This is a genomic window from Flaviramulus aquimarinus (assembly GCF_039543205.1).
GTDB classification, from domain to species: domain Bacteria; phylum Bacteroidota; class Bacteroidia; order Flavobacteriales; family Flavobacteriaceae; genus Flaviramulus_B; species Flaviramulus_B aquimarinus.
Window position 1 is genome coordinate 288,358 of record NZ_BAABJH010000002.1, and the last position, 57,671, is coordinate 346,028.

At 33.9% G+C, this 57,671-nt stretch carries 45 protein-coding genes and 2 tRNA genes (1 of these 47 running past the window's edge); 18 read left to right on the plus strand and 29 right to left on the minus strand.

Annotated features, from left to right (window positions below):
• The 11 genes from ABD941_RS09650 to ABD941_RS09700 all read right to left on the minus strand — a co-directional run.
• Positions 1-1,568, minus strand: the 5' portion of a protein-coding gene (locus ABD941_RS09650; protein ID WP_345273926.1) for an OmpA family protein. It extends 319 nt beyond the left edge of the window; only the first 1,568 of its 1,887 coding nucleotides appear in the window; its start codon is at positions 1,566-1,568; its stop codon lies off the left edge, out of view.
• Between the two features lie 21 nt (positions 1,569-1,589).
• Complete coding sequence (locus tag ABD941_RS09655) at positions 1,590-2,546, minus strand: PorP/SprF family type IX secretion system membrane protein (protein WP_345273927.1); 957 nt, start codon at positions 2,544-2,546, stop codon at positions 1,590-1,592.
• Between the two features lie 29 nt (positions 2,547-2,575).
• Positions 2,576-7,261 (minus strand): Ig-like domain-containing protein, encoded by a 4,686-nt coding sequence (locus tag ABD941_RS09660; protein WP_345273928.1) that lies wholly within the window; start codon positions 7,259-7,261, stop codon positions 2,576-2,578.
• Between the two features lie 236 nt (positions 7,262-7,497).
• Positions 7,498-9,291 (minus strand): cytochrome c oxidase subunit I, encoded by a 1,794-nt coding sequence (locus ABD941_RS09665; protein WP_345273929.1) that lies wholly within the window; start codon positions 9,289-9,291, stop codon positions 7,498-7,500.
• A 28-nt stretch (positions 9,292-9,319) separates the two neighbouring features.
• Entirely contained in the window at positions 9,320-10,393 is a 1,074-nt protein-coding gene (locus ABD941_RS09670; RefSeq protein ID WP_345273930.1) for a cytochrome c oxidase subunit II, read from the minus strand.
• A gap of 29 nt (positions 10,394-10,422) precedes the next feature.
• The gene (locus ABD941_RS09675; protein WP_345273931.1) at positions 10,423-11,787 is read right to left on the minus strand and encodes a quinol:cytochrome C oxidoreductase; all 1,365 of its coding nucleotides are present in this window, start codon (positions 11,785-11,787) and stop codon (positions 10,423-10,425) included.
• 22 nt (positions 11,788-11,809) lie between these two features.
• Positions 11,810-12,361: a c-type cytochrome gene (locus ABD941_RS09680; RefSeq protein ID WP_345273932.1), complete on the minus strand. Its 552-nt coding sequence runs from the start codon at positions 12,359-12,361 to the stop codon at positions 11,810-11,812.
• A gap of 8 nt (positions 12,362-12,369) precedes the next feature.
• Positions 12,370-12,900: a DUF3341 domain-containing protein gene (locus ABD941_RS09685; RefSeq protein ID WP_345273933.1), complete on the minus strand. Its 531-nt coding sequence runs from the start codon at positions 12,898-12,900 to the stop codon at positions 12,370-12,372.
• Positions 12,901-12,909: 9 nt separating this feature from the next.
• Positions 12,910-14,643, minus strand: coding sequence for an NrfD/PsrC family molybdoenzyme membrane anchor subunit (gene nrfD, locus ABD941_RS09690; protein WP_345273934.1), 1,734 nt, complete (start codon positions 14,641-14,643; stop codon positions 12,910-12,912).
• 82 nt (positions 14,644-14,725) lie between these two features.
• Positions 14,726-17,830: a TAT-variant-translocated molybdopterin oxidoreductase gene (locus ABD941_RS09695; RefSeq protein ID WP_345273935.1), complete on the minus strand. Its 3,105-nt coding sequence runs from the start codon at positions 17,828-17,830 to the stop codon at positions 14,726-14,728.
• 74 nt (positions 17,831-17,904) lie between these two features.
• Positions 17,905-19,197, minus strand: a complete 1,293-nt coding sequence (locus ABD941_RS09700) for a c-type cytochrome (protein ID WP_345274117.1) — start codon at positions 19,195-19,197, stop codon at positions 17,905-17,907.
• A 230-nt stretch (positions 19,198-19,427) separates the two neighbouring features.
• Here ABD941_RS09700 and ABD941_RS09705 point away from each other — a divergent pair, with 230 nt between their 5' ends.
• Positions 19,428-19,808: an SPOR domain-containing protein gene (locus tag ABD941_RS09705; protein WP_345273936.1), complete on the plus strand. Its 381-nt coding sequence runs from the start codon at positions 19,428-19,430 to the stop codon at positions 19,806-19,808.
• An 89-nt stretch (positions 19,809-19,897) separates the two neighbouring features.
• Here ABD941_RS09705 and ABD941_RS09710 read toward each other — a convergent pair whose 3' ends face one another.
• The 6 genes from ABD941_RS09710 to rimP all read right to left on the minus strand — a co-directional run bounded on the left by ABD941_RS09710 (position 19,898) and on the right by rimP (position 26,853).
• Positions 19,898-20,917 (minus strand): hypothetical protein, encoded by a 1,020-nt coding sequence (locus tag ABD941_RS09710; RefSeq protein ID WP_345273937.1) that lies wholly within the window; start codon positions 20,915-20,917, stop codon positions 19,898-19,900.
• 134 nt (positions 20,918-21,051) lie between these two features.
• Complete coding sequence (locus tag ABD941_RS09715) at positions 21,052-21,672, minus strand: T9SS type A sorting domain-containing protein (protein ID WP_345273938.1); 621 nt, start codon at positions 21,670-21,672, stop codon at positions 21,052-21,054.
• Positions 21,653-22,177, minus strand: a complete 525-nt coding sequence (locus ABD941_RS09720) for a phage tail protein (protein ID WP_345274118.1) — start codon at positions 22,175-22,177, stop codon at positions 21,653-21,655. The genes ABD941_RS09715 and ABD941_RS09720 overlap by 20 nt, the downstream gene beginning before the upstream one ends.
• 129 nt (positions 22,178-22,306) lie before the next feature.
• The gene (infB, locus tag ABD941_RS09725; RefSeq protein ID WP_345273939.1) at positions 22,307-25,054 is read right to left on the minus strand and encodes a translation initiation factor IF-2; all 2,748 of its coding nucleotides are present in this window, start codon (positions 25,052-25,054) and stop codon (positions 22,307-22,309) included.
• A 92-nt stretch (positions 25,055-25,146) separates the two neighbouring features.
• Positions 25,147-26,379 carry a transcription termination factor NusA gene (gene nusA, locus ABD941_RS09730; RefSeq protein ID WP_345273940.1) on the minus strand — a complete coding sequence of 411 codons (1,233 nt, stop codon included), beginning with the start codon at positions 26,377-26,379 and terminating at the stop codon, positions 25,147-25,149.
• 12 nt (positions 26,380-26,391) lie between these two features.
• Complete coding sequence (rimP, locus tag ABD941_RS09735; RefSeq protein WP_345273941.1) at positions 26,392-26,853, minus strand: ribosome assembly cofactor RimP; 462 nt, start codon at positions 26,851-26,853, stop codon at positions 26,392-26,394.
• 199 nt (positions 26,854-27,052) lie between these two features.
• Between rimP and ABD941_RS09740 the strand changes: the two genes are divergently transcribed.
• Positions 27,053-27,877 (plus strand): universal stress protein, encoded by an 825-nt coding sequence (locus ABD941_RS09740; protein WP_345273942.1) that lies wholly within the window; start codon positions 27,053-27,055, stop codon positions 27,875-27,877.
• 100 nt (positions 27,878-27,977) lie between these two features.
• Here ABD941_RS09740 and ABD941_RS09745 read toward each other — a convergent pair.
• Positions 27,978-28,050, minus strand: a tRNA-Gln gene (locus ABD941_RS09745).
• 234 nt (positions 28,051-28,284) lie between these two features.
• Here ABD941_RS09745 and ABD941_RS09750 point away from each other — a divergent pair.
• Entirely contained in the window at positions 28,285-31,590 is a 3,306-nt protein-coding gene (locus tag ABD941_RS09750; protein WP_345273943.1) for a glycosyltransferase family 117 protein, read from the plus strand.
• 17 nt (positions 31,591-31,607) lie between these two features.
• Positions 31,608-32,312, plus strand: coding sequence for a polysaccharide deacetylase family protein (locus tag ABD941_RS09755; RefSeq protein WP_345273944.1), 705 nt, complete (start codon positions 31,608-31,610; stop codon positions 32,310-32,312).
• Here ABD941_RS09755 and ABD941_RS09760 read toward each other — a convergent pair.
• Positions 32,297-32,593, minus strand: a complete 297-nt coding sequence (locus tag ABD941_RS09760) for a thioredoxin family protein (RefSeq protein ID WP_345273945.1) — start codon at positions 32,591-32,593, stop codon at positions 32,297-32,299. The two genes, ABD941_RS09755 and ABD941_RS09760, sit on opposite strands and share 16 nt — an antisense overlap.
• Positions 32,594-32,750: 157 nt before the next feature.
• The gene (locus ABD941_RS09765) at positions 32,751-33,974 is read right to left on the minus strand and encodes a metallophosphoesterase (protein WP_345273946.1); all 1,224 of its coding nucleotides are present in this window, start codon (positions 33,972-33,974) and stop codon (positions 32,751-32,753) included.
• Between the two features lie 168 nt (positions 33,975-34,142).
• Here ABD941_RS09765 and polA point away from each other — a divergent pair, with 168 nt between their 5' ends.
• A complete protein-coding gene (gene polA / locus ABD941_RS09770) occupies positions 34,143-36,992 on the plus strand; it encodes a DNA polymerase I (RefSeq protein WP_345273947.1) in 2,850 nt (949 codons plus the stop codon).
• A 3-nt stretch (positions 36,993-36,995) separates the two neighbouring features.
• Here the strand turns inward: polA and ABD941_RS09775 are convergent, their stop codons facing one another.
• The gene (locus ABD941_RS09775; protein ID WP_345273948.1) at positions 36,996-38,948 is read right to left on the minus strand and encodes a YgiQ family radical SAM protein; all 1,953 of its coding nucleotides are present in this window, start codon (positions 38,946-38,948) and stop codon (positions 36,996-36,998) included.
• Between the two features lie 250 nt (positions 38,949-39,198).
• On the opposite strand from ABD941_RS09775, the gene rplM reads away from it, so the two are divergent.
• From rplM to ABD941_RS09830, 11 genes are all read left to right on the plus strand, one after another.
• A complete protein-coding gene (rplM, locus tag ABD941_RS09780) occupies positions 39,199-39,654 on the plus strand; it encodes a 50S ribosomal protein L13 (RefSeq protein ID WP_345273949.1) in 456 nt (151 codons plus the stop codon).
• Positions 39,654-40,040: a 30S ribosomal protein S9 gene (gene rpsI, locus ABD941_RS09785; protein WP_345273950.1), complete on the plus strand. Its 387-nt coding sequence runs from the start codon at positions 39,654-39,656 to the stop codon at positions 40,038-40,040. Before rplM ends, rpsI begins: the two co-directional genes overlap by 1 nt.
• 203 nt (positions 40,041-40,243) lie before the next feature.
• The gene (rpsB, locus tag ABD941_RS09790) at positions 40,244-41,062 is read left to right on the plus strand and encodes a 30S ribosomal protein S2 (RefSeq protein WP_345273951.1); all 819 of its coding nucleotides are present in this window, start codon (positions 40,244-40,246) and stop codon (positions 41,060-41,062) included.
• Positions 41,063-41,147: 85 nt separating this feature from the next.
• Positions 41,148-42,122 (plus strand): translation elongation factor Ts, encoded by a 975-nt coding sequence (gene tsf, locus ABD941_RS09795; protein WP_345273952.1) that lies wholly within the window; start codon positions 41,148-41,150, stop codon positions 42,120-42,122.
• Positions 42,123-42,272: 150 nt separating this feature from the next.
• Entirely contained in the window at positions 42,273-42,980 is a 708-nt protein-coding gene (gene pyrH, locus ABD941_RS09800) for a UMP kinase (RefSeq protein WP_345273953.1), read from the plus strand.
• A gap of 56 nt (positions 42,981-43,036) precedes the next feature.
• Positions 43,037-43,594, plus strand: a complete 558-nt coding sequence (frr, locus tag ABD941_RS09805) for a ribosome recycling factor (RefSeq protein WP_345273954.1) — start codon at positions 43,037-43,039, stop codon at positions 43,592-43,594.
• 64 nt (positions 43,595-43,658) lie between these two features.
• On the plus strand, positions 43,659-44,936 hold the full coding sequence (locus tag ABD941_RS09810) for a hypothetical protein (protein ID WP_345273955.1): 1,278 nt from the start codon (positions 43,659-43,661) through the stop codon (positions 44,934-44,936).
• Positions 44,937-44,983: 47 nt separating this feature from the next.
• Positions 44,984-47,389 (plus strand): efflux RND transporter permease subunit, encoded by a 2,406-nt coding sequence (locus tag ABD941_RS09815; protein ID WP_345273956.1) that lies wholly within the window; start codon positions 44,984-44,986, stop codon positions 47,387-47,389.
• An 86-nt stretch (positions 47,390-47,475) separates the two neighbouring features.
• Positions 47,476-48,909 (plus strand): asparagine--tRNA ligase, encoded by a 1,434-nt coding sequence (asnS, locus tag ABD941_RS09820; protein WP_345273957.1) that lies wholly within the window; start codon positions 47,476-47,478, stop codon positions 48,907-48,909.
• Between the two features lie 92 nt (positions 48,910-49,001).
• Positions 49,002-50,456, plus strand: a complete 1,455-nt coding sequence (gene rpoN / locus ABD941_RS09825; RefSeq protein WP_345273958.1) for an RNA polymerase factor sigma-54 — start codon at positions 49,002-49,004, stop codon at positions 50,454-50,456.
• Entirely contained in the window at positions 50,456-51,061 is a 606-nt protein-coding gene (locus tag ABD941_RS09830; RefSeq protein ID WP_345273959.1) for a hypothetical protein, read from the plus strand. The genes rpoN and ABD941_RS09830 overlap by 1 nt, the downstream gene beginning before the upstream one ends.
• Positions 51,062-51,203: 142 nt before the next feature.
• Here the strand turns inward: ABD941_RS09830 and ABD941_RS09835 are convergent, their stop codons facing one another.
• The 8 genes from ABD941_RS09835 to ABD941_RS09870 form a co-directional block, all read right to left on the minus strand.
• Positions 51,204-51,893 carry a porin family protein gene (locus tag ABD941_RS09835; protein ID WP_345273960.1) on the minus strand — a complete coding sequence of 230 codons (690 nt, stop codon included), beginning with the start codon at positions 51,891-51,893 and terminating at the stop codon, positions 51,204-51,206.
• 80 nt (positions 51,894-51,973) lie between these two features.
• Entirely contained in the window at positions 51,974-52,450 is a 477-nt protein-coding gene (locus tag ABD941_RS09840) for an ExbD/TolR family protein (protein ID WP_345273961.1), read from the minus strand.
• Between the two features lie 16 nt (positions 52,451-52,466).
• Entirely contained in the window at positions 52,467-53,057 is a 591-nt protein-coding gene (locus ABD941_RS09845) for an ExbD/TolR family protein (protein ID WP_345273962.1), read from the minus strand.
• Between the two features lie 3 nt (positions 53,058-53,060).
• Positions 53,061-53,492: a hypothetical protein gene (locus ABD941_RS09850; RefSeq protein WP_345273963.1), complete on the minus strand. Its 432-nt coding sequence runs from the start codon at positions 53,490-53,492 to the stop codon at positions 53,061-53,063.
• Positions 53,493-53,511: 19 nt separating this feature from the next.
• Positions 53,512-54,285, minus strand: coding sequence for a MotA/TolQ/ExbB proton channel family protein (locus tag ABD941_RS09855; RefSeq protein ID WP_345273964.1), 774 nt, complete (start codon positions 54,283-54,285; stop codon positions 53,512-53,514).
• A 74-nt stretch (positions 54,286-54,359) separates the two neighbouring features.
• Positions 54,360-54,447, minus strand: a tRNA-Ser gene (locus tag ABD941_RS09860).
• A gap of 75 nt (positions 54,448-54,522) precedes the next feature.
• Positions 54,523-55,554: an asparaginase gene (locus ABD941_RS09865; protein WP_345273965.1), complete on the minus strand. Its 1,032-nt coding sequence runs from the start codon at positions 55,552-55,554 to the stop codon at positions 54,523-54,525.
• 3 nt (positions 55,555-55,557) lie between these two features.
• Positions 55,558-56,325: a TatD family hydrolase gene (locus ABD941_RS09870; protein ID WP_345273966.1), complete on the minus strand. Its 768-nt coding sequence runs from the start codon at positions 56,323-56,325 to the stop codon at positions 55,558-55,560.
• A 75-nt stretch (positions 56,326-56,400) separates the two neighbouring features.
• On the opposite strand from ABD941_RS09870, the gene ABD941_RS09875 reads away from it, so the two are divergent.
• Together ABD941_RS09875 and ABD941_RS09880 are read left to right on the plus strand one after the other, a co-directional pair.
• Positions 56,401-56,841: a retropepsin-like aspartic protease gene (locus ABD941_RS09875; RefSeq protein WP_345273967.1), complete on the plus strand. Its 441-nt coding sequence runs from the start codon at positions 56,401-56,403 to the stop codon at positions 56,839-56,841.
• A gap of 33 nt (positions 56,842-56,874) precedes the next feature.
• Positions 56,875-57,504 (plus strand): response regulator, encoded by a 630-nt coding sequence (locus tag ABD941_RS09880; protein WP_345273968.1) that lies wholly within the window; start codon positions 56,875-56,877, stop codon positions 57,502-57,504.
• The last annotated feature ends 167 nt before the right edge of the window (positions 57,505-57,671 follow it).

The following is a 57,671-nucleotide window of genomic DNA, read 5'->3' on the forward strand; positions in this document are numbered from 1 at the left end:
AAATCGAAATAAATCTTGTCTAACTCAACTGTTACATCGCCATCTTCTTTTTCTTTTACTCGTTCTTCGGCATCAGCAAAAGATTCTAAAGACAAATAAATATCATGTTGTACTTTTCCTTTACTATCTGTTGAGAACTCAACATCTTGCGGGATGTACGCTTTTTTAGTTCCTCTAACTTTATACTTTTTATTTGGTTCTATTTTGAAAATATAATACGCATCATCTCCAACTATGGTATCTTGAATTACGGTATTGGACTCATCAAATAGTGTTACTAATGATCCTGCTAATAATTCTTTACTGTTTAAGTCTTGTACTATCCCTTCTACTTGGTACTTTGTTAACGGGTTTTCTTCTCTTTTAAAACCAAATAATCTATCGTATCCTGTTCTGTTTGATGACACAAAACCTTTATTATCCTTTTCTCTAATTACATAAGCAAAATCATCTAAATTGCTATTGATTGTGCTTCCTAAATTAACAGGTTTATCAAAAGTTCCATTTACCATATTACTTCTAAAGACATCTAATCCGCCATAGCCTTGATGACCAATGGATGAGAAATACAATATATTAAATTCGCTAATAAACGGAAATTGCTCTCTGTGCTTGGTGTTTATTTTATCTCCTAAATTTTCTGGTTCGCCGTAAGTGCCATCGTCGTTAATAGCGACTTTGTAAATATCAAAACTTCCTAGAGTTCCAGGCATATCGCTGGCAAAATATAATATTTTGCCATCTTTACTTAGTGCTGGGTGCTCCGTGCTATATCCATTTGATGTGAATGGTAATGCGGTAACATTTGTCCAATTACCATCAACTAATTCTGCTTTATAAATTTTAATATGTGCAATACGCTCTGCATCTGTTTTTTTACGGGTTGTATTGGTTCTATTAAAATACATGGTTTTGCCATCTTTAGTAAAAACTGCGCTGCTTTCATGCGAATTTGTATTTATAGTTTCTGAAAATGGTTGAATATTTTCTAATACATTTTGACTGGTTAATTTAGCACTATATAAATCTAGATAGGGTAAATCATTCCATGCATAAGATGGATTTTGAGAGTTTCTTGCCGAAGCAAAAGCCACCTTGTCATCTCCGTAAAACGACAAACCAAAATCGCTACTGGAATTTCTGTTTTCTATTTGTTTTAATTGGAATGTATGTGGTGTAGTTTTTTCTGTTTTTTCTATAAAATCACGAGTATTAACTGGTTTGTTATAATATCTTATTAAATGTTTGTCGGCTTCTTTGTATTGTTTTACGCCTTTTAGAGCTTGTGCAAACCTGAAGTGGTATTCGATATCAATAGAGTCACCATATTCTACAAATAATTCTCGGTAGGTTTTAATAGCTTTTTGTAGACTGGTATTGTAATAATAACAATCTGCTAAATTTTGAAGAACTTCTTGATTTCGCTCTTTGGTTTCATAGATCTCAGCGGCATTTGTATATGCTCTCATTTCAAAAAGCTTGTTCACACGTTTTAAATTGCCTTTTTGCGCTAATGTTATTCCACTAACTAATAAAAGGCTTGCGAGTATGTATATCTGTTTTTTCATCTGTTCCTTAATTATAAAATTTTAGAAGAATCTTGGTGAACGGTCATAACCGCCTTTAAATCCAAATAAATCGACATCGAATAAAATAAATATTTCGTGCGACCCTGAATTGAATTCGCCTAAGTTAGTTGTTGTATAATCATAGGCATAACCTATTCTAAGTTCTGGGGTAATTTTAAAATTGACTAGTGCACTTATCGCATCATCTAAACGATAGCCTAAACCTGCTTCTAATTTTTCGTTGATTAATACATTTGCTGTGATATCCAATGCTAATGGTGCTCCTTTAACTGCTCTTCCCATAAACGCTGGTTTTAGTTTTAGGTTTTCATTAAGATCTAACACATAACCACCTGTAAAGAAATAGTGCACATTTTCAACACCTGTTGCTTTTATCCCACTTTCATCTTCTAGATGTTTTGTTGACAACATATTTGGTGCCGATAAACCTAGGTAATAGTTATCTGTAAAAAAGAAAGCACCTATTCCTAGATTTGGGAAGGTTTTGCTGATATTTTCGTCAAAAGCAATATCTGTACTTGAATTTCCTGATTGTAACATAAACCCATCAAAATTAGTATCAAAAAGGGTTACACCAGCTTTAACACCAAATGATATTTTGCTTTCTAAACCTACTGGTAATACATAAGCAAAATCTGCATAGATATTATTTTCATTTACAACATCTCCAATATTATCATTGGTAAATGAAATTCCCATTTCAATTTTATCATTTATTGGTGTATGGGCAAAAAAGCTTCCCGTTTTTGGGGCGCCTTCTATGCCTACCCATTGTGTTCTGTATAATCCTCCTAAATTTAATATACCTTCTTCTGCAGTGGCATATGCTGGATTAATTACACTCATGTTATACATATATTGTGTAAACTGAGGGTCTTGTTGCGCAAAACTTTGTAATGACATGAACGTCAAACTTAACAAAGCAGCTATTTTATGATATGTATTTAAATGTTTCATCTGTTTTTAAATTTTGCTTTATCTATAAATTATCTGCTTAAGTATAAGCGTCCTTGTTCTGGTTTATTTTCGCCATCATTGAAATTAAAAATGTAGAAATATACACCCACGGGTAAATCGCCGTTTGATACAACTCTTGATTGATTGGATGTCCCATCAAACCTTGGTGTATTGGCTTGTCCTCTGTAAACAATATTTCCATTTCTGTTATAAATTTCAATTTCAAAATTTGGATATAATATGGCTAGGTTATCAATATCAAACGTATCGTTTGTTCCATCTCCATTTGGAGAAAACCCATCTGGGATTTCCAATTTACCACATGCTGTTAGGTCTGGAGTTACTTCTAAACGCACACTACTTTCGCAACCTGTGACTTGGTCTACGAGTGCCACATAGTATGTGATATTGGTTAATAATGAACTGTTTGATATGGCTGAACCACCTGTTGGGGTATCATACCATCTTAAATTATCTAGATTATTATCATATTCAATAATATTTGATGACAGTGTGCTAATAGTTGGATTATCGTTGATACAGTATTCCATAGTAATATCATCTAACGTAGGTGTTAATGTATCATTAATAGTCACATTAATTTGAACTGGTGTTGAAGACTCACAACCTGAACTATTGGTTTGTGTTGCGTAATAATCTTCTCCATCAACTAAAATATCTGATGTATTTAATGGTAGTGTTAACGCGATATCTTCATACCAATTAACCGTTCCTATTGGTCGTATACTATTTGCTAAATCTGCTACTGTTGGGTTATTGACTAAACAAAACTCTGGGTTTGCATCATTAACTATTAGTGTAGGGCTATCATTTACGGTTACTGTAATTTCAGCCATTGCATCTGGCGAACATGGTGTTACGGCTGCAACGGTATAGGTGTAAATTGTTGCAACATCAACCGCGGGATCAAAAACGCCTGTTCCACTAGTTAATGCAGGTGACCATACGCCTCCACTTTGGGCATCGGTTCCTAAAAATGTAAATAAATCGGTTGGAGCATCTATTATACAGAATGTAGCTGTATTATCTGAACCTGCATTTGGCGCTGGAGTTACGGTTACATCAACCTCGCTACTAAACGTTCCACATGCATTTGTAAAGGAATAGATATATATGCCATCTGAATCTACTAACGGATCAAAAACGCCTGTTCCACTGGTTAATGCTGGCGACCATGTTCCTTCTGTATCTGCACCACCTAAAAGTGTAAACAAATCTGTAGTTCCATTATTGCTACAAACATCTAATGTGTTATCTGTACCAGGATTAAATGGTTCTTCTATAGTTACTGTTATGATTGTATTATCGTCTATACATGGTGCTGAGGCTGTTACTGAATAGGTGAAATCATATGTTCCAGGAGGAATTCCTGTAGCATCAAATGTATTACCTGTTAATGCTCCTGTTCCATCTGTATCTTGCCATACTCCACCTGAATCTTGGGTGCCATCTAATCCTGTAAATAAGTCAATATTGCTATCATTATTACATGCTAAAATTACTGTCGTATTTGGACTTCCAGGATTTGGAGATTGATATATCGCAACTGTTACTGGGGTTCTCACTGACGATTCACAACCTGTTACAGCATCCGTTTGGGTTGCATAATATATTTGAGTATCAACTAAATCTGTTGTTCCTACTAATACATTACCTCCTGTAGCAGCATCGTACCATTGTATGGTTGTTCCAACAGCTGCTAAATCATCCACAGTGGCACTATCACAAAAGGCTTGTGGTGTTGATGCCATTGGGACTGGCGTATCGTTAATAATAATGCTTACTGTAATGTCTACATCATCACAAGTTCCAATCGCATCCACATCAAATGTGAAATCATAAGTTCCTTCTGCTAGACCATCTATAGTTAGTGTATTACCAGATAATGCGCCTGAAGTATCATCATCATTCCACGACCCTATTTGATCTTCATCTGTTAACAAATCAAATAAATTATATGTTTGACCAGTTGTAATATCTGCTATACAAAATTCAACTGGTGTACTTGCTGTTCCTGATTCTGGAGCATCGTCAATAGTTATGGTTACTGTACTGCTATTCGAGCATCCGTTTGCATCTGTTATACTGTATGTGAAATCAAATGACCCAATTGTTAATAGGGTTAAATCAACATCGCTTCCAGATAAAGCACCTGAGGTATTATCGTCTGACCATGTGCCTCCTAGATCTTCTCCTGTCAATTGATCAAATAAGTTTAATGGTGAATTTGATGCTAAATCATTTTCACAAAACCTCTCAGCTGATGGTGTTCCTGTGTTTGGTAATGGGTTGATGGTTATACTTACCGTAACTAACTCATCATCACAGCTTCCAATAGCACCCACATCATATGTGAAATCATAAGTTCCCGGTATTAAACCTGATAAATCTGTTGGGTTAGCTATTGCTGTTCCTGTATTATCTGTTCCTGAAAACCAGGTTCCTGTTTGATCTTCGTTTTCTAATAAATCGAATAAATCAAAACTCGTAGGTGCTGTGTCTTGACAAAACTCTGGGAATGTTGCTACTGGTGTTCCTGATTCTGGAGCATCGTCAACAGTTATGGTTACTGTACTGCTATTCGAGCATCCGTTTGCATCTGTTATACTATATGTAAAATCAAATGACCCAATTGTTAATAGGGTTAAATCAACATCGCTTCCAGATAAAGCACCTGAGGTATTATCGTCTGACCATGTGCCTCCTAGATCTTCTCCTGTCAATTGATCAAATAAGTTTAATGGTGAATTTGATGCTAAATCATTTTCACAAAACCTCTCAGCTGATGGTGTTCCTGTGTTTGGTAATGGGTTGATGGTTATACTTACCGTAACTAACTCATCATCACAGCTTCCAATAGCATCCACATCATATGTGAAATCATAAGTTCCCGGTATTAAACCTGATAAATCTGTTGGGTTAGCTATTGCTGTTCCTGAAAACCAGGTTCCTGTTTGATCTTCGTTTTCTAATAAATCAAATAAATCAAAACTCGTAGGTGCTGTGTCTTCACAAAACTCTGGGAATGTTGCTACTGGTGTTCCTGATTCTGGAGCGTCTTCTATTATAATTGAAATTTGTTCTGTATCTGAGCAAGTACCATTATCTATTGTATAATTAAATAAATATGGACTTCCTGAAACAGTAAAACCTATTATATCTATGGGATTAGAAATGATTGCAGTGCTCGCATCGGTCCATGTTCCACTATTGTTATCTTGAGAGCCATCTAAAGCATCAAATAAATTGAAAGGTGAATTTGCTATTAAATCATTTTCACAAAACGTTTGGTTTACCGCAACTCCTGCATTTGGGTCTTGTAAAACAATAACTTGAACCGTTGTAGATTCCTCTGGACAAGGGTCTGGTGATACATTTTGAGTATATGTGAAATTATATGTGTTAGGTACAAAACTTGTTAAATCGATTGTTGATGCTACTATTGGATCTGTACTTATTGTTCCTTGTGTCCATTGTCCGCCAAGGTCATGGTTTTCAATTAATGTGAATAAATCAAAAGCTGAAGGTAAACTAGCTTGACAAAAAGATACAGGGTTTATAGTCGATGGTATTCCTGAACTCAATGTTTCATAAACCGTAATGGTTACTGTTGAAACACCATCTGGACAAACACCATTACTAGGAACCGTGTATGTAAAAGTATATGTTCCTGCGGTTGTTAATGTTGAAATATTTACTGTTCCTATATTCCCATTGGATGTAGCTAAAGGCCCTGACCAAGTTCCTGTTGAATCTTTTGGACCTCCTAGTTCGTCAAATAAATTAAAGTCTGATACTGGTAAATTATCATTACAATAATCTAATGTTCCCGATGTTCCAGGGTCTACAGGGTCATCAATAATAACAAGTACTGGCATAGGTTCACTTGTACATATCCCCGAATTTACTTGAACATAATAGGTGTTACCATTTATTAATGTTTCACTAGTAATTAATGCTGGAGGAATAGGGTCACCAAAAACATCTATATTGTCATACCAAAGAAAGCTATCTGTTGTTCCTGGATTTAAATCTCCAATTGTTGGGTTTGTGTTTGAACAAAATTCTTGTGTGCTTGCAGGTGTTGGATTAGCTGGTGTTTGAAATTGTGTAGCAATTCCATTTTCAATTTGACTTCTACAAGGTGTAGGCAAACTATTATCAATAAAAACGATATAATAATTTGTAGGAATGCTAGAAATAGGATCTGTTGAATTTGCTATGGATGTTAGAGCTTGATCGTAGTAAACTTCAACTGTTCCACCAACTGGTGCATTGGGTTGCAATTCTAAATCAATATAGGATTGAATGGTTGGATTTTCATCGCTACAGAAAAAGCCTTGTAAATTTTGGTTTGTCGGGTTTACGACAAAATCGATCATAATTGACGCCCTAGTTATTCCACAAGCTCCTGAGCTATCATCTACATAGTATAGAACACCTTCTCGAACTAGCTCGTCTGGGTTAAATGCACTACCTCCGGTAGCAGAATCATACCAAACAATACCATTTCCACCATCGACAGCATATGTATTTAAATCATTAAAAGTAAAACCTGATGCATTGCAAATAGCTGGTGGACTTGAATTGGGTATTGTTGGACATTGCGCGAAAGCTGTAAATGATATTCCAAATAACAATAAAGTAAAGAGTACATTAAATAATGTATTTCTAGACGTTAATTTAGTTTTCATAATCGAAAATTTATAATCCTGAATTAATAGCTGAAAATAAAACGGTATGGATTCTACATTCGATTATAAAGTAGAATCATATACAGAATTAATTTATTTATGCAATTTAACTGATTTTTTTGTATTTCATCGAATTTTTGTAAATTATTTTACATTTTGTCGATAAAAAAAGTATTTGAACCAAAAAACTCACCTGTTTTTAGGTGAGTTTTTAATATGTAAGAGAATATTATGTATTAGTGCTGAAGCTCTTCTTCTCCTTCTTTTAAAGGAATATGTTGCGGAACAAAATCTACATCATGTCCAGGTTTACTGTAATCGTAAGCCCAACGATGTACATGAGGAATTTCTCCTGGCCAGTTTCCATGTATGTGTTCTACAGGAGCAGTCCATTCTAGGGTTGTAGATTTCCAAGGGTTTTGAACTGTTTTCTTTCCAAAGAAAATACTACTAAAAAAATTATATAAATATACGATTTGTACAACGCCTCCAATTAAAGCAAATATGGTAATGATAACATTAACATTTGCTAAATCATCAAATAATGGAAAGTTAGTATTGGTATAATAACGACGTGGTAAACCTGCCATACCTATAAAGTGCATAGGAAAGAATACACCATAAGCACAAACTGCTGTTACCCAGAAATGGATATATCCTAAGTTCTTGTTAAGCATACGTCCAAACATTTTTGGATACCAGTGGTAGATTCCTGCAAACATACCATACAATGCAGATATACCCATTACTAAGTGGAAATGAGCTACTACAAAATATGTATCGTGTACATTAATATCTAAAGCACTGTCTCCTAATATAATTCCTGTTAAACCTCCAGTTATAAATGTTGATACAAACCCTATGGAGAATAACATGGCTGGGTTCATCTGTAAATTACCTTTCCAAAGTGTCGTTATCCAATTAAATGCTTTTACTGCCGATGGAATGGCAATCAATAAGGTTGTAAATGTAAATACTGATCCTAAAAATGGATTCATTCCTGAAATAAACATATGGTGACCCCATACTATTGTTGATAGAAATGCAATCGCTAATATGGAAGCAATCATAGCACGATAACCAAAGATAGGTTTACGTGAATTTGATGCCATAATTTCCGAAACAAGTCCCATGGCTGGTAATATAACAATATATACTTCTGGGTGTCCTAAGAACCAAAATAAGTGTTCGAATAATACTGGTGAACCTCCTTGATAATGCAATACTTCACCTTGTATAAATATATCTGATAAGAAGAATGATGTTCCAAAACTTCTATCCATGATTAATAATAAGGCTGCAGATAATAATACTGGAAATGATATAACTCCTATGACTGCTGTAATAAAAAATGCCCAAATCGTTAAAGGTAATCTAGTCATAGACATCCCTTTTGTACGCAAGTTAATTACGGTAACAATATAATTCAGAGATCCCAATAATGATGATGCAATAAATATGGCCATAGATACTAACCATAAGGTCATACCCATACCTGAACCTCCTTGCGCCATTGGCAAGGCACTTAACGGCGGATAGATTGTCCACCCTGCTGATGCAGGCCCAGCTTCAACAAACAATGAAATTACCATAATTACACTTGATAAAAAGAATAACCAATACGAAACCATATTCAAAAACCCTGATGCCATATCGCGTGCACCAATCTGTAATGGAATTAATAGGTTACTGAATGTCCCACTTAAACCAGCTGTTAATACAAAGAATACCATGATAGTACCGTGTATAGTAACCAATGCTAAATAAATATCTGCATCCATTACACCACCTGGTGCCCATTTACCTAATAAGGCTTCAAACAATACGTTTGGCTCTTCTGGCCAGGCAATTTGCATACGAAACATCATAGACATTAAAACCCCAATAACTCCCATAATAGTACCGGTTATTAGGTACTGTTTAGCAATCATTTTGTGGTCTTGACTAAATATATATTTAGTTACAAACGTTTCTTTATGATGATGTCCGTGGTCGTCGTCGTGAGCGTGGTTATCTGCGTGTGCTGACATAATCTTATATCGTTTTTATCTTTTTTAATTAATTAACTAGAGAATTCTTGAATTCTTTTTGCTCTGCAATCCAAGCATTGTATTCTTCTTGTGTTTCTACTACAATTTTCATTTGCATGTTGTAGTGCGATTTTCCACAAATTTTATTACATAATAATAAATAATCAAACTCGTAACGTTCTAAAGCGTCTTCGCCCTTGGCTACAAGTTTCTTACTATTCTCTACTCTAATCTTATTAATATTTTGAATTTTTTCTTGCATTTGAGCTGTTTCACGCATATCGGCAGTGGTTACTGTTGGCGTAAATCCAAATTGTGTAATCATACCTGGAACACAGTTCATTTGTGCTCTAAAGTGAGGCATATAAGCTGAGTGTAAAACATCTTGGGAACGCATTTTAAACAATACGGGTCTCCCAACTGGCAAATGCAATTCAGTTGTTATGATATCATCTTGTGCATTTGGATCGGCTTCATCTAAACCTAGAATATTAGCACGGTCAATATCAATTAAACGCACATTTGCTTTTCCTAAAGTATTGTCTGCACCACCATATCTTGCTTTCCAGTTAAACTGTTGCGCATATAATTCAACAACCAATGGGTCATCACTTTCATCAACACCCATAATGTTAATCCAAGTACTTAAACCATAAATAATTAAACCCGCTAAAACAATTACAGGAATGATTGTCCAAATGGCTTCTAATTTATTATTGTCCGCAAAAAATAAGGCTTTCTTTCCTTTTTCACCTTTATACTTATAAGCAAAATAGTGTAATAGGAATTGCGTTATGGTTTGAACTATAAATATAATAATCATAGAGATAACCATTAAATTATCTATAGTTGGTCCATGCGCTGAAGCCGAATTAGACATTAAAGGTAAATCACCCCATTTTACAAAACATACAATGGTTATAATATAAATGAAGGCTAAAAACCCCATCATTAAATACCCATTTAATGTATTATCCTTATCGGTAGCAACTCCAGGAGTAGAGTTTTCATTTTTAGCTTGTGCTAAATCGAAAATCTTTACCATTTGCCAAATGGCAATTAAAATAAATACTAAAACTATAATTGTTAATAAAGCAGTCATTGGTATCGTTCGTCTTTATTTATATCTAATTAATAATGAAAATCTTCACTTTCTTTTCTAAAAGGATATCCTTTTACTAGTAATGGCGCTTTTGTTAAAGCTGTAAACACTACAAATATGAATAACCCGGCAAAAAGTAATATGGAGCTTATTTCTGGAATTCCTATAAACCATCTATCACCTACGGTAGCTGGCATAATCATATTGAAAATATCAATATAGTGCCCAAATAAAATGACTAAACCTGCCATGACTACAAACCAAGGGATACGTTTGTAATCGGCATTCATCAACATTAATATTGGGAATACAAAGTTCATTACTACCATACCTAAGAATGGTAATTTATAATCTTGGAAACGTGTTACAAAATAGGTTACTTCTTCTGGTATATTTGAATACCAGATTAACATAAATTGTGAGAACCATAAGTATGTCCAGAAAATACTAAATGCAAACATAAACTTAGCAACATCATGCAAATGGTTTTCATTTACAAACTCTAAGTAATTTCTAGATTTTAAATAAATGGTAATTAAGGCTATTACTGTAATTCCACTTACAAACATGCTAGCAAATACATACCATCCAAATAATGTTGAAAACCAGTGTGGGTCTACACTCATAATCCAATCCCAAGACATCATAGATTCTGTATAAATAAAGAATACTAGGAACGCTGCTGAAATACGGAATGATTTTTTAAAGTTACTTTTATCTTCTGCTGTATCTTGAGCAATAGAGAACTTACGTGAAAAATGACGATATAAACTCCAGCCTCCAATAAATATCAACCCTCTAATAATGAATCCCCAGATGTTTAACCATCCTGTTTTTCCTTGTATAAGTTTATCATGAGCTACAACTTCTGGATCCATCCAAATAAATAGATTGTTGTGTCCAATAAAGTGTGATGCTGCTGCTATGCCTAAAACGATTAAGGCACCTGGTAATAAATAAGCTGTCATACCTTCCATAACTCTAAATAGTACAGGAGACCATCCAGCTTGAGATGCAATTTGAATAGCATAAAATGCTAAAACACCCAAGGCAATCATCATGAAGAAAAATGCTGCAACATAAAGTGCTGACCATGGTCTGTTAGCGATTTGGTGCTGTACATGCTCAACGTGTTTTGTGTGTTCATCAACTTCAGCATGAGCAGTTTCTCCGTGACTATCTTCATGAGAGTTTGCTTCGTGTGCATCATGACTTGGAGCGGCATGAGCAACTTCTTCGTCATGTGCACCACCATGATGTGATTCTTCTGCAAGTAAGTGCTCAACTTCTTCAAAAGATTTATGAGATGTCATAAAACCATATCCTACTCCTAATGCTCCTAAAATCATTAGAATAAAAGAAAATGTCTTTAATTTATTTGAAAATGTATACATATCTATAATAATCTTATCAATCTTACTTTTCTAAATCTGCTTTCAACTTTAACACATACGATACGACTTGCCAACGCTCTTCTTCATTCAATTGGTTTGCGTATGAACCCATCGCGTTTTTACCATAATAAATGGTGTGGTAAATACTTCCTGCATTTATGGCTCTACCGGCATCATCATAACTAGGAATACCTAGTATTTTTTCGCGCTTTACTAATTTACCTTGTCCTTGTCCTTTGTTACCGTGGCAAATCCCACAATAGATATCGTACAATTCTTTTCCTCTTGCTAAATCTACTTGTGTAGAATCTAATGGACTTGCTAATGTTGTCTTAGCTAAGTTATATCCATCAGTAGAATTTTCAATATCAAAAGGCACATAACCTCTGGGTATAGAACCTTCTGCTGGTAACTGGGCTTCAATTCCGTTTGGAAATGCTGCTTCGCCATAGGTTTCATATCCTGCAGATTCATACATGTTTGGCATGAATTGATAGTTAGGTGCTGTACTCTTATTACAAGACACAGCTACTATTACAACTGCAATTACTAATATTTTAATTAAGCTTTTCATACTATTTATTAATGGGCTTTATCAACTAAGTTAATTTCGACTGCTCCAGTTTCTGCAAGTAAACTTTCTAGTTCTTTTTCATTTCCATGAACTGCAATTTCCATTAAAAAATGGTCATCGGTTGTTCTCGGGTCTGGATTCTCAGCATTTTTAAAAGGCCACATTCTACTCCGTAAGTAAAATGTAATAACCATTAAGTGTGCTGCAAAAAACACCGTAAGCTCAAACATAATTGGCACAAAAGCTGGCATATTTTCTATGTAGCTAAAACTTGGTTTTCCTCCAATGTTTTGTGGCCAATCTTCAATCATAATAAAATTCATCATTACAATGGCAACTGTTAAACCAACTAAACCATACATAAATGCTGTAATAGCAATACGCGTTGGTTCAAGCCCCATGGCTTTGTCTAGTCCGTGAACCGGAAATGGTGTATATATTTCTTCAATGTGATGTCTTTCTGCCTTAACTTTTTTAACAGCAGACATTAAAATATCATCATCGGTATAAATAGCGTGAATAACTTTTGAAGCTTCCATTGACTATGTTTAGTTTATTAATTTTTTAGCTTGTCCTGCCCAATCATCGCGTTCTGCTCTTCCAGGAAAAGATTCAGTAATCGAGTCTAACAAATCATATTCTTTTTTTGTCATTTTACTAACTTGAAGGAACGTATATATACCTATACTATTAAGTACGTCCTCCATTTTAGGTCCAACACCACTTATTTTCTTTAAATCATCAGCTGTTTGAGTAGCTGCATCAAAAGCACCAATGCTACCTAATAAGCTACTTACTTTTTCTGAATTGTCATCAGCTGAAGTGTCTTTAGTTTTTGCAGGTACCGCAGCAGTTCTTCCTGATGTTCTTGCATCAGCTCCAGTTCCTACTAAACTATTTCCTGATTCTCTAATATTTTTATAACGTTCTCCAGATGATTTTAAAATTGTTTTCACCTCTGCTTGGGCAATTACCGGGAATGTTCTTGAGTATAATAAAAATAATACAAAGAAGAATCCAATGGTTCCAATAAAGATTCCGATATCAACAAATGTCGGTGAAAACATCGTCCATGATGATGGTAGGTAATCTCTATGTAAAGAGGTTACTATAATTACAAAACGCTCAAACCACATCCCAATGTTTACTACAATTGAGATAAAGAACGAGAACATAATACTTGTTCTTAATTTCTTAAACCACATGAATTGTGGAGAGAATACATTACACGTCATCATTGCCCAATACGCCCACCAGTAAGGTCCAGTTGCTCTGTTTAAAAAGGCATACTGTTCATATTCTACACCAGAATACCAAGCTATAAATAATTCTGTAATATAGGCTACACCAACTATTGAACCTGTAATCATGATGACTATGTTCATTAATTCAATATGTTGTACTGTAATATAATCTTCAAGGTTACACACTTTTCGCATGATAATAAGAAGCGTGTTTACCATAGCAAATCCTGAAAATACGGCACCAGCAACAAAGTATGGTGGGAAAATCGTGGTATGCCAACCTGGAATTACCGATGTTGCAAAGTCAAATGATACAATGGTATGTACGGATAGTACTAATGGTGTTGCTAAACCTGCAAGTACTAAAGATACTTCTTCAAAACGTTGCCAATCTTTTGCTCTACCTGACCACCCAAAACTTAATAAGGAATATATTTTCTTTTGGAATGGTTTAATAGCTCTATCTCTTAACATAGCAAAATCAGGAAGCAGACCTGTCCACCAGAATACTAACGATACTGATAAGTATGTTGAAATTGCAAATACATCCCAAAGTAATGGTGAGTTAAAGTTTACCCATAACGACCCAAATTGGTTTGGTATAGGAAGTACCCAATATCCTAACCATGGTCTTCCCATGTGAATGATTGGAAACAATCCAGCTTGTACAACCGAGAAAATGGTCATAGCTTCTGCAGAACGGTTAATAGCCATTCTCCATTTTTGACGGAATAATAATAGTACTGCAGAAATAAGTGTTCCAGCATGACCTATACCAACCCACCAAACGAAGTTAGTAATATCCCAAGCCCAACCTACAGTCTTATTAAGACCCCAAGTTCCAATACCTGTAGATATTGTGTATAAAATACATCCGATTCCCCAAAGGAAAGCCACAAGTGAGATACTAAAAACTATCCACCATTGTTTATTTGCTTTTCCTTCTACAGGTTTTGCTACATCCACAGTAACGTCGTGGTATGATTTTTCCCCTGTAACTAAAGGTCTTCTAATAGGTGCTTCGTAATGAGACGCCATATTTTATTGTTTAATTGTTTATTTTTTAAACGCTTAAAGCCTGTTTTTCTTCAAGCTTTAAACATTTAATTCTATTACTTGACTATGCTTCAGTTGTATTTCTCACTTTTGTTTGATACTGCACATTAGGCTTAGTACCAACACTTTCTAATAAGTGATACATACGATTATCTTCTAAAAGTTTTGCAACTTTACTGTCTTTATCATTGATGTCTCCAAATGTCATGGCTCCATTACTACAAGCTGCAGAACAAGCCGTTTGGAATTCACCATCTATAATCTCACGTCCATCGCGTTTCGCATCAAGGATTGTTTTTTGTGTCATTTGAATACACATCGAACATTTTTCCATAACACCACGAGAACGAACAACCACATCTGGGTTTAATACCATACGTCCTAAATCATCATTCATATGATAATCGAACTCATCATTTCCATTATATAAGAACCAGTTAAAACGACGTACTTTATACGGACAGTTGTTAGCACAGTATCTAGTACCTACACAACGGTTATACGCCATATGGTTTTGACCTTGACGACCATGTGATGTTGCAGCCACAGGGCATACTGTTTCACAAGGTGCATGGTTACAATGCTGACACATTACTGGTTGGAATGCTACCTGAGGATTCTCAGAGGCATTTTCCATTTCTCCAAATTCACTTAATGAACTTCCTAATCCAGATATATCATCTTTCTTAGTGTTATCACCTTCAAATGATTCTTCTGATGAATAATATCTATCAATACGTAACCAGTGCATATCACGGCTACGACGAACTTCAGTTTTACCTACTACAGGCACATTATTTTCAGCATGACAAGCTATAACACAAGCACCACATCCTGTACAAGCATTTAAATCGACTGATAGGTTGAAGTGATGTCCGATTGAACGATCAAATTCATCCCATAAATCAACTTCTGGCGATGTTACTGGCGTTTCCTCATGGTTTAGAGATACCATTGGAACAGCGTTCCAATGCTTTTTATCTTTGGTATTAAAAATCTCTAAAGTGGTTTCTTTAACAATATCGCCACGTCCCATTAATGTATTGTGCAACTGTACTGATGCAAATTCATGCTCGCCAGCAACAGCTTCAACAGTTACATCTTGAACCGTATTAAAACCTTGATAGAATGCATAGGCATTTACTCCCGTTTGCATCTCTTCTTTTAATCCTAATGTTTTTCCATATCCTAAAGCTAATCCAACAGAACCTTTTGCTTGTCCTGGCTGAATCATAACTGGAACTTTTATTGTTGCTCCTTTTACTGAAACATTAGCATAACTACCATTTAACGCACCGTTTGCAACATGTGTATTGGTTAAGCCTTTCTCGTCAGCATCTGCTTTTGAAATAGTTAAGTAGTTATCCCAAGATGTTCTTGTAAGTGGATCTGGAAATTCTTGTAACCATGGGTTATTGGCTTGTTGACCATCACCCATACCTACTTTAGTATATAATGTTAATTCTAAACCTCCGTTTGCTTTTGCAGAAGATGCTAATGCTCTTGCTGCATTTCCTGATGGCGTTACTGTAGTTTCTTCATCTTCTGCTACAACTGAAGTGTCTTCTGTTTCAGTAGCAATTGTTCCAACAAACACACCATCGTGTAATGCTTTATTGAAAGAACCTCCACCTAAAATACCTGTTCCCCAAGTATCTTTGATATAATCGTGATAAGATGCATCGTTTCCAGTCCACTTTAATAAAGCATCTTGGAATTGTCTAGTATCAAATAAAGGACGAATTGTTGGTTGCGTTAAGGCATAATGTCCTTTCTTAATTTCAACATCGCCCCAAGATTCTAAGTAATGAGGTGCTGCTGCAAGGTATTGTGCTTCTGAAGACGTTTCGTCTGCTTTCATAGAAAACGCCACAGATAATTCTACTTTTTTCAAGCCTTCAGCAAAATCTGAAGCATTTGACAACGTATATATTGGATTTACACCACTCATGATAAGCGCTCCAACACGACCAGCTTTCATCTCGCTAACTAATCTAGCTACAGCAATATCACTACCTTGTCTTGTTTTTATTGGTGCAGATTTATCAAAAGCTTTACTTCCTATAGCTTCGTTGATTTCTAAAGCTACGGTTTGTGCATTTACATCTTGAATTCCTGTAACGACTAAACCTTTGCTTCCAGCTTTTTTAAGCTGTGAGGCTGCTTTTTTAACAGCGTCTTCAATATGAGTTGGTAACGTTCCTGAAACAGAACCACCAACAACATAACTATATAATTTGGCTAAAGCTATTTTTTGTTGCGTTGGCGTTAATGGTACACGCTGATCAGCATTAGCACCAGTGAGCGACATATTAGACTCAAACTGAATGTGTTTTGACATTTTTCCGTGGTCTGGAACTCTATTTTTAGAATACCCAGAATCGAATCCACCACCTTGCCAATCTCCTAAGAAATCTGCTCCAACAGAAACGATTGTCATGGCTTTAGCAAAATCGTAATTTGCTAATCCACGTTCTCCATATTTAGCTTGGAATGCATCAAGTGCAGTCGATTCTGAAACAGCATCATAAACGACATGACTAACATTACTATATTTTTCTTTAAATTCTGATATTAACTTACTTGTTGATGGACTAGCAAAGGTTTGTGTTAACAACACAATACTTTTATTAGACGCAGCTATTTCAGTTAATTTTTGATTGGTTTCAGTATCAAAATCATTCCAGGAAATAGATTCGCCAGCTTTTTTAGGACCTTGAACTCTTAAACTATCATACAGACCTAAAACGGAAGCATTTACCCTAGCATTTGCACTACCATTGGTAGCAGCCATAGTATTGTTCTCGATTTTAATTGGACGACCTTCTCGGGTTCTTACTAAAACACTTGCAAAATCAAATCCATCGGCTATTGTTGTAGCATAATAATTAGCAACACCTGGAATAATTTCGGTCGGCTGCACTACATAAGGAATCGATTTTTTTACAGGACCTTCACAAGCTGCTAATGAAGCAGCAGCTGTACTAAATCCTACATATTTTAAGAAATCGCGACGTGTTGTTGATGTAGCCTCTAATGTATCTTTATCACCTAAAAATTCATCAGTAGGGATTTCATTAACAAACTCGTTTTGTTTTAGCGTCTCAACAATAGAGCTGTTTTCGTTTAGCTCTTCAACACTTTTCCAGTATTTCTTGTTTGATGACATATTATTTACTAGTTATTAGTTGTTAGTTATTAGTTGTTAGAATTTATTCTGAACTAAAACTGTTTCTTTTATAATTAATAGTGGCACTTACCACATTCCATACCACCCATTTGAGCAGCTGTTAAATTCTCTACACCATACTTTTTAGACAATTCTTCATGTATTTTAGTATAGTAAGCATTATCTTTTACATTAACATCAGTTTCTCTATGACAATTAATACACCAGCCCATAGTTAATGGCGCATGTTGGTACATAATTTCCATTTCTTCTACTGGACCATGACAGGTTTGACATTCTACGCCTGCAACGGTAACGTGTTGGGAGTGATTAAAATATGCAAAATCTGGGAGGTTATGAATACGCACCCATTTTACTGGTTGAGAATCTCCTGTATATTTTTGATCAGCATCATCCCATCCTACAGCAGCGTATAACTTCTTGATCTCACCATCATAGAACTCTTTAGAATATTCTGGAGATGTTTCTCCATTATATTCGTAAATTGATTTGTGACAATTCATACAAACATTTAATGATGGTATTCCTGATGTTTTACTAACTCTGGCTGAAGAGTGACAATATTTACAATCTACACCATTATCGCCAGCATGTATCTTATGCGAAAAATGAATAGGCTGTACTGGTTGATAGCCTTGATCTACACCTATTTGAGACAAATACCCATAAACAAAATAGGCACTTGACAACAAAAAGAAAATCGCAACAACAATCATTAAAAATTGATTTTGAACGAATGCTTTCCAAAGTGGTGTTCTACTTGAAGACTCAGGCAAATCTAGACCTTGAGCAGATGCAAAACGGCGCAATGTTTTATTTACTAAATACAGACCAGCCGCTAAAAGTATAAACAATATGGCTAAAGCACCTAATATAATTTCGTTTGATATACCGCCTGAAGAGTTAGTTGTTTCACCTCCTCCAACTGGAGCTGCAGCTTGAGCTGGCGCTTTCTTTTCTTCAGCTGTATAAGCTAAAATATTATTTAAATCATCATCAGATAATTGTGGAAACGCTGTCATTGCAGCACCACCATACTCATTGTAAATTTTATTGGCGTAGGCATCACCAGATTTAATGATTCCTGAACTGTTACGAATCCAAGCGTATAGCCATGCTCTATCCAATCCTTCATCTTCAGCTAAACGGGCCTCTACGTTTCGTAACGCAGGTCCAGTCATTTTCTTATCTAACTTATGACAAGCAGCACAATTGGCATTAAATAATGATTTTCCTTTTGCGGGGTCTCCTTCCTGAGCTGAAAGTGAGGTAGTAAACGCTAATAAAATAATTAAGCTGAAACGAAGAATGTTTTTACTTAATTTACGGTAATTTACCTGTATCATATTATTGGTTAAATTAACTTCTAATCTTTGGTATGGTTTTTTCATTAGAATAAATAGAAAAAACACAGTTAAAAAAATCTCTCGCAAAAGTAATATTAAAAGTCCATTTTAGAAATGTTAGCGAAGTGTTAATTGGTAATTTAGAGGGATTCTAAATAATAAAAAGAGCCGCAATTAAGTTTATATCGTATACATTTGTATAAATATATTTGAAAATGAAATCATTGAATTTGAAAATTAGTTTTTTAAGCGTTTTATATTTTGTGTTAACGACAAGCTGTTGTTTTTCTCAGCAAGGCAATGTTACCATAAATCAAGATAAACATATTGCTGTTTTATTAAATCTTAAAAAGCAGATGAACAAGAGCGCTAATAGCTCTGATAGATATAAAATACAGGTTTATTCGGGGAACCGCTCTGGAGCTCAAAATGCTAAAAAAGAATTTGGTAGTTCTTTTTTGGATTGGAGGGCAACAATGCAATATGAAACACCCAACTTTAAAATTTGGGTTGGAAACTTTAGAACGCGTTTAGAGGCTGACAGAGCTTTGAAAAAAATTAAACGTAAATTTAATAGTGCTTTTATTTTTAAACCGAAGAAAGAAAAATAATTGATAGAATTGTTATTTAGATTCTCGTTTTACAGGAATGACAATTTTAACGAAAATCCAGAAGCTTACCCTCATAGAATTTTTTTCAATTAAAAATTAAATGCATGTTTGATTCTGTATTCAAGACTGTTATATCCTCTTTTAATATTACTTAAAACCAATGGCAAGCCAGTTAGTGGTTTTATAAAACATTTTCTGGTATCTTTATCATAATCATCGTAGTCGCATTTTACTAATTTTTTTGGAATGTTTTTAAATCTACTATCTGATCCATGCATGCTATAATCACTAATAGAATAGTTTTTATTGGTTTTATCTTCGATATAGTAAAACGGTGAAGAATCATTAAATGTTCTAACAGAAATATCGCAATTATCCACAACATACATTTCTATACAAAACAATAAAAAGTTATCTTTTATTGTTTCAAGTATGTCTTTAAAATTTTTGTTGGAAAAATACCGAGTATCATTAATTTTATAATACTGATCATTAGAGCAATAAAAAACCGAATTGTAATTAAAATTATCAAATTTATTGATAATAGTTTTTTCGTTCATACTTTTCCTTAATCTATTATTTAACCTATCACCTCTTCTTAAATGCAATCCTATGGTAGGTTTTTCTAATTGATTTAAAATTTCATCTCCAATACTTTTTATCATATCCGTTACTGTTATTAATGGTATGATGTATTTAACCCCAACACCATGGTATAACTTTGCCAAACTAATAACATCATACAGTTTTTTTAAACTCCAAAAATCATCACATAACAAATTTCTTCTAACTAATAATTTATCAGAACCAAAATCAAATACCTCATCTTTAATATTTAAAATATCATTTCCATCTATCGTTTTCTCTATTTCTAAAAAATTTTCTTCTAATATGTATTCAGCACCTAATTTCTCAATATTGAAATATATATTTATCATATATGTTTCTATATTTTTCCCACTATTATGCTGTGAACCCAATATAAACTTAGGAATAACGGCCACCCTTTTACTTAATTTGGCTTCTGCTAATAAAAACATTAAACAGGCCCTTTTATCCATTAAACCCTGACCCGTTTTTGTTAATGTTTTATAATGTAAATATTTCATTGTAGAATTAATTCAAAAGCCAAACTGAAATTCCTTTACTTCTTGTTTATCTAATAAATTAGGCTGGTCTTCAGTTAACTTATTTCAGGATGGAATCTCAAATATAACCCAAATAGCTAGCTTTTTAATGAAAATTAATTGACTATAATTTTTTTTGTGGTAATAAAATCGTCAAACTGTACTTTTAAGAAATAAAATCCGCTAGGTAATTTAGAAACATTAATTTTCTTTGGATTTTCATTTTGATATAAAACCAATTTTCCAGTCATATCATAAATCTTCACGCTTTTTAAAATTTCATTTGTTGAAATATTTAAAACTTCTTTTACAAGTGTAGGGTATACAACAAGCTCATTTAAAATTTCATCTTTAACTCCTAGAATAGCATCTTGGAGGTTTCCGCTTAAAATATTTATTCCATCAATACACAAGCTTTCTGTTACTAGTATATTTTCTTCCCATGTACCTAATGTTAAACTTGGAGGATTTGGTGCAGATGCTGATACGTTGTGATATAATAAATAATTGTTTGTAAATGTACCATTACCATCATCGGCATAAATTTCCCAGCGTCCATGATCCTCATTCCAAGCCACTCGCATTTCGCAAACACCTAATCCCCCACAGTTTTGATCGCCATTTATAGGATCTGTCTCGAATACATTTCTACCTGTGGCATCTGTACTTATTTGATTAAATGTATAGTCTTGATTTTCCAATAATGGGTGACATGCATTAAATGTAATGATTGCCACCTGTATTATTTATCATAGCAGTGTTCATTGTGGTATTTGAGGCGGATGCATCAGAATATTCGGTATCCAATACTTTTGTGCCAGCCAAAAAGTTATTGGTTGGTACGGATTGGGTTCCATCTTCAAACACGGCATTTACCGTATGGTTATGCGACGGCATCTGATTTACGGTAATGGTGTTAGTTTCTGTTCCTCCTTTTTGCGATTGATTATAATTAGATAGCCCTGGTCCATTACCATATCCAACAGGAACGCGCCCTCTTAAATCTGGCAATGCAAATGTTGTTCGTCCATCACCTCCATAGGTTGTTCCCAAAAGTGAAAACAAGGCAGAATGTTGAGAAATTGGCAATAACTGACCTTCGCATGCCATCCAACTTCTTTGTGTAAAAGTAATAGCTGTAAGTTTAATATCTCCTAAATACGCTTCTTGGGCACTAGTCGTATTGTTAAAACTTAAACAAAGTAATAGTCCTAAGATTGTAATGGTTTTTTCATGATAAATGAGTGGTTAAAAATTAATAGCTTCTTAAAGGTAGTTTAATTCAAACCAAAAAAAAGCACTTATCGTTAAATAAGTGCTTTGTCCATAGTTTGTCTACTGTCTTGCTTTTATAGGCTATCTCGATTATTCTTATTTCAATTTCTTTTTAACTTCAACTTCATGGAAAGCTTCAATGATATCACCTTCCTTAATATCGTTATAGTTTTTAATTTGCATACCACAATCGTAACCTTTAGATACTTCTTTGGCATCATCTTTAAATCGTTTTAAGGATGCTAATTCGCCGGTATAAACAACAACACCATCACGAATTAATCGAATTCCTGAAGTTCTAAGTATTTTTCCGTTAGTTACCATACAACCTGCAATGCTACCAACTTTAGATACTTTAAATATTTCTCTAATTTCAGCAGTACCTGTAATCTCTTCTTTAAGCTCTGGAGATAACATACCTTCCATAGCATCCTTAAGATCGTTTATGGCATCGTAAATAATAGAATAGGTTCTGATATCAATTTCTTCTTTATCAGCAATCATTCTAGCATTTCCAACAGGGCGCACATTAAATCCTACAATAATGGCATCGGATGCAGATGCTAATAACACATCACTTTCTGTAATGGCTCCAACACCTTTATGTAAAATGTTTACCTGAATTTCTTCTGTTGATAATTTCTGGAATGAATCTGTTAATGCTTCAACAGAACCATCTACATCACCTTTAAGAATGATATTCAACTCTTGGAAATCACCAAGTGCAATACGACGTCCAATTTCATCAAGTGTTATATGACGTTGCGTTCTAACGGATTGCTCACGTTGTAATTGCGCACGTTTTGAGGCTATTTGTTTAGCTTCACGTTCATCTTCAAATACGTTGAATTTATCGCCAGCTTGTGGTGCACCATCCAATCCTAAAACAGAAACTGGTGTTGATGGACCAGCAGCAACTATATCGTTACCACGCTCATCATGCATGGCTTTTACTTTACCACTATTTTTTCCAGCTAATATATAATCGCCTACTTTCAGTGTTCCGGCTTGTACCAAAATTGTAGACACATAACCTCGTCCTTTATCTAAAAAAGCTTCAACTACAGTACCAACAGCCGGTTTTTCTGGATTAGCTTTAAGCTCTAATAATTCGGCTTCTAGTAATACTTTTTCCAATAATTCTTTTACTCCTGTACCAACCTTAGCTGATATATCATGAGACTGTACCTTACCACCCCAATCTTCTACTAATAAATTCATATTAGCAAGGCCTTCTTTAATTTTTTCGGGATTAGCAGTTGGTAAATCAATTTTATTAATAGCAAAAACAATAGGCACCCCTGCTGCTTGAGCATGCGAGATTGCTTCTTTTGTTTGTGGCATAATATCATCATCAGCTGCGGCTACAATAATGGCTATATCAGTAACTTGTGCACCACGAGCACGCATTGCTGTAAAGGCCTCGTGACCTGGTGTATCTAAAAATGCAATTTTTTGACCGCTTTCTAATTCTACGCCGTAGGCACCAATATGCTGCGTAATACCACCTGACTCTCCTGCAATTACATTTTCTTCACGAATATAATCCAGTAATGATGTTTTACCATGATCAACGTGACCCATTACCGTAACGATTGGCGCACGTGGTTTTAAATCTTCTGGATTATCTTCTACCTCTTCAATAGACTCTTCTATATCTGCAGTTACAAATTCTACTTGATATCCAAATTCTTCAGCAACAATAGAAAGGGTTTCTGCATCTAAACGTTGGTTCATGGTCACCATCATTCCAAGCGACATACATGCTGAAATAATCTGTGTTACACTAACATCCATCATGGTTGCCACCTCATTTGCGGTAACAAATTCTGTTACTTTAAGAATTTTGCTTTCTGCTGCTTCTATTTGCTCATCAATCTCAGATTGTTCTCTGTGTTGATCTCTTTTATCTCTTCTATATTTAGCGCCTTTTCCTTTATTAGATTTACCTTGAAGTTTTTCAAGTGTTTCGCGCACTTGTTTTTTTACATCTTCTTCACTAGGTTCTTCTTTGACAACATTACGACGCCCTTGCCCTGGCTTTCCTTTAAAACGATCGTTACCACCAGATCTACCTCCTGGTTTTTTCTGACCATTCCCAGACTGTGGGGCTCCTGCTTTACTTATACGGCGACGCTTTCTTTTGTTGGCATCTCCTGTTTTTGCTTCTGGTTTCTTCTCTTCCTTTTTCTTTTTAGGTTTATTAAATTGGGTTAAATCAATTTTATCACCTGATATTTTTGGACCAGTAAGCTTTTTATATTGTGTTTTTACTTTTTCATCAGGAATAACAACTTCGCCATCAACAACGATCTGTTCTTCGTTTTTTGTTACTTTAGGCGTATCTTCTTTAGCAACAGGTTTTTCTTCAGCCTTTTTAGGAGTTACCGCTTCTTTAATAGGTTCTGTTACTTCTTCTTTCTTAATAGTTTCAGTAGGTTCTTCCGGTTTTGAAACTGGTTTTTCTCCTGCTTCTTTAGGCTCTAAATCAATCTTTCCTACTTGTTTAGGCCCTGAAAGTGTTTTTGATGCTTTAACAACTTCTTGTTGTTGCGCTTTTTCAATGGCTTCTTGAGCTTTTTGCTTAGCTTCTAATTCTTTTTCACGTTTTATCCGTAAATCTTCCTTTTCTTTTAGCTTAGCTTCACTTACTTCTTGCGACTTTACTTTTTTATTTGCATCCGTTTCAAATTCGTCTGAAAGAATCCTATACGTTTCTTCAGAAATTTTTGTAGTGGGACGCTTCTCTATCTCGACACCTTTAGAATCTAGAAATTCTACGGCACGATCTAAAGAGATGTTAAGCTCGCGTAATACTTTATTTAATCTAATTGTCTCAGCCATAAATCGCCTTTAAAATACTCAAATATATGTATTATACCAATCAAGGCATAATAATGATGCAAATCTGCATTAATTATTTTCTAACCATTTAACTAGTCTTCAAATTCTTCTTTAAGAATTCTAATAACATCGTTAATTGTTTCTTCTTCTAAATCTGTTCTTTTAACTAGATCGGCAACCTCTTCTTCTAAAATACTTTTTGCGGTATCCAATCCTGCTTTACTGAATTCATCAATTATCCATCCTTCAATTTCATCTGAGAATTCTCTTAATTCAACATCTTCTTCAGCACCTTCTCTAAACACATCAATTTCATAACCTGTTAGCTGTCCAGCTAAACGGATATTATGACCACCTCTACCAATGGCTTTACTCACCTCTTCTGGTTTTAAAATAACCTCGGCACGTTTGGTTTCTTCATTTAATTTAATTGAAGTTACTCGTGCTGGACTTAACGCTCTTGTGATGAATAATTGTAAATTATTAGTATAATTGATAACATCAATATTTTCATTTCCTAATTCGCGAACAATGCCATGAATTCTTGATCCTTTCATACCCACACAGGCACCAACTGGATCTATTCTGTCGTCATAAGAATCTACCGCTACTTTTGCTTTTTCCCCAGGTATTCTTACAACATGTTTAATGGTAATTAAACCATCAAAAACTTCTGGTATTTCTTGTTCAAATAATTTTTCTAAAAACTTAGGAGAACTTCTAGACATAATTATTGTTGGCTTAGCGCCTTTAAGCTCTACGCTATCAATAACACCTCTTACATTATCTCCTTTTCTAAAAAAATCTGATGGAATTTGCCTATCTTTTGGCAAAACAATTTCATTACCTTCATCATCTAACAAAATAACGGCTCTATGACGAATATGGTGGACTTCAGCTGTATAAATTTCGCCAACTAAGTCTTTAAATTGTTTATAGATTATAGTGTTATCGTGCTCATGAATTTTAGAAATCAGGTTTTGGCGTAATGCTAAAATGGCACGTCTACCTAAATCTATCAATTTAACTTCTTCTGAAACATCTTCGCCAACTTCAAAATCTGGCTCGATTTTACGAGCTTCTGTTAATGATATTTCTTGGTTTGGTTCTTCTACCTCACCATCAGCAACAACAATTCTATTTCGCCATATTTCTAAATCACCTTTATCTGGGTTTACGATAATATCAAAATTATCATCATCGCCATATTTCTTTTTTAAGGCGCTTCTAAATACGTCTTCTAAAATTGCCATTAACGTTACTCTGTCAATTAGCTTATCGTCTTTGAATTCTGAAAAAGATTCAATTAACGCGATATTCTCCATAACTCTTTTTAATTAAAATTTAATCATAACTTTTGCTTCTACAATATCATCGAAAGCAATATTTGCTTCCTTTTTTACAGTTACTTTACCTTTACCTACTGGTTTAGGCTCTCTAACTTTCCACTCTAATGTAATATCTTCATTAGTTGCTTTAATAAGTGTCCCTTCAATTTTATCTGAAGTTGTTTTTACTTCAAGTGTTCTTTCTAAATTTTTTTTATACTGCCTTTTATGAACTAAAGGTGCGGTTGCTCCCGCAGACATAACTTCTAAAGAAAAATCTTGTTCTTCCCTATCTAAATTATGCTCTATAGCTCGACTTACAAACATACAATCTTCAACTAAAACGCCTTTATCGCCATCAATAATTACTTTGATATGATTTTGACTATCAATAGAAAAATCTATAAGAAATAAATCCAGCCTTTCATTTAATGCTGTATCAAGTAAATCTGTAACGGTGTTTTTAAACATTTTTAGTATAAAAAGAGGGGACTTTCCGTCCCCTCATATTCTTTAATTTCGCCTTTCAACGGTGCAAATATATAATATTTTATTGATTTTTAAAGGAATATTTCATAAATTTAGATATCATCTTGCCTATGATATTATGAACTAAATCGTTCTCAAAACACAAAGAACCTACTCATATAACTAAACAAACCATAAACTGATGAAAAAAATACTTGTTCCTACAGACTTTTCTCCACAAGCCGAAAACGCTTTAAAGGTAGCGGCCCAATTGGCCAAAAAGCACAATAGTGAAATTTACTTATTACATATACTAGAAATCCCGTTACACAAAGTAGATGCTTTAAGTTCCTATAATGATTTACCTGAAGCCGTATTTTTTATGAAACTAGCACACCAAAAATTTGAAGCTCTAAAAAATAAAGATTATTTACAAGACTTGGTTGTGCATGAAACCGTAGATTTTCATGAAATATTTAAAGGCATTTATCATGTTTGCAAAAAACATGATATTGATTTAATAGTTATGGGCTCCAACGGTGTTAGTGGTTTTAAAGAAATGTTGATTGGCAGTAATACAGAAAAAGTGGTTAGGACTTCTGAAACACCTGTACTTGTTATTAAAAAAGAGCATGATGTTTTTGAGGTTACCAATTTTGTTTTTGCATCAGATTTTAAAGATGAAAACAAAGAAAACTACGCTAAGGCTATTCAGTTTGCTAATGCTTTGGGTGCAAAATTACATTTAGTTATAGTCAATACACCCAATAAATTTATAACATCGACTAATGCAAAACGTCGTATGCAAGATTTTGTAGAGGCATCCATATTTTCAAATTACACAATAAACATCTATAATGATTTAAGCATAGAAAAAGGGATTATGAATTTTTCGGAATCCATTGGTGCCGATTTAATTGGTATGAGCACCCATGGCAGGCAAGGTATTTCTCATTTTTTTAACGGCAGTATTAGTGAGGATTTAGTAAATCATGCTAAAAGACCTGTAATTACTTTTAAAATTTAGGTAAACAAAAAAATCCTTACTTTTTAAACTTCTCGCCTTCCACCTCTTTAACTTCAATAAAAAAACCCTAACTATTTTCATAATTAGGGTTAAATTAATGTTGGCCTACTAGGGCTCGAACCTAGACTCTTTGGTACCAAAAACCAACGTGTTGCCAGTTACACCATAGGCCATTCGTGTAATGAGGGTGCAAATTTAATATAAAATTTTCTTTGCACAAGTATTTTTTAAAAAATAATCATCAATACCTAACGTTTAATTAAAAACACGATACAGAGAGCTGGCAATTATTATTTTATACCTGAATGATATTGGCTGTTATGCCCATATGTTAAGACTAATAAAATAGTTATGCCTCTTTTCATATTTATTATTAAATTCGCCAAAGCAAATAAACATAGATATATATGGCACATTTCAACTATAAAAAATGGAATACCATTTTAGGTTGGTTTTCTTTTTTAATAGCACTTATTACTTACAGTTTAACTGTTGAACCTACAGTAAGTTTTTGGGATGCTGGCGAATATATTTTAACCTCAGCTAAATTACAAGTAGGACATCCTCCAGGAGCACCTTTATTTCAAATGCTTGGTGCATTTTTCTCAATGTTTGCTTTTGAGTCTTCACAAGTTGGCTTTATGATGAATATGATGAGTGCCATTGCTAGTGCATTTACTATTCTATTTATGTTTTGGACTATAACTTTGCTATTAAAAAAGTTAGTTGCTTATAAAAGTGAACTATCCGAAGGTAAATCTATGGCCATTTTAGGCAGTGGTTTAGTAGGTAGTTTAGCGTTTGCATTTTCAGATTCTTTTTGGTTTAATGCTGTCGAAACAGAAGTGTATGCCATGGCAACTTTAATTATGGCTATTTTGTTTTGGCTGGCTTTACGTTGGGAACAAGATATGGACAAACCACGTGGTAACCGTTGGCTTATTTTAATAGCCTTTGTTATTGGTCTTTCATTTGGTGTTCACTTTATGGGACTATTAACTATTCCTGCCATTGGCCTTATCTATTATTTTAAAAATTATAAAACAATCACCCTTAAAAATTTTATTGTAGCCAACGTAGTTTCAGTTGGCATACTTTTATTTGTTTTTAAATTATTGGCTCCCAATATTCTTAAAATATTTAGTGTATTCGAAATCTTTTTTGTGAATACTATAGGATTACCTTTTAATTCAGGTTCCATCATCGCTGGTTTAGCATTAGTTGCCATTATATTTTACGCTTTAAAGTATACACGCCAAAAACAATACATGCATTTAAATACAGGTGTTCTTTGTTTAACCTTTATAATCATTGGTTTTTCTACATGGTTAATGCTTCCTATTCGTGCTAATGCTAATGTTGTTATTAATGAAAATAATCCCTCAAGTGCCAGAGAATTATTGGCTTATTATAATTTAGAACAATACCCAGAAACACACTTATTTTACGGCCCTCAGTTTACAGACCAATATGCTTATTTAGATGACAACAATCCTTATGTTGACGATAAACCAAAATACGAAAAAGACAAAACCAAAGGTGACTATGTTATTGTAAACGATTACAAAAACGCTAAACAAAACTACAATTCAAAACATGCTTCTATTCTTCCGCGTATGTGGAGCACTGAGCATGCCGAAAACTACATGATGTTTTCTGGTTTTTTAAATTTTAAGCTGAAACCTGATTACCAAATGGAAAATGAGTTGCGTACTGCAGTTTCAAATTTTAGAAATGATGTCGTTCAAGGCAATGTAGATTACGAAGATTACAATACCTTTTTAAAACAGTTTAAAGACTACATTGATATTGAAAAACCATCATTAGCCAGTAATATCGCTTATATGTTTGAATATCAACTAGGCTATATGTATTGGCGTTATTTTATGTGGAATTTTTCTGGAAGACAAGATGATATTCAAGGACGTTATGATAACCATGGAAATTGGATAAGCGGTATAAAACCCATAGATGAATGGCATTTAGGGTTTTCTCAAGATAATTTACCAAGTGATGTTAAAAACAATAAAGCACGAAACACTTACTATTTATTACCTTTTATTTTAGGTCTTATTGGATTTTTCTTTCTGTTTAATAAAGATAAAAAACTATTTTGGGTCATGTTGGTGTTTTTCCTTTTTACGGGAATAGCCATTCAAGTGTATACCAATGTGCGTCCTTTTGAACCTCGTGAGCGTGATTATTCTGTTGTAGGCTCATTTTATGTATTTGCACTTTGGATAGGTTTTGGGGTTTATGGCATTTATGATGTGTTAAAAAATTATTTACCTAAAAAACTTGCAGCCCCAATAATTACTTTGGCCTGTATCCTGTTAGTTCCTACTATTATGGCTGCAAACAATTGGGATGACCACGACCGCTCAGATAAATATACAGCTAGAGCCATGGCAAAAATGTATTTAGATTCCTGTGCCGAAAATGGGATTCTGTTTACTATTGGCGACAATGACACCTTTGCTCTTTGGTACGCCCAAGAAATTGAAGGCTATAGAACCGATGTAAGAGTTGTTAATACCAGTTTATTTCAAACCGATTGGTATATAGACCAAATGAAACGCAAAGCTTATGAGAGCGACCCGGTACCATCACAACTTACACATGATTTGTACAAATATGGCACGAATGACTATATTATCATTCAACCAGTTATTAAAGACACTTTAGAAGTTAAACAGTTTTTAGATTTTGTAGGAAGCAACAATCCAAAAACAAAGTACAAATATGTTTTGCAACAACAGGGCGTTGATTTAACTCAAGTTAGAAGCCAAGATTTGAATGCTACCTATTTACCGACTCCATATCTTAGAATTCCTGTAAATAAAGACAATGCTTTAAAGTCTGGTCTCGTAAAACCCAAAGATGCCGATAAAATTGTGCCTTATATTGATATTAACATTAAAGGCGGCGCACTTTACAAAAACCGATTACTCATGCTAGATATAGTAGCTAATAATGATTGGAAACGCCCAATTTATTTTACAGGTGGCAGCTTTGGCGATGACGATTATATCTGGATGAAAGATTATTTACAGTTAGACGGTATGTGCTACAAATTAGTACCCATTAAAACTCCTGTTGACAGAGCAAACCCATTTGATATGGGACGTGTGGACAGTGATTTGATGTATAAAAAGGTTAAAAAATGGGATTGGGGCAATAGTGGATCTTCAGATATTTATCATGATGTGGAGACTCGCAAAAACTCGATAACCTATCGTGGTAATTTAGCACGTTTAGCTGAGCAATTAATTAATGAAGAAAAGCTAGATAAAGCTGAAGAAATAGCCGACATTGCTATGGATAACATGCCTGTTGAATATTTTGGATACTATACCCTTTTAGAACCTTATATTAGCACCTATTATGAGGTTGGTAACATAGAAAAAGCACAACGCTTATTTAAAGATGTTGCTAAAAAATATCAGGAAAATTTATCGTACTACAGTGGTCTAAAAGTTGACAGCCAAGAACGATTATTTGAAGATATTTACACAGATATTCAACGATATAAGGGCTTAGTTGATGTTTTAATAGAATATGATATAGAGTTTGCGGAAACTGAAGGTGATATTTTTAACAATCACCTAAGAACATTTAGGCATTTTTATGGTGATGATGAACCAGAAGACACCATACAAACTGATAGAGATATTCCTTTAGATACTAGTTTACCTATAAATGATGTTAATTAATTTTGGATTAAGGAAACATGACCTTAACACCTACTAAAACACCATTAGCTGTAAAAAAAATGTTCCCGAATTATATTTGGGATATTACCACAACTAAAAAGGTTATTTATCTAACTTTTGATGACGGGCCTACTCCAGAAATTACAAATTGGACACTAAACATCTTAAAACAATATAACGCCAAAGCTACTTTTTTTTGTATTGGCAATAATATTGAAAAGCATCCAAAGATTTTTCAAAACATACTAGACGAAGGGCACGCTATTGGTAACCATACCCATAACCATATAAAAGGATGGAAAACTAAAGCGAAAGATTATATTGAGAATATTAAAAAAACGGATGAACTAATCAAATACCAAACTCTAAATTCCAATACATCAAAAATCGTAAATCATCAATCTTCAACCACCAATCTATTTCGTCCACCTTATGGGCAAATAACACCAAAACAAGGTAAAAACCTCATTAAATTAGGTTATAAAATAATTATGTGGGATGTCTTATCTCTTGATTGGGATAAAAATGTAGACAAAGACACTTGTCTAGATAATGTAATTAAAAAAACTACGAATGGAAGTATCGTTGTTTTTCACGATAGTGTAAAAGCTTCAAAAAACATGCAATATATACTGCCGAAAGTCTTAGAACATTTCAGTAAAAAAGGGTATGGATTTAAAATGTTGGAATCAGAAAGTTTTCGGGATCAGATATACCCCTGAATAATACCTATGAGTGTATTAGCGTCTTGCTCTCCACTTTGTCGCCATTTCATTTCGCCATTCTTATAAATAATCAAAGTAGGCAATGTTTTTACACGTAAAGCTTCAGCTAGCTCTTGATTTTTATCGACATCAATTTTAATAACTTTTGCCTTATCACCCAGAGCCGCAGCAACATCTCTTAAAGTAAGATGCATAGTTTCAGATTGATTATTCCATTCTGTATAAAAATCTAACAAAACAGGAATTTCAACATCTATTAGTTCCCCAAATTTTGACATATTTTATTGTTTATTAGTCAAATACACTATACAAACCTACGTATTTTTTTTATACTACAGATAATAGGCATATTTTACCGTAAGTTTTTCAATGTATAACTATAAAAATAAGCAAATTCTGCACAAAAACAATATTAAATAAACATTAAGCTTTAGTTTAACCTCTTTTAAGCTCAATAACCGTAATTTCTGGCCATATTCCAACGCGCCCAGGGAATGCCAAATACCCAAAACCTCTATTAACATTAATATACTGCCCCATCTCTTGATAAATACCAGCCCAATATTTATAACGCCATTTTACAGGGCTCCATTTAAACCAACCCGGTATTTCTATACCGAATTGCATGCCGTGTGTATGCCCGCTTAAAGTTAAATGATAATGATAATCGTCTTGAATTACCTTTTTCTCCCAATGGGAAGGGTCATGACTCATTAGTATTTTAAAATCATTTTTTTCTATCCCTGCAGCGGCTTGCTGCAAATCACCTGCTGTTTTAAACCCTCCAGCTCCCCAATTCTCGACACCTACAAGAGCTATACGTTCGCCATTTTTTTCAAGATATTTACTATCGTTCAATAATAAATTAAACCCTATTTCCTTTTGAAGGTTTTTTAAATCTTCTAGATTTTGATGTTTTGCTTTATCAGATTCCCAGTGTACATAATCGCCATAATCATGGTTTCCTAAAACAGAATACAAACCATCTTTAGCTTTCAATTTATTAAAAACCGTTTTGTACGGTACTAATTCTTCAGCTTTATTATTTACGATATCACCCGTAAACAAAATTACATCACTTTCTTGATCATTTATTAAATCAACAGCGTACTTCACTTTATCCATATTATCGAAACTTCCAGAATGGATATCGCTTATTTGAGTCAATTTATAACCATCAAAAGCTTTAGGCAAATCTTCAAAATGTAAAGTATATTTTAAAACTTTATAATTGTATTTTCCTTTGTAAATACCATAAATAATAGATGCCAATGGTATGGCGGCTATACCCAAAGCCACTTTACTTATAAATTCTCTTCTTGAGGCAAAGTAATTTCCTTTAGCCGTATCGCCTTCCGTAAAATATCTATAAATAGCTAGAGGCACTCTAAACACATCTTCGGCAAACATACCTAAGAGTAAAATCATTTTTGGAACTAATATGGCTATAAAAAACCCAAAAGCATAGGAGTGTGCATGCGAAAACCCATCGCGCCTATTAAACCCATAATAATGGAACACAAAATTTCCAATGACCAAAACAGTAATTAACCAATATAATATTTGAAGCCAGTTGTTTTTAGTAACCGTTTTAAAAGCCTGAAAGGCATATAAATCCATAACAACAAAAACAACAAGGAAAATAATCCAACGTAGCATAACTCTTTTTTACTCAAAGATACTAGTATTATGAGTTAATGCTTAATATGCTAAATTTATTTAACTAATTGTTAAGAGTTTATTAGGTAAACAAAGAAATCCAAATATCTTAATTCATGTTTTAAGCATAACTTTTTGTAGCTTTGATTTTCCATCAAAACAAACAAAATGTCCGATAACAAACGTGTGTTTTTAGTTGATGCTTTCGCATTAATTTTCCGTGGCTATTATGCCTTTATAAAGAACCCTAGAATCAACTCAAAAGGAGTTGACACCTCAGCTATTATGGGGTTTATGAACTCTCTATTAGATGTTATAAAACGAGAACGCCCTGATCATTTAGCGGTTTGTTTTGATAAAGGCGGCAGTGTAGACCGTGTTGAAATGTACGAGGCCTACAAAGCTAACCGAGATGAAACGCCTGAAGCTATAACAATTGCAGTCCCAATTATTCAAGACATTTTAAAAGCCATGCATATCCCGATTATGGTTAAGGCTGGCTATGAGGCCGATGATGTTATTGGAACCCTAGCAAAACAAGCTGAAAAAGAAGGCTACAAAACGTTTATGGTAACACCTGATAAAGATTTTGCGCAGCTTGTAAGCGAAAATATTTTTATGTACCGCCCCGTTTTTGGAGGCGGCTATGAAACTTGGGGCATCCCAGAAGTACAGAAAAAATTTGAAGTTACCGACCCTTTACAAGTCATTGATTTTTTAGGTATGATGGGGGATTCTAGTGACAATATTCCAGGTTTGCCAGGTGTTGGTGAAAAAACCGCTAAAAAGTTCTTAGCGCAATTCGGGAGTATGGAAGAATTATTAGCAAATACGGACCAGCTTAAAGGCAAAATGAAAGAAAAAGTAGAAGCTAATGGCGAATTAGGCATGCTTTCTAAAAAGCTAGCTACAATCATGCTTGATGTACCTGTAATGTTTAACGCAAAAGATTTTGAATTAGACCAACCAGATATTTCTAAAGTCACCGAAATATTTCAAGAGTTAGAGTTTAGAAGATTGATTGATAATTTTACAAAAACGTTTGCTGTTCAAGCAGAAACAACACCAACAGAAACGACTGAAGAAACTGCAAAAACTAAAGCAACGCCTAAAGAACAGGCTTCGGCTGGTGCAGGACAATTTTCCTTATTTGGCGCTGACCCTACAAGTTCAACGCAGACAGAAACTATTTCAGAATTCACTCGTAAAACAGCTGAAACGACATCACATTTTTACCAGAGCATTGCGCCAGGCATGGCAACCAAGCTGTTCATTAAAAATTTAATGAATCAAACTTCAGTTTGTTTTGACACAGAAACTACAGGTTTAAACCCTTTAACGGCAGAACTCGTTGGAATTGCATTTTCTTGGGAAATTGGTAAAGGGTTCTACATGCCTTTTCCTGAAGACAAAAAAGGAGCTCAGGAACAGATTGAACAGTTACGACCGTTTTTTGAAAGTGAAAATATCGAAAAAATTGGTCAGAATTTAAAATATGATATTAAAGTTTTAGCAAAATACAATGTTGATGTTAAAGGCAAATTATTTGACACAATGTTAGCACATTATTTGATTAATCCTGATATGCGCCATAATATGGATGTTTTGGCAGAAACCTACTTAAACTATACGCCCATTTCCATAACCGAATTAATTGGAAAAAAAGGAAAGAATCAACTCTCCATGCGGGAGATCCCTTTAGAAAAACAAACCGAATACGCTGTTGAAGATTCGGATATTACATTACAACTAAAAGAACATTTTCAAAACGAACTAGGCGAAGCTAATACTCAAAAATTATTTGACGATATTGAAATCCCTTTGCTTCGTGTCTTAGCCGCCATGGAGTTAGAAGGCATTAATTTAGATATAAGCTTTTTAAATTCATTATCTGAAGAGCTTAATAATGATATTTCAAATCTTGAGAAAAGTATTTATGAAGCAGCTGGCGAGGAATTTAATATTGCTTCTCCAAAACAACTTGGCATCATTCTATTCGAAAAATTAAAACTTGTTGATAAACCTAAAAAAACGAAAACAGGTCAATACGCTACAGGGGAAGATATTTTAAGCTATTTAGCCAAAGACCATGAGATTATTCAAAACATATTGAAATACAGAGGCCTTGCAAAACTAAAAAGCACCTATGTGGATGCACTTCCTACACAAGTAGAAAAAGCCACAGGACGTGTACATACAGATTACATGCAAACCGTTGCAGCTACAGGGCGATTGAGTAGTAATAATCCAAACCTTCAAAACATACCTATTCGTACCGAACGTGGTCGACAAGTCCGTAAAGCGTTTGTGCCAAGAAATGAAGAGTATATTTTATTAGCTGCCGATTATTCGCAAATAGAACTGCGTATTATTGCGGCTTTAAGTAAAGAAGAAACGATGATTGAAGCCTTTAAAAATGGAGAAGACATTCACGCTTCTACCGCTTCAAAAGTATTTAATGTGCCTTTAGATGAAGTAACTCGTGAGCAACGTAGCAATGCAAAAACCGTAAACTTTGGTATTATTTATGGTGTTTCAGCTTTTGGATTAAGTAACCAAACCGATTTATCACGTGGCGAAGCCAAAGAACTAATTGACACGTATTACAAAACCTACCCAAAACTTCGCGCTTATATGAGCGAGCAAGTCGATTTTGCTCGCGATAATGGTTACGTGCAAACTGTTTTGGGGCGCCGTCGGTATTTAAAAGATATTAATTCTCGTAATGCTGTGGTTCGTGGTGCAGCAGAACGAAATGCCGTAAACGCACCTATTCAAGGAAGTGCTGCCGACATTATTAAAATTGCCATGATTAACATATATAATAAGCTTGAAGCGGGAAATTATAAAACTAAAATGCTACTACAAGTGCATGATGAATTGGTGTTTGATGTTTATAAACCAGAATTGGAAAGTATTAAAACCTTGGTTAAAACAGAAATGGAAAATGCTTTTAAAATAGATGTACCATTGGATGTTGAAGTAGATACTGGTTTAAATTGGTTGGAGGCGCATTAATTACTACCTCCGCTTCTTTTTACTTCTAAATTTAGCCTTATTCTTCCTTTGATTAAAAGGAATAGCATCATCAAAAGTATGCTTAGCATCACCCTTAGGCTTATTTTTACGCCACTTTTCGTCTTTTTCAGGAAGTAGAACTTTTAATAAATCTTGACGCCCTAATTTATTTAAAGTCTTTTTTATCCACGCTTTGTTTTCATCTTTATACCAAAAGAAAAAACGATGCTGCTCATCTTTTTCTTTACGTGTTATAGGTGTATTAACTTTTTTAAGCGTGTATGGATGATAGCCACTATAATAAATTACAGTTGCAACCGTCATAGGTGTTGGCGTAAACCCCTGTACTTGCTCTAACTGGAAACCCATATCTTTAGTTTCGGCAGCTAAGTTTGCCATATCTTCAACTTCGCAAGCCGGGTGATTCGAAATAAAATACGGAATCAGCTGCAACTTCAACCCTTTCTTAATATTAATCTTATCAAAACGTTCTTTAAACTTATGGAAATAGCTAAACGATGGTTTTCGCATCAATTTCAAAACAGGATCGCTGGTATGTTCTGGCGCTACTTTAAGTCGTCCAGACACATGCTTTGTCATAACTTCTTCAGTATAATCGTCTAACTCTTTGGCATCCGCATTTTTATTAAACTCGGGTACCAACATATCATGACGAATACCACTTCCTATAAAGGACTTTTTAACTTTCGGATGACTATCAACGGCTTGGTATAATTCCGTTAGCGGTTTATGCGATGTATCTAAATTACTGCAAATAACAGGCGAAATACACGAAGGCGCAACACACTTATCACAAATAGACTGCACCTTTCCTTTCATTTTATACATATTGGCACTCGGTCCGCCAATATCAGATAAATAGCCCTTAAAATCTGGCATATTTGCTACTGTATCGACTTCTCGTAGTACAGACTCCTGACTTCGAGATGCAATAAATTTTCCTTGATGTGCGGAAATGGTACAAAAACTACAACCTCCAAAACAACCTCTATGTATATTAATAGAAAACTTAATCATTTCATAAGCGGGAATGGGGCCGCGCTTATTGTATTTAGGATGCGGCAAACGTGTATAAGGCAATTCAAAAGAGGCATCAATCTCATCCTCGGTCATCGTTGGATATGGCGGATTAATCATCAACGTTTTATCTCCAACTTTCTGAAAAATACGGCGTGCTGCCAATTTATTACTCTCCTGCTCTATTATTTTAAAGTTTGATGCGTAGGCTTTCTTATCTTTCAAACACCTTTCATGTGATACAATTTGAACGTCCTCCCAATTACTATTTTTAGGAATTTTTGCATGAGCATCAACTAAAACAGCCGTTTGTTTTATTGTAGTAATACTAGAAAATGGAACACCTTTTTGCAACAATCGTACAACCTCTCGTAAAGGCTGTTCGCCCATACCATAAACCAACATATCTGCCTTAGACGTTTCTAAAATCGTTGGCATTAGTTTATCACTCCAATAATCATAATGTGTTACACGACGTAAAGAGGCTTCAATCCCACCAATTAAAACAGGAACATCTGGCCATTTTTCCTTTAAAATTTTTGAATATACCGTTGTTGCATAATCTGGTCTAAAGCCAATATCGCCATTTGGTGTATATGCATCTTTATCACGACGTTTTTTATTAGCATTATAGTTGCTAATCATAGGATCCATACAACCGCCAGTAACTCCAAAAAACAACTTAGGAGCACCCAACTTTATAAAATCCTGAAGGTTATCGTTAACATTTGGTTGTGGTACTAAAGCAACGCGCAAGCCGTAACTCTCTAAAATACGCCCAATCACAGCTGGCCCAAACGATGGATGATCCACATAAGCATCGCCACTAAATAGTATAACGTCAAGCGCATCCCATCCGCGTATTTTTACCTCTTTGTTTGTGGTTGGCAACCAATCTGAAAGTTTTAACTCTTGCATAGCGCTGCAAAAATAGGCAAAAAAATGTCGCTGTTTGTTTGACTAACTAGTGAATCACAAATATCACCTGTACTTTTAATGAATGTTCATTCTCTTATTCAACTAAAAATACTATCAAAAATAATGTCAAAAAATGCAGATAAATCCGAACAAAAATAACTTCTCTCTCTGTTTGGTAATCAAATATATAATCGTAAATTTGCAAACTCTTTTTTAAGAGAGGAATGTTTAATAATTAAAAATCAATAGTGTGGACACATTAAGCTACAAAACGATTTCAGCAAACAAAGCTACTGTAAATAAAGAGTGGGTTTTGGTTGATGCTGAAGGTCAAGCGCTTGGTCGTTTAGCTTCTAAAGTTGCAAAACTTTTAAGAGGCAAGCACAAGCCAAACTTCACACCTCATGTTGATTGCGGAGATAATGTTATTATTATCAATGCTGAAAAAATCACGTTATCTGGTAACAAATGGACTGACAAGTCATACATTCGTCACACCGGATACCCAGGAGGTCAAAAAAGTTTAACTGCTACAGAATTGTATGGAAAAGATCCAGCAAGAGTAGTAGAAAAATCAGTTAAAGGAATGTTACCTAAAAACAAATTAGGTGCAAATTTATTCCGTAATCTAACAGTTGTTGTTGGTTCAGAGCACAAACACGAAGCTCAAAAACCAAAAGCAATTAACTTAAACGAATTCAAATAATGGATGTAATTCACAAAATTGGCCGTAGAAAAACGGCTGTTGCGCGTGCTTATGTTGCCCCAGGAAAAGGTAACATTACAATTAATAAAAAAGACTTAGCTAATTACTTTACTACAGCTACTTTACAGTACAAAGTAAAACAACCTTTAGTTTTGACTAACAATGACGCCAACTTTGATATTACAGTTAATGTATATGGAGGTGGTATTACTGGACAAGCAGAAGCTGTTCGTTTAGCAATTTCTCGTGCAATGTGCGAGGTTGATGCTGAAAACAGATTAACACTTAAACCAGAAGGTTTATTAACTAGAGATCCAAGAATGGTAGAGCGTAAAAAATTCGGACAGAAAAAAGCGCGTAAAAAATTCCAATTCTCGAAACGTTAATATCCTGGACATGGTTCAGGATTTGTTCACCAAATTCCTTTATCATTTTCAAAATAAAATAATAAATCAAAAACAGTTATTGTTGTCCTAGTCCAAAAAAGACAGGATTTAGTTTAGCATCTAAATGAAGCCAAAAGTCGAAAGCTAAAAGCTAGAAACCCAATGGAACATTGCTAATTCAACAGAACGTAAACTATTAAAAAATGGCAGTAGAAGTAAAAGAATTACTTGAAGCAGGTGTACACTTTGGACACCTAACACGTAAGTGGGATCCAAATATGGCCCCTTACGTTTATATGGAGCGCAACGGCATCCATATTATAAACCTTTACAAAACAGCAGCAAAAATTGATGAAGCCGGAGCGGCATTAGCAAAAATTGCAGCTAGTGGACGTAAAATTTTATTCGTTGCAACAAAAAAGCAAGCAAAAGATATCGTAGCTGAAAAAGCAGGTGAAATTAATATGCCTTACATCACTGAAAGATGGCCAGGAGGTATGTTAACTAACTTTGTTACTATTAGAAAAGCTGTTAAAAAAATGGCTTCTATAGATAGAATGAAGAAAGATGGTACTTTTTTAACTTTATCCAAAAAAGAACGTTTACAAGTTGACCGTTTACGATCTAAGTTAGAAAAAAACTTAGGTTCTATTGTAAACATGACACGTTTACCAGGGGCCTTATTTGTTGTAGATATTAAACGTGAGCATATCGCGATTAAAGAAGCTCAAAAATTAAACATTCCAATTTTTGCAATGGTAGATACCAACTCAGACCCTCGTCAAGTTGATTATGTTATCCCTGCAAATGATGACGCTTCTAAATCGATAGATAAAATCTTAACTCATGTTACATCTGCAGTATCAGCAGGTTTGACAGAACTTAAAGCTGAAAAGGAAGCTAAAGCCCCTGCTAAAGAGGAAGCACCAAAAGCTAAAACCGAAGCAGCTCCAGTTGAAAAAGCAGCACCTAAAGCAAAAGCGGCTCCAGCTAAAAAAGCAGCAGTCGAAGAAGAAGAATAAATAACATTAATACAATATTATAAAGTCGTTTAGTTCTTTTCTTCTTTGAAAATATATTGAACGACTTTTTTAAATTATAATCACTATGAGTACTACAGTAAAAATAACAGCCGCTGAAGTAAATAAATTAAGACAAGCTACAGGAGCAGGTATGATGGACTGCAAAAAAGCTTTAGTTGAAGCTGAAGGCGATTTTGATAAAGCTATTGAAGTTTTACGTAAAAAAGGTCAAAAAGTAGCAGAAAAAAGAGCCGACAGAGATTCTTCTGAAGGTGCTGCTGTTTCAAAAATCAATGCAGACCAAACTGAAGGTGTTGCTATTGTTTTAGGTTGCGAAACTGACTTTGTTGGCAAAAACGAAAACTTTTTAGCACTAGCAAACCAATTAGCTGATATTGCATTAAACTGCGATTCAAAAGAAGCTTTTTTAGCTGCTGATTTTGAAGGGATGTCTGTTGCTGATAAATTAACAGAGCAAACTGGTGTTATTGGTGAAAAACTAGATGTTACTGGTTTTGAAAAATTACAAGCACCTTTTGTTGGAACCTATGTTCACATCAATAAAATTGCTGCTTTAGTAGGTTTATCTGCTAAAGTTGAGAATGCTGAAACTTTAGTTAAAGATGTAGCTATGCAAGTGGCTTCAATGGGAGCAACAACATTATCTTATAAAGATTTTGACCCTGCTTTTATCGCATCAGAAACTGAAGCTAGAATAGCTGTTATTGAAAAAGACAATATAGAACTAGGACGTTTAGGAAAAACTCTAAAAAACGTACCTAAATATATTTCTATGGCACAATTAACTCCTGAAGTTTTAGCGCAAGCTGAGGAAGCTGCAAAAGCAGAATTAAAAGCTGAAGGTAAACCAGAACAAATCTGGGATAGAATTTTACCAGGAAAAATGGAACGTTTCATTTCTGACAATACAACATTAGATCAAGAACAATGTTTATTAGATCAGAATTTCATTAAAGATGAAAAAATAAACGTTGCTAAATACGTAGCATCCTATGGTGATATAGAAATTACAGGTTTCAAGCGTGTTACAGTAGGATAACAAATTTCTGGACAAACAGGAATCTCAATAATAATCCAAAACCACTATTCTATTTTAAAGAGTAGTGGTTTTTTTATTCAAAAAACCCGATTTAACAAATTAAGATATTGAACTTGTTTATATTTGCATAACTTCAGTATAAAGAAACACATGAAATACAAAAGAATACTCCTTAAACTATCAGGTGAAGCCTTAATGGGAAATCGTCAATATGGTATTGATCCAGAACGATTGGCCGAATATGCACAAGACATAAAAACTATTACCAATAAAGGTGTAGAAGTTGCTATAGTTATTGGTGGCGGCAATATTTTTAGGGGCGTTGCAGGTGCCAGCAAAGGCATGGATCGTGTACAAGGCGATCATATGGGTATGCTTGCAACGGTTATTAATGGTTTAGCATTACAAGGCGCTTTAGAAGATGCAGAAATCCCTACTCGATTGCAAACAGCTATCAAGATAAATGAAGTTGCAGAACCTTTTATTAGAAGAAAAGCCATGCGCCATTTAGAAAAAGGCCGTGTGGTAATTTTTGGTGGTGGTACAGGAAATCCTTATTTTACTACAGATTCAGCTGCCGTATTACGTGCTATCGAAATTGAAGCCGATGTTATTTTAAAAGGAACTCGAGTTGATGGTATTTATAATGTAGATCCAGAAAAAGATGATAAAGCCATTAAATTCAACACGATAAGCTTTGATGACGTATTAAGAAAAGGATTAAAAGTCATGGATACCACAGCATTTACACTTAGTCAGGAAAACGAATTGCCTATAATTGTTTTTGATATGAATAAAAAAGGGAATTTACTTAAAGTTGTTTCTGGCGAAAATATTGGTACTGAGGTTAATATTTAATAGTTGGCGTAATTTTTGAATACACATATATAAGTTTGACCTAAAAGTTTAAAACAATGAACGAAGACATACAATTTATATTAGATAGCACTAAAGAAGCTATGGAGAATGCTATGAAGCATTTAGAAAAGCAATTAGTAAACATTAGAGCTGGTAAAGCAAGCCCTTCTATGCTTGGCAGCGTTATGGTAGACTACTATGGATCGCAAACACCATTAAGTCAAGTAGCAAACGTAAACACACCAGACGGCAGAACCATTACGGTACAACCCTGGGAAAAAAGCATGCTTCAAGAAATTGAACGTGGTATTGCCTATGCAAACCTTGGTTTTAACCCTATGAATAATGGTGATACTATTATTATTAACGTACCGCCTTTAACCGAAGAACGCAGACGAGATTTGGCTAAACAGGCCAAAGTTGAGGCTGAAGATGCTAAAGTTAGCATTAGAACAGCACGTAAAGATGCTAACAATGAGATTAAAAAAAATGATGACATCTCTGAAGACCTTAAAAAAAATGCTGAAATAGACGTGCAACAAATGACAGATACCTTCGTTAAAAAGGTGGATGATGTTTTCGATAGTAAAGAAAAAGAAATCATGACCGTATAATAAAAAACATTACATATTAAAAGCGACTAAGGTGTCGCTTTTTTTTATCCTATTTATTGCACTAATGTTGACACGCTTTTTTTCTTTATTTCTCTTTATTTTGTTTGCATTTTCATTACATGCTCAAAACCCAACAGAAAAAGATGCTGAATCAAAACAAGATTCAATAAAAAGAAAAGAATTTTTAAAACAATTAGGCAACGGTTTCTTTCCAACAAAATATTTTAATTCAGATTTACGGTATTTAATAAAATATAATCAATACGAAGGTGTTCGCACAGGTTTAGGTGCCGTTACAAATGATGCTTTTTCAAAAAAATATCGCCTAAACTCTTATGTGGTTTATGGATTTAGGGACGGACGCTTTAAATATAGTATTGGCGGTGGCTTTAGAGTAGCAAAAAAAACAAATACTTGGATAAACGTATCTTATACTGATGATTTACAAGAAACGGGAAGTACGAAATTTCTAACGGACAAAAGATTTTTTCAGTTTTTTGAGCCTCGTTTATTAAACATCGATTTGTTTCATAAGCATGTTACAAAAGCCATAGCCATAGAACATCAATTATTGCCTGAATTACTAACCGAAACCGAACTGGCCGTTAGCAATATTGACCCGACATATAGCTATGGTTATGTTTTAGACAACAACGCGGTAATACATTCTTTTCATTTGAGCACCGCAAAAGTAGCTCTACAATGGAGCCCTTTTAGCCAGTTTAAATCAACAAAAAATGGATTAACAGAAACCAAAGCAGGTTATCCAAAATTCACACTTCAATACACCAAAAGTTTTAATGATGTTTTTAAAAGTGAGTTTAGTTTTTCAAAACTGGATTTTAGAACCATTTATAAAATCGGAAATGAAAAAGATAAGTTTTCAGAAATCACTTTGGTTTCTGGAATAGCAAATGGCAACACCCCATTAACGCATATGTACCATGCCTATCCAAACAACATTACAAAAGAAACTGTTATGCAACGCTTTTCGGTAGCTGGGTTAAACAGTTTTGAAACCATGTACTTCAATGAATTTTTTTCCGATAAGTTTGCCACATTTCAATTTAAACACTTTGTAAAACCTTTTAATATTTCCCAACGCTATAAACCTCAACTTGTTTTAATTTCACGTTATGCCATTGGTGATATGAAAAACCCCGAAAAGCACCAAAACATAACTTTTGGTTCATTAAAAAATGGGTATACAGAGTCTGGTTTTGAAATCAACAAACTACTATTTGGCTTTGGTTTAAGCTTTACATATAGATATGGAGCCTATCATTTATCTCAATTTACAGATAATTTTGCATTTAAATTTACATTTAACGTCTCATTATGAGGTAGTATACTGGTTTTTTCTAACTTTGCGCATCTTTTAATCAAGACATGTTTAAACTATTTAGTACAGACTTTTGGGATGTTATAGCAAGATTAATTTTACGTAATAAAATTATTATTCTTCTAGGTATTATAATAGCTACTTTTTTCTTTAGTCAAAAATGGGAAAACATGCGTTTTACCTATACAGAAGCTAATTTATTGCCAGATGATCATAAGGTAAATATAGTTTACAATACTTTTTTAAAGACTTTTGGTGAAGAAGGCAATCTTATCATACTTGGTGTAAAAGACAGCACCTTATTTACAGTAGAAAAATTAAATGCTTGGAATGCACTTTCAGACAATTTTAAGCAAAATGAAGCGGTCGAAACCGTTATATCTATAAAAGATCTTCAAAAGCTAGTAAAAGACACCCAAAATGAAAAATTCGACTTAGAACCTTTTATAAAAGATTCTATTGTGTCTGTTGACCAAATTGAAACACTTCAAAACGAGCTTTTCAAAAAATACCCATTTTACGATAATTTCTTATTTAATAAAGAAACAAAAACAATCCGAACGGCTATTTACATGAACAAAGCCATTGTAAATACTTCGGCAAGAAAAGATTTTGTTATTGATGTATTAATACCAGAGATTGAAGCCTTTGAGGATAAACACGATATAGATGTCCGAGTTTCAGGCATGCCCTATATCCGGACTTTAAATTCAACCAATATAGTTGATGAAATTAGTTTATTTATTGGCGCGGCATTACTGGTAACTTCCATTATTTTCTTCCTCTTTTTTAGATCATTCAGAGCCACTTTTATTTCTCTTGTTGTGGTATGCATTGGTGTTATGTGGACCTTGGGAATTATTGGGTTATTAAACTACGAAATCACCGTTTTAACAGCACTTATTCCGCCACTCATTATTGTTATTGGAATTCCAAACTGTATTTTCTTAATTAACAAATACCAACACGAAGTAAAATTACATGGGAATAAAGTAAAATCATTGCAAAGGGTTATCACAAAAATTGGTAATGCCACCTTAATGACCAATGTTACTACCGCCTCTGGTTTTGCAACTTTTATCCTAACAGAAAGTAAACTTTTAAAAGAATTTGGTATTGTAGCCTCATTAAGCATCTTAGCCATTTTCATATTATGCTTACTAATCATTCCTATTATTTATACCTTTTTACCGTTTCCAAAAGAGCGTCATTTAGAGCACTTAAATAAACGTTGGATTGGTGGCTTTGTAAACTGGATGGAACGCATGGTAAGACAAAAACGGATTGCTATTTACATCACATCAGTCATTCTTTTAACGGTAAGCATTATAGGTATTTATCAGATAAAAATATCTGGAAGCCTGATTGAAGATATGCCTCAAGACTCAGGCTTTGTGAATGACATTCGGTTTTTTGAAGATGAATTCAATGGTATCATGCCATTAGAAATCATGATTGATACCAAACGAAAAAAAGGGGTCATGAAACTGTCTACGCTTAAACGTATGGACGCACTGGAAGATTTAATTATAGAAACACCAGAATTATCTAAACCCATTTCGGTAGTTGGTTTGGTAAAATACTCAAAACAAGCCTATTATAATGGTAATACTAAGTATTATCAACTACCAACATCACAGGAAAATAGTTTTATTTTATCGTACGCTAAAAACTCATCGTCAAATGTAGATCTACTCAAAAACTTTGTAGATAGCACAGGGCAATATGCACGTATAACGACCTTTATGAAAGATATAGGTACCGATAAAATGGAACGCATTGAGGAAAATCTTCAAACTAAAATTGATAAAGTATTTCCTAAAGAAAAATATGATGTTACCATGACAGGTAAAGCCTTGGTTTTTCAAAAAGGAACCAAATATTTGGTCAAAAACTTAGCCATTTCATTATCACTTGCTATATTTTTAATAGCCCTATTTATGGCTTATATGTTCAGGTCTACACGAATGATTATTGTATCGCTAATTCCAAACTTATTACCATTATTAATTACTGCGGGTTTAATGGGGTATTTAGGCGTTCCTATAAAACCATCAACTATATTGGTGTTTAGTATCGCCTTTGGTATTTCAGTGGATGACACCATTCACTTTTTAGCAAAATATAGACAAGAATTACAGGCTAACCACTGGAAAATTAAAGTCTCTGTATATGGTGCATTACGCGAAACAGGAGTTAGTATGTTCTATACCTCTATTGTTTTGTTTTTTGGTTTTTCTGTATTTACCATTTCCAGTTTTGGGGGCACCGTTGCTTTAGGTGCTTTAGTATCGGCTACGTTATTATTTGCCATGCTGTCTAACTTACTACTATTACCATCGTTACTACTGTCTTTAGAGCGTAGTATTGCCAACAAGCAAGTGCTTAGAAAACCTTCAATTAATATTATTCCTGAGGAAGACGAAACCGAGGAATCAAATTCCAATATTTAAAAAATGTTAAATTCCAAAATATTGGAATTTAGAAATTGAATTTTGATATTTGAAAATTTTATATTTACATTATAAATTTATTATAGATGCAATCACTTACCGTTTCAGAATTATTATCGCAAAATATTGTTATCCCAGAAGTAGAAATTAAAGGCTGGGTAAGAACCTTTAGAGCCAATCGTTTTATTGCTATAAATGATGGTTCAACTATTAATAACATACAATGTGTTGTTGATTTTGAAAACTTTGACGAAGCACTTTTAAAACGAATAACAACTGGAGCAGCTATACATATAAAAGGCGAATTGGTAGAAAGCCAAGGTAAAGGTCAAAAGGTTGAAATACAAGTACAAGAGCTTATTGTTTTAGGTGATTCTGACCCTGAAACTTTCCCGATTCAACCTAAAAAACATTCCTTCGAGTTTTTAAGAGAGCATGCTCATTTACGAACACGCACAACAACTTTTAGTGCCATAATGCGATTACGTTCAGCATTATCATTCGCCATTCATAAATATTTTAATGATAATGGGTTTTACTACATGCATACGCCTATTATAACAGGAAGCGATGCTGAAGGTGCTGGCGAAATGTTTAAAGTAACGAATCTTGATACTAAAAACCCACCTTTAAATGAAGAAGGAAACGTCGATTACTCTAAAGATTTTTTTGGAAAAGAAACTAATTTAACGGTTTCTGGACAGTTAGAAGCTGAAACTTACGCTATGTCTTTAGGAAAAGTGTATACTTTTGGTCCTACATTTAGAGCCGAAAACTCGAATACATCACGCCATTTGGCAGAATTTTGGATGATTGAACCCGAAGTTGCTTTTATGGATTTACCGGGCAATATGGATTTAGCTGAAGACTTTATGAAATCCGTTATAAAATATGTACTTGATAATAATAGAGAAGATTTAGAGTTTTTAGATAAACGGTTAAAGGATGAGGAAAAGACAAAACCTCAAGCTGAACGAAGTGATATGTCTTTAATTGAAAAGTTGAATTTTGTAACAGACAATCATTTTAAACGGGTTAGTTATACCGAGGCTATTGATATTTTGCGCAATTGCAAACCCAACAAGAAAAAGAAATTCAAATATCTAATTAATGAATGGGGTACAGACTTGCAAAGTGAGCATGAACGTTTTCTTGTTGAAAAACACTTTAAATGTCCTGTTATTTTATTTGATTATCCAGCTAATATAAAAGCCTTTTACATGCGTTTAAATGACGATGGTAAAACGGTTCGTGCTATGGATATTTTATTCCCTGGTATTGGCGAAATTATTGGTGGTGCGCAACGTGAAGAGCGTTTAGATGTTTTAAAAGAAAGAATGGCGGCCATTAACATTCCTGAAGAAGAACTATGGTGGTATTTAGATTTACGTAAATTTGGTACTGCTATCCACTCTGGTTTTGGACTAGGTTTTGAACGATTAGTTATGTTTGCAACCGGTATGAGCAACATTAGAGATGTTATTCCTTTTCCAAGAACACCACAAAATGCCGAATTTTAGTAAAAAAATTAAAAAAACAGGACTCTTGGTACGACTTTGGTATACTAATTCCTTTTTTTATCTTTGAGTAGCAAGCAACCTTAAATCGAAATATGCTTAAACAATATCTACAATTCAAATTATCACAAAAACTGTCGCCACAGCAAATTCAATTAATGAAATTGATACAGCTTCCTACACAAGCTTTTGAACAGCGTTTAAAGCAAGAGTTAGAAGAAAATCCAGCACTGGAAGGCGGCAAAGAAGAACATGATTTAGATTCTGATTTTGATAATTCTAATGATGATTTTGATGATAGCGAGTCTATAGGAAATGATGAAATTAATGTTGATGAGTATTTGAGTGATGATGAAATCCCAGATTACCGCACACAAGCTAATAACTACAGTAGTGATGATGAAGAAAAAACCATGCCTTATGCCGCAGGAACATCGTTTACACAACATTTAATAAATCAATTAAATACCTATAGGTTATCTGATGATGAACGGAGTATTGCTGAATTCTTAGTTGGTAGTGTTGATGAGAGCGGATACATTCGTAGAGAGTTAAGCGATATTATGGATGATTTGGCGTTCACGCAAAATGTTTATACCACTGAAGAACACATTCAAAACGTTTTAAACATTGTACATCAATTAGACCCTGCAGGGGTTGGGGCGCGACATTTACAAGAATGCCTCAGCATTCAATTACACCGAAAAAACAAAACTTCAGCTACCGAATTAGCCATTGATATTATTGATAATGCTTTTGATCAATTTACCAAAAAGCATTACAAAAAACTACTTCAAAAATTTGATGTTTCTGAAATACAGCTAAAAGATGCCATTCATGAAGTTGAGCGTTTAAATCCAAAACCTGGAGGTTCTTATGCTGGAAACAATAGAATTGTTGAGCATGTAGTTCCAGATTTTGCCATTAAAATTGTTGATGGCGAATTAGAATTAACCCTTAACGGAAGGAACGCACCAGAACTCCATGTGTCTAGAGAGTACAATAACATGCTTAAAGGCTATAAAGATGCTAAAGACAAATCAAAATCACAGAAAGATGCGGTTATCTTTATCAAACAAAAACTAGATGCAGCCAAGTGGTTTATAGAAGCCATTAAGCAACGCCAGCAAACCTTGTTTGTAACCATGAGTGCTATTATGCATTACCAAAGTGAGTATTTTTTAACAGGTGATGAGCGTAATTTAAAACCCATGATTCTTAAAGATATTGCAGATGAAATTTCCATGGACGTTTCTACGGTATCCAGAGTAGCAAATAGCAAATATGTCGATACCCCTTACGGTACTAAATTGATAAAAGAATTCTTTTCAGAATCGATGAAAAATGACCAAGGAGAAGATGTTTCCACTAGAGAAATAAAGAAAATCCTAGAAACTGTTATCGAAGAAGAAAACAAAAAAAAGCCTTTAACCGATGAAACATTAGCTGGTATTTTAAAAGAAAAAGGTTACCCAATTGCCAGACGTACAGTAGCTAAATATAGAGAGCAATTGGATATTCCTGTAGCTAGATTACGTAAAAAGATATAATGGATAAACTATTAAAAAGTTTCTCGTTTATTTTTCATCCGTTATTAATGCCCCTTTTTGGCGTTGTTTTTTACTTTTCAAAATCGCCAAGATATATAGGTACGGACGTTATTCAGGCAAAATTAGTATCGCTGTTTATACTCACAGTTTTACTACCTATTCTACTTTATTTTTTATTAAAAACTCTAGGCAAGGTTCAATCTATAAACCTTAACTCCGCTAAAGAACGAATTTACCCATTATCACTAAACTGTATTGTTATCTTATTGGTATTAAAACGTATAATAACACCCACTCACAGTCTTGAACTTTATTTTTTCTTTGTTGGTATACTTATTTCTAACTTATCATGTTTAGTGCTTGCCATTCTAAAATTTAAAGCCAGTATACACATGATAGCAGTTTCTGGAGTATTTATGTTTTTTGTAGCATTAAGCATTCATTATAGTATAAACATAAATGGTACGCTTGCTTTAATGGCCATTATAATTGGTGCTGTAGCAACTTCTAGACTGCATTTAAAAGCCCACACCAATAAAGAGCTTGTTATGGGTTTTTTTGTTGGGCAAATTCCACAATTGATATTAGTGAGTTATTGGTTGTAGTAACTTGATTTACCTATATCTTTTTTCTTTTTTTCTCTCAATTTTAGTGGGTATACCTTAGGTGCCATTCAGAAGGAGTCCTGATAGCTATCGGGACTAGATTTAAGTTAAAAATCAATCCTTATTTATGCCAAAACTTACACTATAGCATATAAAACATTAATCCAATCTTAATAGCATTCATATCTATATCTGCTCCATTAAGTTGAGCGTCTTTAGAAAAAATAGGATTTAGGGCATAATAAAAATAAATATTCCACGTATTATAACCAGCACTTAAGGTTAAGCCATACTGAAAACTGTTAAAATCATCATTTTTATTGTATTTAAAACGTCCTAAGTCACCATTATACTTCGAGCCTTGTGCTAACACATAGCCAAATTTAAACCCTGTATAAATACGCCAAAAACTATAATCTGTAGGTGTTGATGTTCTCCATCTAAATTCAATCGGAACTTCAATTAAATAATTAGAAAATTTATTTTTAGTATAGGTGTTGCTATCTTCTAGAATACTGTAAGTAAACTTACCCATATTATCTTTGTTTACTAATAGGTTTTGATTAAATGAATTTGCAGAAAATCCCAGACCAATACCAACAGCCACATTCCTTGATTTATTAATAGGCATATCTTTTATAAAACCTATTTGAAAACCTAATGAAAATCCGCTTTGACTCAATTTTTCAGGCATCATACCTAGTAAGTTATAAGTTACTCCTGCATAAAATTGGTCTTCTTTATAAAGAGAGTCTATGTCTTTGCTTACTTTATTTTCTTGTGCAAAGACACAAGTCATTGCAAATAAAAAAAATATAAAAGCATATTTCATTACTAAAGTATTAAAGCTATTAAAAACCAAAAGGCGCTTTGATATATCAAAACGCCTCTTTATAAAATTAAGAATTTAAATTAATCTCTTCCAAAAACACTACCTTTTTTGGTCGTATAGTTTATTTTAAGCGCATTGACTTTACGCAATTCTTGTTTAATATCACCAATTAGGCCCATATTAGCATCACTGTCTACTTTTAGTGCAGTTGTTAAAAATGGAATTAATTCTTCTCGTTTTGATGCGCGCTCTGCGGCTATAAAAGAAGCAATTTCTTTTACATCTGCAAATTTATCATTTAACTGTATTTTTGCTTCTGTACCGTATTGCTTATAATTTGCACTTGGTTTACCGGCATATATGTACATAACCAAATCCTTTTTATCAAGTTTTTCCACTTGATCTGCAAATGGCAAGTTATTCTCAATCATTAAGGTGTTTTGCCTCATAACTGTGGCTACCATAAAAAAGAATAACAACATAAATACAATATCAGGTAAGGATGCCGTATTAACCGCTGGCATATCACCACTTTTTTTCTTTTTAAATTTAGACATATTTATGAATGTTAAATTATTTTTGTACTTCAGAAAGCTTTTGAGGATACTCCGTTTTTATTTGATCTATCTTCTCTTTTAACTTCTCTTTATTTCCTGGCCAGTTTACATCTTTATAATTAGCTTCCATATCTGAAAAAGATTTGCCATATAAAGCTTGAGCTCTTGTATTTCTCAACTCATTATACGCAGCTACTAATTCATTTTGTACAGCAATATATGTTTTGTAAGATGTCTCTCTATCATTTGCTAAAGATATAATGGCTTTATCTGGATTATCTGATGATGTTGGGTCTTTCTGACCTCTACAGTAATCACAAGACTTATCGCCTCCATTATCTAAAAATGCAACGGCTGCTTGTCGTAAATCCTTAAGTTCCATCTGTTCATCTTCTACTAAAAGTTGATCATTTTTATTTAACAAAACGGTAAAGATGTTTTTTTGTTTAATAATTACATCTTCTTCCGACTCTTCCATAGGCGGAAGTTTACGGTTAATTCCCGAATCTGTCTCAATAGTAGTTGTTACTAAGAAAAATATAAGTAATAGGAACGCAATATCGGCCATGGAGCCTGCATTTACTTCTGGTGCTGCTCTTTTTGCCATAATTTATTTATTAAAGATTTTTTTTACTCCGCCTAATAACATAGAGCCTATGGCTAAAATAGCTAGTGCATAAAATGCATACAATCCTGCTCCTACGACTTTAGATGTTCCTTCATCAACATCTAAACCTTTATCTGTAAAAGGTTTTAAGTCTAGATCTGTTCCAGACGAAATTGCATAGGATAAAAACAATACTGCAACAAACGCTCCAACAGTAATTAAAGTCTTTTTAATATCTCCAGCAAATAGCCCTTTTAGAACAAATATCACAACCAATGCTAATACGATTCCAAGTACTGCATATGTAACATATAACATGTTACCACTCATACCCAGAGCTGTTTCATCGTCACCTGCCATAATAAGAAGTGCAAAAACAGCACCTAGCAAAGCAAGCACTAGTGCTACTATTTTTAAAATTTTATGTAAACCCATTTTTTTAGTTTTTAAATTATTACTTTTTATTTCTAATCAATAGATCCATTAACGTGATAGAAGCATCTTCCATATCGTTAACAATACTATCAATTTTAGCAATAATGTAATTGTAAAAAATTTGAAGAATAATAGCCACTACTAAACCAAATACAGTTGTTAAAAGTGCGACTTTAATACCACCTGCTACAAGTGATGGTTGCATATCTCCAGCAGCTTCAATTTTATCAAAGGCTTGAATCATACCAATTACCGTACCCATGAAACCAAGCATTGGTGCTAGAGCGATAAATAATGAAATCCAAGATACGTTTTTTTCTAACTGTCCCATTTGAACACCACCATAAGCTACTACAGCTTTCTCAGCAGCCTCAAGGCCTTCGTCTGTTCTATCTAAACCTTGATAATAAATAGAAGCAATTGGTCCTTTTGTATTTCTACAAACTTCTTTTGCAGCTTCAACACCGCCAGAAGATAGAGCATCTTCAACATCTTGTGTTAATTTTTTTGTGTTTGTTGTAGATAGGTTTAAAAAGATAATTCTTTCTATAGCAATTGCTAACCCTAGAATTAAACATAATAATACAATACCCATAAATCCAGCGCCACCTTCAATAAAACGCTTTTTCAATTCTTGATGAAATCCAAGAGGCTCGTCAGCTGGTGCTGCATCATCTTGTGTCATAGTTGCTACTGTTGTTACAGCTGTACTAGTGTTTGCAATTGTAGTTGCATTAGCAGTTCCGAATGCCATCATTCCTGTTATGGCAAGGATAGAAAATAATCTTTTCATGTTCTCGATCTTAATTTTATTAGTTAAAGTGTTAAAGATATAAAAAAAAAGCAATTAAAAAATAAAAATATGAGCAGAGAGGAAGGGATTCGAACCCTCGATACCCTTTTGAGGTATACACACTTTCCAGGCGTGCGCCTTCGACCACTCGGCCACCTCTCTTTATTTTAGTAACTTTTTTAATAGGGGCTCAAATAACAAAAAAAACTTTGAACGCTGAAATTTTATCAGTTAATTTTAAGTCATCTCCCCTCTTAAAGATGTTTGATAATTGGTTTTGAACTCTTTAGAAGACATATTTAGCCCTAGCATATACATTAATTTACTAATTGCAGATTCTGTAGTTAAATCTTTTCCTGAAATGACTCCTATTTTTTTCAACATACTACTCGTTTCATAATGCCCCATGATAACGCTTCCTCCTGAACACTGAGTAATATTTATAATGTAAATGCCTTTTAAAATCTTTTCTTTTAGCATATCAATAAACCAAGTTTCTGTAGTGCAGTTTCCTGCTCCAAACGTTTCAATAATGACCCCTTTTAAATTTGGTGTATTAAATATGTTTTGTAATAGTGTTTTTGTAATACCAGGAAACATCTTAATAAGTGCTATATTTTCATCTAACATTTTATGGACAACTAATTTTTTTCTTCCGTTTGGCTTAAATAAATATTCATTATTAATTTTCAAATACACACCAGATTCAGCTAAATCAGGATAATTTAAAGATGCAAAGGCTTGAAAATGCTCTGCATTTATTTTTGTCGTTCTATTAGCCCTATATAGTTTGTATTCAAAATACAAACAAACTTCTTTAATCGTAGGTTTCCCTTTATGCTGCAAAGAAGCCACTTGAATGGATGTTATTAAATTTTCTTTTGCATCGGTTCGTAAATCTCCAATAGGCAACTGGGACCCTGTAAAGACCACTGGCTTTGCTAAATTTTCTAACATAAAACTTAATGCTGAAGCTGTATAACTCATCGTGTCACTACCATGAAGCACAACAAAACCATCAAAGACTTGGTAATTATTTTCAATAATTTCAGCTATTTGAATCCAATATTTTGGATTCATATTACTCGAATCTATAGGATCTTTAAAAGACACTGTATCGATATTACAATCTAAAAGCTTTAATTCTGGAATACGAACAAGAAGGTTTTCAAAATCAAAGGATTTTAACGCTCCCGTATCCGCATCTTTTACCATACCAATAGTACCACCTGTATATATAAGTAATATGTTTGGCTTAGATTTAGTCATACTTTAAATTTTAAAAATGTTTTTAGAATTTTGAGTTGTAATTTCTGCAATTTTATCTAAAGGCACATTATATATTTGTGATAGTTTTTCCAATACTTTTATGATATAAGCACTTTCGTTTCGTTTGCCTCTATATGGGACTGGCGACAAATATGGCGAATCCGTTTCTAACACAATATGTTTTAAATGTATTTGATTTAAAAACTGATCAATTTTTCCATTTTTAAAAGTTGCCACGCCACCTATTCCTAATTTCATATTATAGGATATAGCCTGCTGTGCTTGCTCTAAAGTTCCTGTAAAACAATGGAAAATACCAAATAAATCATCACTTTTTTCGTTTTCTAAAACTTCAAAAATGGCATCAAATGCCGCTCTGCAATGAATAACTATGGGTAATTTGTATTGTTTTGCTAGTTGTATTTGGTATTTGAATGCTTCTTTTTGAATCTCTAAAGTAGATGTATCCCAATATAAATCGATACCTATTTCGCCAACAGCATAAAAATTTCGCTTTGCGAGCTGCTCTTCAACATGGCTTAATTCGGCTTTATAGTTTTCTTTTACATGGGTTGGGTGTAAGCCCATCATTAAAAAAACATGTTTTGGGAAATCTTTTTCCAGTTGATACATAGACGCCGTGTATGTGGAATCTATAGCCGGTATAAAAAACCTTGAAACGCCTTGTCTTATAGCCCGATTAATCATTTCCGTTCTATCTGCGTCAAAAGCCTCACTATACAAGTGGGTGTGGGTGTCTGTGATAATCACCTGCTAAAGTTTTAAAGTGTTTATTCTGTAAAAATAATTGTTTTTACATGATTATATTTGTTTAAAATTAATTTGATGGAAACATTGCAAGAATTTCTTCTTAATAAAGGGTATACTAAAATAAAATTGCATCTTACTAAAACAAACCATTTTGAAATTAAAGTGCAGATAAATGGTGAAAAAGGGCGATTTATTCTAGATACTGGGGCATCTAGTTCTTGTGTTGATTTTGAATCTATTGACAGGTTTAAGTTAAAGGCTAAAGACTCTATGATAAAAGCTGCTGGAGCGGGCGCCACAGATATGAAAACTATGATGTCTAAAAAAAATAAAGTTAAAATTGGAAAGTGGTCCAATAACAAAGTCGCTTTAGTCTTATTTAACTTCACTCATGTTAATACTGCACTTATAAACCATAATTCCAAACCTGTTGATGGTATTATTGGTGCTGATATTTTAAAAAAAGGTAAAGGGGTTATAGATTATCAAAAGAAATATCTATATTTAAAATTATAAAAATTTATAGCAAATAACCTCCTCTTCATCTAAATGAACACATCTATTGTAATAGCCGACGATCATCCACTTATGCTACGTGGCTTAACCGATTTTTTAACCTCTAAGGGTTTTAATATTATTGGTAGTGCTGAAGATGGGAATACAGCTTATAATCTTATTGTAAAATTAAAACCAGATATTGCTATTCTTGATATAAGAATGCCTAATAAAACAGGATTAGAGATTGCCGAGGCTTGTAAAAAAAATGACTTATCAACAAAAATAATCCTTATTACTTTTGACAAAGAAGAAGACGTCTATGAGGAAGCCTTAAAATTTGGTGTTTATGGATATATTTTAAAGGAATTTGCTGTTGAAGAAATTGAAACATGTATCCAGCATACTTTAATTGGAAAGCCTTATTTTAGTCAAGAAATAGCATCTTTCCTTAATCATAACAACAGTAAAAAACCAAAAACTTTAGAATTACTAACAAAATCTGAATTAAAAATAGTTAAGCTTATTTCTGAAAATAAAACAAGTCAGGATATTGCAGATGTGCTCTCTATTTCAGTACGAACTGTTGATAAACACCGAAGCAATATAGTCTCTAAATTAAGTTTAGACAATAAACCGACATCCCTTGCAGTTTGGTCAAACTCAAATAAAGATTTTCTATAAAAATACGCAGTTCTACGTATTTTTTTTCAGTATAACAAACTCTACCTTTACGGTGCTATTAATTAGTTCTTAGGGAGAATTAAAGAAAACTCTAAATTGTAATGATTTAGAGTTTTTGCTTTTACAATCTTTAGCTTTATATAAAAATACGTAGAACTGCGTATTTT

Coding starts and splice junctions, on each gene's coding strand:
- ABD941_RS09655 (WP_345273927.1), bottom strand. CDS start 2,546: ATGAAACATTTAAATACATATCATAAAATAGCTGCTTTGTTAAGTTTG.
- ABD941_RS09660 (WP_345273928.1), bottom strand. CDS start 7,261: ATGAAAACTAAATTAACGTCTAGAAATACATTATTTAATGTACTCTTT.
- ABD941_RS09665 (WP_345273929.1), bottom strand. CDS start 9,291: ATGTCAGCACACGCAGATAACCACGCTCACGACGACGACCACGGACAT.
- ABD941_RS09670 (WP_345273930.1), bottom strand. CDS start 10,393: ATGACTGCTTTATTAACAATTATAGTTTTAGTATTTATTTTAATTGCC.
- ABD941_RS09675 (WP_345273931.1), bottom strand. CDS start 11,787: ATGTATACATTTTCAAATAAATTAAAGACATTTTCTTTTATTCTAATG.
- ABD941_RS09680 (WP_345273932.1), bottom strand. CDS start 12,361: ATGAAAAGCTTAATTAAAATATTAGTAATTGCAGTTGTAATAGTAGCT.
- ABD941_RS09685 (WP_345273933.1), bottom strand. CDS start 12,900: ATGGAAGCTTCAAAAGTTATTCACGCTATTTATACCGATGATGATATT.
- nrfD (WP_345273934.1), bottom strand. CDS start 14,643: ATGGCGTCTCATTACGAAGCACCTATTAGAAGACCTTTAGTTACAGGG.
- ABD941_RS09695 (WP_345273935.1), bottom strand. CDS start 17,830: ATGTCATCAAACAAGAAATACTGGAAAAGTGTTGAAGAGCTAAACGAA.
- ABD941_RS09700 (WP_345274117.1), bottom strand. CDS start 19,197: ATGATACAGGTAAATTACCGTAAATTAAGTAAAAACATTCTTCGTTTC.
- ABD941_RS09710 (WP_345273937.1), bottom strand. CDS start 20,917: ATGAAATATTTACATTATAAAACATTAACAAAAACGGGTCAGGGTTTA.
- infB (WP_345273939.1), bottom strand. CDS start 25,054: ATGGCTGAGACAATTAGATTAAATAAAGTATTACGCGAGCTTAACATC.
- nusA (WP_345273940.1), bottom strand. CDS start 26,379: ATGGAGAATATCGCGTTAATTGAATCTTTTTCAGAATTCAAAGACGAT.
- rimP (WP_345273941.1), bottom strand. CDS start 26,853: ATGTTTAAAAACACCGTTACAGATTTACTTGATACAGCATTAAATGAA.
- ABD941_RS09740 (WP_345273942.1), top strand. CDS start 27,053: ATGAAAAAAATACTTGTTCCTACAGACTTTTCTCCACAAGCCGAAAAC.
- ABD941_RS09750 (WP_345273943.1), top strand. CDS start 28,285: ATGGCACATTTCAACTATAAAAAATGGAATACCATTTTAGGTTGGTTT.
- ABD941_RS09755 (WP_345273944.1), top strand. CDS start 31,608: ATGACCTTAACACCTACTAAAACACCATTAGCTGTAAAAAAAATGTTC.
- ABD941_RS09760 (WP_345273945.1), bottom strand. CDS start 32,593: ATGTCAAAATTTGGGGAACTAATAGATGTTGAAATTCCTGTTTTGTTA.
- ABD941_RS09765 (WP_345273946.1), bottom strand. CDS start 33,974: ATGCTACGTTGGATTATTTTCCTTGTTGTTTTTGTTGTTATGGATTTA.
- polA (WP_345273947.1), top strand. CDS start 34,143: ATGTCCGATAACAAACGTGTGTTTTTAGTTGATGCTTTCGCATTAATT.
- ABD941_RS09775 (WP_345273948.1), bottom strand. CDS start 38,948: ATGCAAGAGTTAAAACTTTCAGATTGGTTGCCAACCACAAACAAAGAG.
- rpsI (WP_345273950.1), top strand. CDS start 39,654: ATGGATGTAATTCACAAAATTGGCCGTAGAAAAACGGCTGTTGCGCGT.
- rpsB (WP_345273951.1), top strand. CDS start 40,244: ATGGCAGTAGAAGTAAAAGAATTACTTGAAGCAGGTGTACACTTTGGA.
- tsf (WP_345273952.1), top strand. CDS start 41,148: ATGAGTACTACAGTAAAAATAACAGCCGCTGAAGTAAATAAATTAAGA.
- pyrH (WP_345273953.1), top strand. CDS start 42,273: ATGAAATACAAAAGAATACTCCTTAAACTATCAGGTGAAGCCTTAATG.
- frr (WP_345273954.1), top strand. CDS start 43,037: ATGAACGAAGACATACAATTTATATTAGATAGCACTAAAGAAGCTATG.
- ABD941_RS09810 (WP_345273955.1), top strand. CDS start 43,659: ATGTTGACACGCTTTTTTTCTTTATTTCTCTTTATTTTGTTTGCATTT.
- ABD941_RS09815 (WP_345273956.1), top strand. CDS start 44,984: ATGTTTAAACTATTTAGTACAGACTTTTGGGATGTTATAGCAAGATTA.
- asnS (WP_345273957.1), top strand. CDS start 47,476: ATGCAATCACTTACCGTTTCAGAATTATTATCGCAAAATATTGTTATC.
- rpoN (WP_345273958.1), top strand. CDS start 49,002: ATGCTTAAACAATATCTACAATTCAAATTATCACAAAAACTGTCGCCA.
- ABD941_RS09830 (WP_345273959.1), top strand. CDS start 50,456: ATGGATAAACTATTAAAAAGTTTCTCGTTTATTTTTCATCCGTTATTA.
- ABD941_RS09835 (WP_345273960.1), bottom strand. CDS start 51,893: ATGAAATATGCTTTTATATTTTTTTTATTTGCAATGACTTGTGTCTTT.
- ABD941_RS09840 (WP_345273961.1), bottom strand. CDS start 52,450: ATGTCTAAATTTAAAAAGAAAAAAAGTGGTGATATGCCAGCGGTTAAT.
- ABD941_RS09845 (WP_345273962.1), bottom strand. CDS start 53,057: ATGGCAAAAAGAGCAGCACCAGAAGTAAATGCAGGCTCCATGGCCGAT.
- ABD941_RS09850 (WP_345273963.1), bottom strand. CDS start 53,492: ATGGGTTTACATAAAATTTTAAAAATAGTAGCACTAGTGCTTGCTTTG.
- ABD941_RS09855 (WP_345273964.1), bottom strand. CDS start 54,285: ATGAAAAGATTATTTTCTATCCTTGCCATAACAGGAATGATGGCATTC.
- ABD941_RS09865 (WP_345273965.1), bottom strand. CDS start 55,554: ATGACTAAATCTAAGCCAAACATATTACTTATATATACAGGTGGTACT.
- ABD941_RS09875 (WP_345273967.1), top strand. CDS start 56,401: ATGGAAACATTGCAAGAATTTCTTCTTAATAAAGGGTATACTAAAATA.
- ABD941_RS09880 (WP_345273968.1), top strand. CDS start 56,875: ATGAACACATCTATTGTAATAGCCGACGATCATCCACTTATGCTACGT.